32 protein-coding genes and 2 pseudogenes (1 of these 34 running past the window's edge) are annotated in these 57,671 nt (G+C 40.8%); 18 read left to right on the forward strand and 16 right to left on the reverse strand.

Annotation, left to right across the window (positions count from 1 at the left end; all coding sequences use genetic code 11):
* Positions 1-2,226 (forward strand): COR domain-containing protein (locus tag VB732_RS10790; protein ID WP_323230830.1); only part of this gene is annotated, 2,226 nt, incomplete at its 5' end.
* Between the two features lie 36 nt (positions 2,227-2,262).
* Here VB732_RS10790 and VB732_RS10795 read toward each other — a convergent pair.
* The 3 genes from VB732_RS10795 to VB732_RS10805 form a co-directional block, all read right to left on the reverse strand.
* A complete protein-coding gene (locus VB732_RS10795; RefSeq protein ID WP_323230831.1) occupies positions 2,263-4,791 on the reverse strand; it encodes a CHAT domain-containing protein in 2,529 nt (842 codons plus the stop codon).
* Positions 4,792-4,892: 101 nt separating this feature from the next.
* Positions 4,893-6,050, reverse strand: coding sequence for a DUF1822 family protein (locus VB732_RS10800; protein ID WP_323230832.1), 1,158 nt, complete (start codon positions 6,048-6,050; stop codon positions 4,893-4,895).
* Positions 6,051-6,069: 19 nt separating this feature from the next.
* A complete protein-coding gene (locus tag VB732_RS10805; protein WP_323230833.1) occupies positions 6,070-7,242 on the reverse strand; it encodes a sigma-70 family RNA polymerase sigma factor in 1,173 nt (390 codons plus the stop codon).
* Between the two features lie 224 nt (positions 7,243-7,466).
* On the opposite strand from VB732_RS10805, the gene VB732_RS10810 reads away from it, so the two are divergent.
* From VB732_RS10810 to VB732_RS10875, 14 genes and pseudogenes are all read left to right on the forward strand, one after another.
* Positions 7,467-7,688 carry a mersacidin/lichenicidin family type 2 lantibiotic gene (locus tag VB732_RS10810; protein WP_323230834.1) on the forward strand — a complete coding sequence of 74 codons (222 nt, stop codon included), beginning with the start codon at positions 7,467-7,469 and terminating at the stop codon, positions 7,686-7,688.
* Between the two features lie 176 nt (positions 7,689-7,864).
* Positions 7,865-11,161, forward strand: coding sequence for a type 2 lanthipeptide synthetase LanM family protein (locus tag VB732_RS10815; RefSeq protein ID WP_323230835.1), 3,297 nt, complete (start codon positions 7,865-7,867; stop codon positions 11,159-11,161).
* A 2-nt stretch (positions 11,162-11,163) separates the two neighbouring features.
* Complete coding sequence (locus VB732_RS10820; RefSeq protein WP_323230836.1) at positions 11,164-13,392, forward strand: peptidase domain-containing ABC transporter; 2,229 nt, start codon at positions 11,164-11,166, stop codon at positions 13,390-13,392.
* 20 nt (positions 13,393-13,412) lie between these two features.
* Entirely contained in the window at positions 13,413-14,924 is a 1,512-nt protein-coding gene (locus VB732_RS10825; RefSeq protein WP_323230837.1) for an HlyD family secretion protein, read from the forward strand.
* Between the two features lie 397 nt (positions 14,925-15,321).
* Positions 15,322-16,062, forward strand: a complete 741-nt coding sequence (locus tag VB732_RS10830) for a hypothetical protein (protein ID WP_323230838.1) — start codon at positions 15,322-15,324, stop codon at positions 16,060-16,062.
* 240 nt (positions 16,063-16,302) lie between these two features.
* Positions 16,303-19,014, forward strand: a complete 2,712-nt coding sequence (locus VB732_RS10835; protein ID WP_323230839.1) for an S-layer family protein — start codon at positions 16,303-16,305, stop codon at positions 19,012-19,014.
* 14 nt (positions 19,015-19,028) lie between these two features.
* Positions 19,029-19,137 (forward strand): annotated as a pseudogene (locus VB732_RS10840) (DUF2887 domain-containing protein); the annotation flags it as partial.
* A 303-nt stretch (positions 19,138-19,440) separates the two neighbouring features.
* Positions 19,441-21,792 carry a CHASE2 domain-containing protein gene (locus VB732_RS10845; protein WP_323230911.1) on the forward strand — a complete coding sequence of 784 codons (2,352 nt, stop codon included), beginning with the start codon at positions 19,441-19,443 and terminating at the stop codon, positions 21,790-21,792.
* Between the two features lie 27 nt (positions 21,793-21,819).
* A complete protein-coding gene (locus tag VB732_RS10850) occupies positions 21,820-22,638 on the forward strand; it encodes a DUF928 domain-containing protein (protein ID WP_323230840.1) in 819 nt (272 codons plus the stop codon).
* A 447-nt stretch (positions 22,639-23,085) separates the two neighbouring features.
* A complete protein-coding gene (locus VB732_RS10855) occupies positions 23,086-23,697 on the forward strand; it encodes an exopolysaccharide biosynthesis protein (protein WP_323230842.1) in 612 nt (203 codons plus the stop codon).
* Between the two features lie 190 nt (positions 23,698-23,887).
* On the forward strand, positions 23,888-28,087 hold the full coding sequence (locus tag VB732_RS10860; protein WP_323230843.1) for an amino acid adenylation domain-containing protein: 4,200 nt from the start codon (positions 23,888-23,890) through the stop codon (positions 28,085-28,087).
* An 8-nt stretch (positions 28,088-28,095) separates the two neighbouring features.
* Positions 28,096-31,368: pseudogene (locus VB732_RS10865) on the forward strand (non-ribosomal peptide synthetase); the annotation flags it as partial.
* A 340-nt stretch (positions 31,369-31,708) separates the two neighbouring features.
* Positions 31,709-32,809 (forward strand): hypothetical protein, encoded by a 1,101-nt coding sequence (locus tag VB732_RS10870; protein WP_323230846.1) that lies wholly within the window; start codon positions 31,709-31,711, stop codon positions 32,807-32,809.
* A 445-nt stretch (positions 32,810-33,254) separates the two neighbouring features.
* Positions 33,255-37,958 (forward strand): non-ribosomal peptide synthetase, encoded by a 4,704-nt coding sequence (locus tag VB732_RS10875; RefSeq protein ID WP_323230847.1) that lies wholly within the window; start codon positions 33,255-33,257, stop codon positions 37,956-37,958.
* Between the two features lie 77 nt (positions 37,959-38,035).
* Here VB732_RS10875 and VB732_RS10880 read toward each other — a convergent pair whose 3' ends face one another.
* The 5 genes from VB732_RS10880 to VB732_RS10900 form a co-directional block, all read right to left on the reverse strand.
* Complete coding sequence (locus VB732_RS10880) at positions 38,036-38,314, reverse strand: hypothetical protein (protein WP_323230848.1); 279 nt, start codon at positions 38,312-38,314, stop codon at positions 38,036-38,038.
* 5 nt (positions 38,315-38,319) lie between these two features.
* Complete coding sequence (gene vapC / locus VB732_RS10885; protein ID WP_323230849.1) at positions 38,320-38,718, reverse strand: type II toxin-antitoxin system tRNA(fMet)-specific endonuclease VapC; 399 nt, start codon at positions 38,716-38,718, stop codon at positions 38,320-38,322.
* Complete coding sequence (locus VB732_RS10890) at positions 38,715-38,969, reverse strand: hypothetical protein (protein ID WP_323230850.1); 255 nt, start codon at positions 38,967-38,969, stop codon at positions 38,715-38,717. The genes vapC and VB732_RS10890 overlap by 4 nt, the downstream gene beginning before the upstream one ends.
* Before the next feature lie 48 nt (positions 38,970-39,017).
* Positions 39,018-39,422, reverse strand: a complete 405-nt coding sequence (locus VB732_RS10895; protein ID WP_323230851.1) for a hypothetical protein — start codon at positions 39,420-39,422, stop codon at positions 39,018-39,020.
* A gap of 656 nt (positions 39,423-40,078) precedes the next feature.
* Positions 40,079-41,287 (reverse strand): sorbosone dehydrogenase family protein, encoded by a 1,209-nt coding sequence (locus VB732_RS10900; RefSeq protein ID WP_323230852.1) that lies wholly within the window; start codon positions 41,285-41,287, stop codon positions 40,079-40,081.
* Between the two features lie 333 nt (positions 41,288-41,620).
* Here VB732_RS10900 and VB732_RS10905 point away from each other — a divergent pair, with 333 nt between their 5' ends.
* Both VB732_RS10905 and VB732_RS10910 read left to right on the forward strand, forming a co-directional pair.
* On the forward strand, positions 41,621-43,096 hold the full coding sequence (locus VB732_RS10905; RefSeq protein ID WP_323230853.1) for an iron uptake porin: 1,476 nt from the start codon (positions 41,621-41,623) through the stop codon (positions 43,094-43,096).
* A 233-nt stretch (positions 43,097-43,329) separates the two neighbouring features.
* The gene (locus VB732_RS10910) at positions 43,330-43,470 is read left to right on the forward strand and encodes a hypothetical protein (protein WP_323230854.1); all 141 of its coding nucleotides are present in this window, start codon (positions 43,330-43,332) and stop codon (positions 43,468-43,470) included.
* Here the strand turns inward: VB732_RS10910 and VB732_RS10915 are convergent.
* A complete protein-coding gene (locus VB732_RS10915) occupies positions 43,450-44,085 on the reverse strand; it encodes a helix-turn-helix domain-containing protein (protein WP_323230855.1) in 636 nt (211 codons plus the stop codon). The two genes, VB732_RS10910 and VB732_RS10915, sit on opposite strands and share 21 nt — an antisense overlap.
* Positions 44,086-44,141: 56 nt before the next feature.
* Entirely contained in the window at positions 44,142-45,875 is a 1,734-nt protein-coding gene (locus tag VB732_RS10920; protein WP_323230856.1) for an FAD-dependent monooxygenase, read from the reverse strand.
* A 920-nt stretch (positions 45,876-46,795) separates the two neighbouring features.
* On the opposite strand from VB732_RS10920, the gene VB732_RS10925 reads away from it, so the two are divergent.
* Positions 46,796-50,317, forward strand: a complete 3,522-nt coding sequence (locus tag VB732_RS10925) for an NB-ARC domain-containing protein (protein ID WP_323230857.1) — start codon at positions 46,796-46,798, stop codon at positions 50,315-50,317.
* Between the two features lie 148 nt (positions 50,318-50,465).
* Here the strand turns inward: VB732_RS10925 and VB732_RS10930 are convergent, their stop codons facing one another.
* The 6 genes from VB732_RS10930 to trpD all read right to left on the reverse strand — a co-directional run.
* Positions 50,466-51,608 (reverse strand): 3-oxoacyl-ACP synthase III family protein, encoded by a 1,143-nt coding sequence (locus tag VB732_RS10930; RefSeq protein WP_323230858.1) that lies wholly within the window; start codon positions 51,606-51,608, stop codon positions 50,466-50,468.
* A 10-nt stretch (positions 51,609-51,618) separates the two neighbouring features.
* Complete coding sequence (locus tag VB732_RS10935) at positions 51,619-53,451, reverse strand: ScyA-related TPP-binding enzyme (RefSeq protein ID WP_323230859.1); 1,833 nt, start codon at positions 53,449-53,451, stop codon at positions 51,619-51,621.
* A gap of 374 nt (positions 53,452-53,825) precedes the next feature.
* Complete coding sequence (locus VB732_RS10940; RefSeq protein ID WP_323230860.1) at positions 53,826-54,851, reverse strand: bifunctional riboflavin kinase/FAD synthetase; 1,026 nt, start codon at positions 54,849-54,851, stop codon at positions 53,826-53,828.
* 287 nt (positions 54,852-55,138) lie between these two features.
* Entirely contained in the window at positions 55,139-55,687 is a 549-nt protein-coding gene (gene ssuE / locus VB732_RS10945; protein ID WP_323230861.1) for an NADPH-dependent FMN reductase, read from the reverse strand.
* A gap of 177 nt (positions 55,688-55,864) precedes the next feature.
* A complete protein-coding gene (locus VB732_RS10950) occupies positions 55,865-57,496 on the reverse strand; it encodes a tryptophan halogenase family protein (RefSeq protein ID WP_323230862.1) in 1,632 nt (543 codons plus the stop codon).
* A gap of 127 nt (positions 57,497-57,623) precedes the next feature.
* On the reverse strand, positions 57,624-57,671 hold the end of the coding sequence (gene trpD, locus VB732_RS10955) for an anthranilate phosphoribosyltransferase (protein WP_323230863.1). Its footprint extends 1,047 nt past the window's final position; only the last 48 of its 1,095 coding nucleotides appear in the window; the start codon falls outside the window, past its right edge; it ends in the stop codon at positions 57,624-57,626.

Here is a 57,671-nt window from a genome sequence, read left to right on the forward strand (position 1 = left end):
AGGAAACTGTCAAACCTGAAAAAGCTGGATCTTCGTAGAAATCCAGTCCCCATTCCACCTGAGATTTTGGGGCCGAAGGCTTACTACGAAGATCCGGGTGATGTGAATGAAATTCTCGATTTCTATTTTCGGGTGCAAGATCCAGCCGAAACCGAACCCTTTTACGAAGCAAAATTCTTGATTGTTGGCGAAGGAGGAGCCGGTAAGACCTCTTTAGCCAAGAAAATCAAAGACGAAAACTATAAACTCCAGGCGAATGAAAAATCAACTGAAGGCATTGAAGTCATTCAGTGGAACTTTACGCAGCCCGATGGCAAAGATTTTCGCGTCAACATCTGGGACTTTGGCGGTCAAGAAATCTACCACCAAACCCATCAGTTTTTCCTCAGCAAGCGTTCTCTCTATGTTTTAGTTGCTGATACTCGCAAAGAAAACACTGATTTTTACTGGTGGCTTAAGGTTGTCGAACTCTTGAGCGACAAAAGTCCAGTTTTTATCATCAAAAACGAAAAACAAGACCGTCAGTGCGAAGTCGATGGAGGCCAGTTACGAGGAGAATTTGACAACCTGAAAGAAATTCTGCCAACCAATTTAGCTGATAATCGCGGTTTGGCAAAGATTAAAAAGGCTATTCAGCTTTACATCAGCAATCTTGACCACGTTGCTACACCTCTACCAAAACTCTGGGTAAGACTTAGAGCCGCTCTAGAGAACGATTCCCGAAATTACATCAGCGTTGAAGAATACTTTACCCTTTGTCGAGTTAATAAATTAACTGACCGTAAAGACATGCTGCGCTTGAGTAGCTATTTACATGACCTCGGCGTTTGTCTCCACTTTCAAGACGATTCTACACTCAAACACTACGTCATCCTCAAACCGGAATGGGGGACAGCTGCCGTCTACAAAGTTTTGGATAATCAGACTGTTAACCAAAATCTCGGTTGTTTTACCAAGGAAGACCTTAAAGATATTTGGGAAGACGGCGAATATGCTGATATGCGCGATGAACTCCTGCAATTAATGATGCGGTTCAAGCTTTGCTATGAAATTCCTAATCGTCGTGACACTTATATTGCCCCGCAATTACTTTCTATTGAAAAAGCTAAGTATACCTGGGATGACGCTAACAACCTAATCCTGCGTTATACCTATACATTCATGCCCAAAGGCATCCTCACCCGCTTTATTGTCGAGACGCACCCTTGGATTGAACAGCAAAAACTCGTTTGGAAAAACGGTGTTGTTCTCAACAAAGACCAAACTCGTGCAGAAATCATTGAAAACTACAATCAACGGGAAATTAAAATCCGTGTAGCCGGAAACCGTACAAAAGAATTGATGGCAGTCATCACCCATGAACTCGATAAAATCCACAACTCTTATGAACGTTTGCAATATCAAACCCTAGTTCCTTGTAATTGCAAGATTTGCAAAAATTCGCCCACACCTTATTCCTATTCCCTGGACAAGCTCAAAAAACGTTTAGATGCAAACCGCTACAAAGTTGAGTGCGAAAACAGCTATGAAACGGTAGATGTCCGCAGGTTAATCGATGATGTTATGTTCCAAGGTACTAAAGCAGATGGGGAAATCAACCCCAAAGTTGCACAGTTGCAAAGCGAACTGGAGCAAGAGAGAAATGAATCGTTGACGCATCAGTTAGCAGATAGCAAAGAAATTTTCATCTCTTATGCTTGGGGTGGAGAAAGTGAGCAATTTGTCAACCAACTAGATGAGACTTTGCAGGCTAAAGGAATCAAAATCATCCGCGATAAACGCGATTTGGGCTACAAAGGACTGATTAAAGCCTTTATGGAACGGATTGGACGGGGTAAATGTGCGATCGCAGTTATTAGTGACAAGTATTTAAAGTCTCCCAATTGTATGTTTGAGCTAGTACAAATCGCTAAAAATGGAGAATTTGGCGATCGCATCTTTCCTATTGTGTTAGCAGATGCCCAAATTTATAATGCTATTGATCGGCTTAAGTATGTCAAATATTGGGAAAACAAAGTTCAGGAATTGGATGCTGCGTTAAAAGAGGTATCCGCAGCAAACCTAGATGGCTTTCGAGAGGATATCGACCTGTACGCGGAAATTCGCCAATATTTACCACGGCTTGCGAACATTCTCAAAGATATGAACACGCTCACCCCTGGTATTCACAGCGAATCAGACTTTGAGGAATTGCTGAATGCGATCGCAGTCCGTCTAGATGAGTAATATCAAATGTGCCACGAAATTTTTTGCTGTTGTTGCTTAAAACCAATTACCAATCAATACATAGGCAGCCCAGTAACCAGGGCGACTATAATTAGGATATTTGGTTAATAATTTTACTTGAGCGCGACGTAAAGCTTCTGCTTTGGTCGCTTTAGTATTGACTAATTCATTGTAAAATTCACCAATTAAGATGGCAGTAGATTGATCATTGATGTGCCACAGTGAAGCGACTGTGCTACGTGCGCCTGCTTTGATAGCCGCGCCTGCCAACCCTAATGTAGCACGGTTGTCACCTGTGGCAGTCTGACAAGCACTCAAAACTAATAATTCTATGATTTGCGTATTAGTGTCGCTCTGACTGCGGAGTAATTTATCGAACTGTAAAACATTAATAGAACCATCAGAAGCTAGGATAAAAGTATCTTCTGGGCGAGAACTAAATTGCCCGTGAGTCGCCAAATGTAAGACATTAAAAGGAACAGTATTTACATTTTTTTCTAGAGTGTTGCTGGTAAAATCTTGATCTAGTAATGTTTTGGTAGATGCCCCTGTTTGAGCAATGAGGTCAAATTCTAACTTAACTCCTGGTAAGGGTGAGAATGTTGGGAAATCAGGCGGAGGTTGCACTAAACCAGCAGCCAGTACTTTCAATGGTGTTTGAGCTAGAGGTTTGGGTGCTAATAGCTGAAGCCCTAAACTAAGAGCAACAGCGTATTTTTCTACCAAATATTTTTCGCCGTCGTAAAGAGCAGCTAAGGGTATATTTTTTAAGGCTCCGTCTAGCACGAATACCAAAGTATTAACTTTACTTGTAGCTAAATCAGATTCAATAGGTTTAATTAACCAGTTATAGACTTCTTGGGAAAGGGTTCGTACTTCTTCCGTTCTATCGGGTTCTAAAATATATTCCCGCATTTCTGCCAAGGTGCGTTCAACTTCAACCTGGGATTTATTAACTGTATAATGGCGCAGTGGTTGCTGAGGAATTTTAACAATTACTTGCAGTTGTTCTGGCAGAATAATTGGATAAAGTATGGCAGTGTTGGGATTTTCTTTGTCTACTACTTGATCTAAAAGTACCTTTTGTCCTTGTAAACAAGCTTCTCGGAAAAAGTTATCCAGTTCTGCTAACTGTAACGCTTCTATGCGTATTCTAGCTTTATCTAATGTTTTAATGTCGGGTTTTTCTCCAGAATTTTGCAGCAGCAAAACCACCGACTCACGATAAACTGGCTCTACATTATCTCGGAAATTAAACTGTATATCCTGATTGACTGCTACTAAGTCAGTACGCAGCGACTCTAATGTTTCTACAGTTGCATCATAAGCTGCGATCGCTCCGGTAAAATTACCTTGGGCTTTTAATAATCTACCCATCTGCCATTGCCACAAATAAGTAATTTCCGGTGCGTTGCTGGTTTGCGCCAATATCAAAGCCTGTTGTGTGAGGTTAATAGCCTCAGCAAATTGTTGGGTTTTTTCATACAAATTACCCAAATTACCTAAAGCATAGGCTTCGGCTCGGATATCATCCAAACTCCGGGCTTGTTGTACAGCCGTAGCCAGGAGTTGAGCAATTTGGGATTTGGGAGTATTTAAAATAGACAAACTGTGAGCAAAGTTAATCCGGGCGTAAATCGATGGGCGTGAGGGTGGAAGTTGTGCAAGTAGAGATTGAATTTCTGGAATTAAGGTTTGTGTTGCTGTGAATTGTTTTTCCTCAATTAGTAAATTGAGATGATTGAGTTTTGCTTGAACTTTTGTGAGGGGCGAAGTTGATGTATCAAATGTTTGTTGATAAAATGCGATCGCTTGGGGAATTTTTTGTTGATTCCGAGCATTATTCCCTAAACTAAGCAGAGTTGAAGCAATATTTTCTGGTAATTTTAAACTTTGATAAATTGCTAAACTTTGTTCTAAAGCCAGCCGAGATTTTTCTGATTCCCCTACATTTTCTAATGTATCACCAAGGGAAAGTAAAACTGCTGCTTTTGCCAAAGAATCACCTTGAGATGCTAAGGTTTGATTTACCTGTTCTAGTTTTTTAATAGCTTGCTGATTAAACCCTCGGTTTCTTAATGCTTGAGCTTGAGAAAGTAGTGCCAAAGCAATACCGTTTTTATCTCCCAGCTTGGTGTAAATATCTTCAGTCTGTTTCCAAGTACTAAGAGCTGCTTCTAGCTTACCTGTCAAGAGTTGTAAGCGTCCTTGAATATCTAAAGTTTGAGCTAAAACCGCTAAATTTTTATTAGTTGTACCTTGTGGTTGAAAGCCTTGTAAATCTAAACTATTGGTAATAGCAATTTGAGCTTGTTGCCAATCACCAAGTTGTTGATAAGCCAGAGATAGATTACTCAAAGCTACAGATTGTTTTAAAGTATCTCTCTGCTCTTGATATGCTTGGACTGCTTGCTGTAAAACTTGCACCGCCTCAGCAAATCTACCACTTTCATATAATCTTTGGCTTTCGAGAATTTGTGATTGTGAATCTTGATTAATTATTGTGGTTCGAGAAATGTTTGCGATCGCTGGACTCAGCGAAACACATAAGAGTACAGTTAACACAAATAGTAAACAAAAATTAATAATCTTCTTCACTTCTTTTGTGTCTCCATACCTCCGTCGTTAATTAAACCACGGAGTCACACACAACAAGCCCCTTGCAACTAAAAACGTAAAATTTCGCGCTCATATTCTGCTGGTAAAGGTGTGACTTCCCAAACTAACCCTTCACCGGGTTCTAACATCACCTCCACATACAATTCTTCTACAGGCGTTGTTGCTATATCTTCATTATTAGGAAATGGCTGTAAGTCTTCCGTCAGCAGTCTGAGTTGAAACCCTACAGGAATCATATTTTCTGGGTTTGTGTTGCGTAATTCAAAACGCCAAATTTGTTCTTCTGGGTTGCTTTTAGGGAAAACTCGTAATTCATAAGTATTACCAGCTACTAATATTTGTCGAGATAAACCGAGAATAGATGCTTGGCTTTCTAGACTTCTCATCCCTGAAGACAAGGCTGTAAATTGTCGTCGTTCCCAGCCGAGTTGTTGAGCAAAATTTGATACACCTTCTTGCAGCCATTCCCCGATTGATGCTGGTTGGACAATTCCTTGGCGTAATTCATACAAGCGTTGTCGCCAACCGCCATGAGCGATTAATGCTCCCCAAAGGGAAAAAGGGATTTCTAAGCGGGGGAATTTGATATCTGCATTACTTAATCTTTGGAGTAAATTGGCTGCTTGGGTTTGGGGTAAAGGTGGTAGGGGAGCAACCGACGCACGTCTAATTTCTTCAGGATACAATTGACGAGTTACCCAAAGTACATTCAAGTCTGCGATTAAATGATCGGATTCTAAACTGTAAGTGCGATCGCTCTGATCATAAACCCCTAAAGTTTTCAATTGTTGATGAGTTGTGTAGCCCAAAATTCTAATCCACTCCTCATCAGGATTTACTTGCACCGCTAAGTAATAATCCGCCACCCATTCTGGAATATCCACCCATTCTTGAGGTACACGCAATTCATCCACATCCATCGCTAAAGTAGGAAGTAAAAGCAAACGAGAGTTATCAAAACTCATAGCTGTACCATTGACTACTTCCCAAAAACTCGGTAAAGCTGCTGTGTTGGGATGCACTCTAGCATTTGGCGTAATTTCCTCTTGCAACCAAGCTAAAAATGTACTCAAACAGATTTGATTGAGCCAAGCACGCTGATAACCGCCAGGCGTAGAGTAGTTATATTCTACATTTGGCAATGTCTGAATTATTTCTAGCACCAAATCATTATCAACAGTGAAAGCAAGGGAAGCATCAAACATAATCTCAAGAGGTTCTACTTTAAAGGTGTGAGTGGGAGTGGGTATAGTAATTGTTAAGCCATTCTTCTAGACTTTTACTAATGGCATCCAGTACGACGGGCGTAGGGGAGATATGCAAACTATCGATACTCCACTGCGATAGGGTAGTGAGTAATGAGCGTTTAATGGTGGTAAGACGGCGAGAGACTGTGTATTGCTTCATTTCTAGCTGTTGGGCGATTTGTTGTTGAGTTAGCTTTTGCTGATAATAAGCTTGGATTAATTTTTGAGCCTGAATATCCAACGCTGCTAAAGCATCCATCAAAACTTGATTTAATTGTGCTTGTTGTGTTTGTCTAGTTGTAGATTCTTCTTGGGCAATAATTTCGGTAAGTAAGGATGCTGGTAAATCTGCGGGTAATATATCTAATAAATTACCTGATTCTTGCCCATTAATAGGAGCATCTACAGAGACAAACTTGGGGTAAAGAAAGTCTCGTACAGCTTTAGCGCAGGTACTCAGCCATTTTTCCAAAGTTTCTGGAGTCAGTTGGCTCAAGCTTTGTCTATTGTAAAGCTGAGTGATTGTTTGCCATGTAATGGTACTCGGTTTTCCCAACTGACGAATAGTTTGATTGTCACTGGTGTAGAGTTCCTTAAAACATTCCCAAGCTAAGACGTAATTATTGATAATTTGACTATTAAGGCCAGCATTTTTTAAGGAATCTACCAACCGCTTCCGGCTAATTTTATGCAGTAACGCCCAATCTGTGCATATATCTGCTTCCTTTCCTAGACGTAATGAATCTTTGAGGAAACGCTCAAAAGCATATTCTGCATAGCTTTTTAAATTTGTACTGTATTCAGGATTAAAATTTTTGAGAATTTTATAAATGCAAGAAATTGCAATCTGGAAGCAATCAGCGATAGAAAATTGACTGATAAAATTTACGGCTATTTTTCTAGAAACCCAGTAGCATACCTCTTGTAAATAAGCCGAAATATGTCCCACTGCTAAAGGGCTAGATTCTATTTGCCAGATTTTGTACCAATAAAGCACCCAAAAATTATCAGATTTCTGTTGCGGATATTGTTCTAAGCATCTTTTGATACTTCGCTGGAGTTTGCTATCTGTTGCCCAAACGCTGAACCTATCTGCATCAAACTGCACAAAGGTCGAGAAGATTTCAATAATGCCCTGTCGGGGTTGCATAAAAGCTTTTTGAGTATAGGAAATTTAGAGTTTAGGAATTTCTACTTAATTGTAATACGCAGCACTCTGGGTATTTTCCAGATTTTGTAAAAAAAATTTCCTGCTAGGTGCATAAACATATAAAGCCATCGTATACAGCCACAGAGAGACGCAAGCACAGGTTAATACCTGATAGCCCAGGTCAATTTCTGAACATCATTACAAAACATCAAAGGAGAAAAATCATGTCCAATATTGACATTATCCGCGCTTGGAAAGATGAAGAATATCGTAACAGCTTGAGTCAAGAACAGCGATCGCAGTTACCCGAAAATCCAGCTGGGTTGATTGAGCTTCCAGATGAGGTAACGCAAACACTTGCTGGTGGCGGATTTACTAAAGGTGTTACCTGTAAAGGTCGAAAGGGATTTTCTTATGGAATTATTTGCGACATCATCAGAGGATGATCGCATCTCAGTAACATGGCAAAAAGTATTAACAGATTTCTCTAGTGTATTAGCACAGTGCTAACCAAGAAGGGTGAGCCTCTTTGGTTCACCCTTTCTCAACTTTTGTGAACATTCTATAAATTGACTTTGGGAAATTGATCAAGCCATCAGTATCAATGTTCCTTCGAGAAACTATGCCTGATCGAGATAATGCTATGAACAAACAATGGTATCAAGCTCTCACGTTAGCTGAACGTATTGCCTTACCCGGTGTACTTACTCCTAAGACATCCAAACAAGAAATCAATACAAAAATAGCACAGCAACGGATGCAACGCTGGCGGGAACAAAACCCATTTATGAAAGATTCCAACTGGGTGCAGCGTCTAGCGTTGGATGGTATTACCGAGAAAGAATTTCTCAATCTTTTGGGTGAGCCGATTGAGGTTATGTGCGATCGCCTTTCTTCACCTCCAGCATGGTTGTCAGAAATAGAGCAGGCATTTGCTGGACTGGCTAACTCTGATCCTGATATGTTTTTCCCTCCAGAAATACTCAAAGAAGGGACAACTGGTTTTTTATATGCCGTAGAGCCACTAATTAAACAAGGCTTTGACCAACTAGATGAAGAAGTACAAAAACTAATACAGACCCAATCAGAGTTGCCTTTTGACCCTAAAACTGTGATGGAAGTGCTGTTTGCTAACCTTCCCGAGCGATTGCTGGGGATGTTAGACCGGACTATGATTCTGGAGATTAATGTCGCACGACTCCAAGGATTGCTAAATGGTGATACTCCCCTAGAACGATTTCAAAACTTCATAGCGGGTTTCAGACAGAACACTAAAGCTTTGGCCTTATTTCAAGAATATCCAGTTTTAGCTCGCCAAATCAAGATTTGTATTGATAACTGGATAAAGTTCAGTTTAGAGTTTCTTCACCATCTTTGTGCTGATTGGAGTGAGATCCGCAACAGTTTCAGTCCAGAGAATGAGCTAGGACAACTTGTAGAGTTGGAAGGCAGTTCAGGGGATAGCCATCGAGGTGGCCGTTCTGTTTTGATTGCTAAATTTAGCTCTGGGTTACAAATAGTTTATAAACCGAGAACCTTAACTGTTGATGTGCATTTTCAGGAGCTACTAACCTGGCTCAATGAGCGGGGTACTCATCCACAATTTCAAACTTTAAAGATTCTAGACCGCAATTCTTATGGTTGGGTTGAGTTTGTTAGTGCCTCTGGATGTAACACAAAAGCAGAGATAAAACGTTTTTATGAACGTCAGGGTGGCTACTTAGCGTTGCTCTATGCCTTAGAAGCAGCTGATTTTCACAGTGAGAACTTAATTGCAGTAGGTGAGCATCCCATTTTGATTGATTTAGAAGCTCTATTCCATCCTAACTTTGAGAAAGTCGATCTTGTCAAATCAGACCTACTTGCTTACCAAAAAATAGCTTACTCAGTTTTGAGTATTGGATTATTGCCACAGCGAATTTATGCAAATGCTGAGTATGAAGGCATCGACTTAAGTGGTTTGGGGTCTGTACAAGGTCAACTGACTCCTCATCAAGCTCTTTATTTGGAAAAACAGGGAACTGATGAAATGTCTCTGAAGCGCAAGCGGATAGAGATGTCAGGAGATCAGAATCGACCGACTTGGGATGGACAAGAAATAAATGTATTGGAATATACAGATTCACTAATTACTGGGTTTACCAACATTTATCGGTTGCTTTTGACACACCGAGACGAGTTACTGGCTGAAAACGGCCCTTTAGCTCGCTTTGCTGAGGATAAAGTGCGGGCTATTATTCGTTCCACCTATACCTATAGTTTAATATTATCTGAAAGTTTTCATCCCGACGTGTTACGTAATGCCTTAGATCGCGATCGCTTGTTTGACCGTCTCTGGCTAGGAATTGAACAAGAACCACATTTAACTAAAGTTATCACTGCTGAACGCAATGATTTATGGCAGGGTGATATTCCCCTGTTCACAACTCTACCTAATTCGCGGGATCTGTGGAGTAGTTCTGGAGAGCGAATTGCCGATTTTTTTGCAGAATCAGGCATGGCTTTAGTGCAACGCCGTATTCAGCAACTTAATGAAGCTGATTTGACACAACAACTGTGGTTTATTCGGGCTTCTCTAACTACATTGGTAACGGTAGGAGAGCAAACACAATCGCCCAGTTATCTTGTTACTGAAGTGCAGCATCAAGCTAGTCGTGAGCAATTACTGGTAGCAGCACGGGCAGTTGGCGATCGCTTAGAGACACTGGCATTATGTAGTGAACAGGATGCTACTTGGATTGGTTTGCAGCTAACTCCTCAAGAAACATGGTTTCTCACCGCGCTGAACATGGATCTGTATAACGGATTATCGGGAGTGACACTGTTTCTCGCCTATTTGGGTGCTGTTACCGCAGAAGAACGCTATACTAACCTGGCAAAAGCTGCATTGACGACAATCCGTCGCCAGGTAGAGGAGAATAAATCCTTCATCTCATCCGTTGGTACTTTTGATGGGTGGGGAGGAATCATCTATACCCTATCGCATCTGAGTACACTGTGGAATCAACCAACATTGCTGACTGAGGCAGAAAAGATTGTTCAACGTCTCCCTGATTTGATTGAGAAAGACGAACAATTTGATCTTATTAGCGGTGCAGCTGGGTGCATTGGTAGTTTAATTACTCTGTATCGCTGTGCCCCATCTGATCGCACCCTTGCTGCTGCAATCCAATGTGGCGATCGTCTCATCGCCTGCGCTCAACCTATGAAGCACGGTGTTGCTTGGAATACGAAGACATCAACGACAGCACCGTTGGCAGGGTTTTCTCATGGTGTAGCGGGGATAGCTTGGGCGCTGCTAGAGTTGGCATCATTAACTGGTGAACAGCGTTTTCAAACCACCGCTCTGGCTGCCATTGAGTATGAACGCAGCCTTTTTGATCCTGAAGTGGGAAACTGGCTAGATTTACGCAATTTTACGGCTCAAGTCATCGAAAAAAATAACAACCAACATACTTGCATGACGGCGTGGTGTCATGGCGCATCGGGAATTGGGCTGGCTCGCTTACGTTGCCTTCCGCATCTCGGCGATCGCAAAGTGCGTTCCGAAATTAACACAGCCCTAAAAACCACCATAGCTCATGGATTTGGTGACAATCACTCTCTCTGTCATGGAGATTTGGGCAACCTAGAATTGCTGTTGCAAGCCAGTCTCACCCTTGATGATCCTCAATGGAAAACTCAAGTTGATCGCTTTGCCGCCATCATCCTCGAAAGTATTAATAAACACGGTTGGCTTTGTGGCGTTCCCTTGGAAGTTGAGACACCAGGACTGATGACTGGACTAGCAGGTATTGGTTATGAATTACTGCGCCTAGCAGCACCAGAGAGTGTTCCTTCGGTATTAGGACTAGAACCTCCCAAGCTGAACAGCCCAGTGCAGAGACAAATCGAGTATGCAACACTACCCAATAACTGACAATGAAATTCCAGCTTATTCAACAGCATAGTGAAGAAGACTGTGGTGCTGCAAGTCTTGCTTCAATTGCTAAATATTATGGCAAAACCTTCACCATCAGCCGATGTCGGGAAGCTGTAGGCACAAGACAGCAAGGAAGCACCCTCTTAGGATTGAAACAAGGAGCAGAAGCCCTTGGTTTCAACGCAAGGGCAGTGAAAGTAACTTTAGAAACTTTCAACGAAAAAGACATTCCTCTACCAGCTATCATCCACTGGAAAGGTTATCATTGGGTAGTTTTGTACGGCAAGCGGGGCAATAAATACGTCGTTGCTGACCCTGGTGCAGGCATCCGTTATCTGGAAAAAAAGTGGCTTCTCGAAGGATGGACAAACGGGGTAATGCTTCTTCTAGAACCAGATCCAGTCCGCTTTTTTACTCAAGAAGATGAACAAGAGAAAATTGGCGGTTTTGGAGGCTTCCTACGGCGTGTTTGGCCTTATCGTGCCATTCTTGCTCAAACTTTATTACTCAACTCGGTTTTAGGTTTACTCTCCCTCGCCTCTCCCTTCCTGTTGCAAATTCTCACCGATGACGTGCTAGTTCGTGGAGATACCCAACTTCTGACTAGCGTTGCCATTGCCGTCATCGTCATGCATCTAGTTAGCAGTAGCCTGAAGTTAGCACAATCAAATCTTGTCGCTCACTTTGCCCAACGTCTGCAACTAGGACTAATTTTTGAATTCGGACGACAAATTCTGCGCTTACCTTTAAGTTACTATGAATCCCGTCGCAGTGGCGAAATTGTCAGTCGCCTAGAAGATATTCAACAAATTAACCAGTTAATTTCTGAAGCTGTTGTGAGTTTGCCCAGCCAGTTGTTTATCGCCTTAGTTTCCTTAAGCTTGATGCTGTTCTACAGTATAAAACTCACAGTATTAGCTGGGGCGATCGCTCTTTTAATGACTCTCTCAACAGTAATTTTCTTACCCACCCTCCAGCAAAAAATTCGCAGCGTTTTGGTCTTATCAGCCGAAAATCAAGGTGTTTTGGTAGAAACTTTCAAAGGTGCTATTACCCTGAAAACTACTGCCGCCGCTCCGCAATTCTGGGAAGAATTTCAGAGCCGATTTAGTCGCCTTGCTAACCTTACCTTCCGTACTATTCAAATTGGTCTTGTCAACGGCATTTTCTCAAACTTAGTATCCAGCATCGGTAGCATAGCTTTACTCTGGTTTGGCAGTACTCTAGTGATTAGTCAGGAATTATCTATTGGGATGCTTCTGGCATTTAATAGCATGAATGGTAACTTTACTAGCTTTATTGAAACCACTATCAGCTTTGTTGATGAATTCACTCGTGCCAAAACTGCTACTCAACGCCTCACTGAAGTTATTGACGCTACCCCAGAAACTCTAGATAATAGCCAAAAGCCTTGGGTAAAAATTCAGAGCAACGCAGATATCATTTGTACCAACCTCAATTTTCATCATGCAGGCAGAGTTGAACTGTTGCAAGATTTCTCTCTAACTATTCCTGGTGCCCAAGTAATTGCCCTAATCGGCAAATCTGGCTGCGGTAAAAGCACCCTAGCTAAATTGATTGCAGGTTTATATCAACTCCAGTCTGGCAATATTCGCTTTGGCATTTACAACCTAGAAGACCTTTCTCTAGATTGCTTCCGCCAACAAGTGGTTCTAGTTCCTCAAGATGCACACTTTTGGAGTCGGTCGATTATGGAAAATTTCCGTTTAGGTTCGCCTCACATTACCTTTGAGCAGATTGTGCAAGCTTGCCAGATTGCTGGGGCTGATGAGTTTATCAGCAACCTTCCCGACAAATATCAAACTGTCTTAGGAGAATTTGGTGCGAATCTCTCTGGTGGACAACGGCAGAGATTAGCTATTGCCAGAGCCATAGTTAATAACCCGCCAGTGCTGATTTTAGATGAATCTACTGGCGCACTCGACCCAGTTAGTGAAGCCGAAGTATTAAACCAGTTGCTAACTCACCGCCAAGGTCAAACCACTATTTTAATCAGCCACCGTCCCAAAGTTATCCAGCAAGCTGATTGGATTGTCATGCTGGAAAAAGGACAACTGAAAATTCAAGGTTCTCCAGAGGTTCTGTGTCATCAAGCTGGTGAGCATTTAGATTTTCTCGACGGGGTTGATTTATCGAGAGTCAATGGTTTCGGCAAAAATCTTGCCAACTTTCATCTGAATGGAAGTCCCCCAACTAGCATTCGCTAATCTCTACCCAGAAAACTGTCATGCTTAACCAGATTAACGCCGACTCTCTGCCCCTAGTTGAAAGCAATGAATTCCTCCCGCCGATTGGTAATTGGGCGAGATTAGGCGGTTTGGTACTCGTCGCTGCTGTTGGCGGAGCGATCGCACTATCTTCTATGATCGAATATAAAGTAACCGTTAAAGGGCAGGCAAGTATCCGACCCACAGGAGAATTGCGGCTTGTGCAAGCAGCGACAGAAGGTCAGGTAACAAACATATTTTTTAAAGAAAATCAGGTAGTGAAAAAGGGAGACGTGCTAGCCACTATTGATGATTCCCGCCTGCAAACTCAAAAAAGCCAACTGCAAAGCAACATCCAGCAGACGCAACTGCAACTATTGCAAATCGATGCCCAAATTCAAGCTTTGAACCGTCAAATTAAAGCGGAAACTGAGCGCAAAAACCGTGCGGTTATTTCGGCTCAAGCTGCATTCAATCGCTCTCAACGCAATTATCAAGATCAGCAAATTACTGTCAAAGCAGAAGTAGAAGAAGCCGAGGCGAACTTAAAAAGAGCGCAAAATGAATGGTCTCAAGCACAGGTAGAACTGCGTTCATCGCGTGCAAATCTCCAGTCAACCGAGGCGGCGATGAGCGCCGCTCAAGCCAAACGCGATCGCTATCAAAAAGTAGTTGAAGCCGGTGCTTTGTCTCTGAATCAATTAGAAGAAGTGCAGTTAGATGTTGCTCAACAAAAACAAGAGGTTGAGGTGCGACGAGCTACTGTTGAAGCGCAACAGCAAATTATTGCCCAGCGACAACAAGCGATCGCCGCCGAGCAAGCAAAACTGCGCCGCGTTAAAGCTGCTCTCAATCCCAGTGATTCCGAAATTGCGATCGCTAAAGAGACTATTGCCCAAGAAAGTGCTAGCGGTCAAGCCACTCTCGCCATCCTCAATCGAGAATGGGAAGCTTTGTTTCAGCAGAGGATTCAAATGAAAAATCAGATCCAGCGTGACACCAGGGAACTACAACAAGTACAAAGCAACCTTAGCCAAACTAAAATTACAGTCACCGAAGACGGGATTCTCTCTCAACTAAATCTACGAAATCCCGGTCAATCAGTGCGTCTGGGTGAAGAAATTGCTCAAATTGTCCCTAGCAATGCTCCTTTAGTCATCAAAGCCTCCGTCTCCCCTGATGATGTTAGTAAATTGGCAAAAGGTCAAAAAGTCCAGATGCGGGTTTCTGCCTGTCCCTATCCCGACTACGGGACTCTTAAGGGTGTTGTCAGCCAAATTTCTGAAGATACGATCAAATCTCAAGGGAATCAGCTTGTGTCCACAGTCGCCAATGTTTCTAATTCCATGCAGAGTAGTAGTGCAAGTTCTTTCTATGAGGTAACAATACTCCCAGAAAGCCTGTTCTTAGGTAAAAGCAACCATCAGTGTACTATTCAACCGGGAATGCAGGGAAAAACTGATATTATTTCTCGTGAAGAGACAGTTTTGAAATTCCTACTCAGGAAAGCGAGGTTAATTGCAGATTTGTAAGACGTTTTTGCACTAATAGGGGAAATGGAAATATACGTATTTAGGATTGTCGTAACTTGAGAAGTTTATGAGTTAAGACTTTTGTTGAACCCATTTTGTAACAAAGTTAATTTATATATATTTGTGAAGACTCAGACACCTATGCACCAAAAAAAATCGTATAAATATTTCGAATTTGATGCAAATCTTCATAAAAAAATAGAAAAATGCAGTAATAATACGGTGTTTTGTGGTTTAATTAGGCTAAAGCACTCAACTAAAAAGAATATTTAATGTAACTTTTTGGAATTCAAAACTATAAATCATATTAATCTGCTTTTTTTCTAAATTTAATACTTTCTTAAGCAGCATTTTAAACATAACCAATTTAAATTACATAACTATTGGAGGTAAATCGATGAAATTTTTGATGACTTTCACAATAGCTAGCACGATTATTACATCAACTTTTGTGCAGCCAGCAATAGCTCAATGGAGAACAGGAAACACCTATTCAGAAATGGGAGAAAATCAAGCAGGTGTTCTGTCTCAATTCAGCTTAGTGAATAAAACAAAAAATTTTAAGTCTATAAATGATGAAGCTAAAAATAATCCTAATTTAGGAATCTTTCGAGGAGCAATAGAAAATTATCAGTATGGATTAGCTTGGGCTTGTAGTACTACATTTCCAGGTATTTATGACGATAAAGGGAATCTATTACCTCCTTGTAATTCTGGCACCCGTGGCACTCCTCCTACTTCTTCTCGAAGTGTTTATTTTTTCGATAATTCTGGGTTTCTACTTTTAATAAAGCCTTTTAATCCATCTACTGTAGGATTTAATGGAGATTTATATGCTGAACTGATACCAAACGATCCTCTTTTTGGGGGCAAGCGTAATACTATTGGTTATAAAATTTTTAAACCAGGACAAAAACAAGCTGTTCAAACTTATAGATTAGACTTATCTGCTTTAGATATTAATCAAGACAAAGCTATTAATGATTTAGCATATATACTACAAAAAGATTTGTTATCTAAAGCTATTGCAGTGAAAAGTTCGCCTCCTGATAATAAACCCCGGCTATCTTCATTAGCAAATATTCTTCTACAACAACGTTTTAAAAAAGGAATACCTCCAGTTTTTAAACAACCTTAATAAATAAATATGAGGAGGCAAGTTGATAAAATTAATGATGGCTTTAAATATAGCATTATTTGGTAAATACTTCCTCCTAAAGCGCAAGTTTAATCTTAATAAATCATCACGAAGCAAGGGAAATATCAATAAATTTAACATTTAGAAATTTTGATGATATTTTTGTGTATTTTTTTAAAGAAATACACAAAAATAATGCAATATATCAAAATATATAAATTTTAACTATGGGTCGTGATTATGCAAAATTTTATTACTAAATTATCTCTAGTCAATTGCGGTTTTATATTTTATATACTAACCTCTACACCAACTATAGCTCAGATAATTCCAGATCAAACTTTACAGAATAACTCCATCGTTCCACCAAATTGTACGAATTGTGAAATTACGGGTGGGACGACGGTTGGTAACAATCTGTTTCATAGTTTTGAGAAACTTTCGATTCCTACAAATGGCGTTGCATACTTTCAAAATGATGCAAATATACAAAATATTATTAGTCGGGTTACAGGTCAATCTCAGTCTATTATTGATGGATTAATCCGTACTAATAATCGCGCGAACTTATTTTTAATCAACCCAAATGGAATTATTTTTGGTAATAACGCTTCTCTCAGTGTTGGTGGGTCATTTATTGCGACTACAGCCAATAGAATGAAATTTGCTGATGGCTCTGAATTTTTAGCTACACCAACCCAGGCTAACTCTCTATTGACTATCAGTGTGCCTGTGGGTTTAGGTTTTGGGGAAGTACCAGGAAAAATCGTTAATCAAGCGATCGCACTTGGTTTACAAGTACCCTCAGCTAAAACTCTAGCACTTATTGGTGGCGAATTAGCTTTAGAGGGAGGCTTTTTAACAACACCAGGAGGAAGAATTGAGTTAGGGAGTGTCTCAGGTAATAGTTTCGTTAACCTCACACCTATAGATAAAGGTTGGTTTTTAGATTATGAGGGTGTGCAAAACTTTCAAGACATCACGCTGTCTCAAGCAGCCTATGTTGGTTCTAGCGATTTCCTCGGTGCTGATATGCAAATACAGGGAAGGCGCATTAATATAACCGAAGGTAGTCAGGTGAGTTCTGTAGCTGGTGTTAATGGACAAGCAGCTAATTTGAATATACGTGCTTCAGAACAATTGGAGTTAGTAGGAATAACAGGAGATTCATACCCAACAGCTATTTTTAATGAAGTTGAGGATGACGTTTCAGGGGAAGGAAAGACTCTGACAATTGAAACTCGGCGTTTAATTGTGCAAGGTGGCGCACAGATATCAACTACTACTTATGGTGCAGGTCAAGGAATTGACTTATCAGTAAAAGCTCTAGAATTTATTCAACTTGTAGGTAACTCACTTAGATTTCCCAGTGGCTTATTTGCTAGAGTACAAGCAAGAGCTACAGGCGATGGTGGAGGATTGACAATTGAAACAGAAAATCTACGGGTTCAAGGTGGAGCGCAAGTTTCCACTGATACTAGAGGTGCAGGTAAAGCTGGAGAATTACGAGTGATAGCTTCTGAGTCAGTAACATTGGAGGGAAGGCGACCAGATGGCTTAGTAGGTAGCGGTTTATTTGCTCAAGTAAGTACAGGTGCTACAGGTGATGGTGGCATTTTAACTGTGAATACTCAAAAATTAAATGTTTTGGGTGGAGCGCAGATTTCCACATCTGCACGTAGTGGTGGAAAAGGAGGAACTTTAACTATCGATGCCACTGATTCTATTTTAGTGAGTGGCACGGCTGCGATCGCAGATGATTTTAGCAGAAGTAACATCCTCGTTTCTGCTGAACGAGGAGCTACCCGCGATGCTGGAGAATTGAACATTACCACTAATACTCTAATTGTAGAAAATGGAGGCAGAATATCAGCAGACAATTTCGGTTCTGCTCAGGGAGGAATTGCCAATATAAAGGTGAGACAGTTCCTCATTCGTAATGGTGGGGAAGTAAGAGCAGGCTCATTTAGTGGTGGCGCAGGTAGAACTTTAGATATTAATGCTACAGAGTCTGTTGATGTTTTTGGAGTTGGCAATATTGGCGGTGAAGAAGTAGCCAGTACCTTATTCTCCCAAGCCCAAGGAAGCGGCAAAGCTGGAAGTTTATTTGTCAACACACCAATTTTGAATGTCCGTGAGCGAGGTGAAGTCACTGTCAGCGCTACAGGGACTGGTACAGCAGGTAATTTAACTGTAAACGCCAACACAATTCGTCTCCATCAAGGTCGACTCACCGCAGAAACTAATGCCGGTGAAGGTGCAAATATTAGTTTAGAAAACGTAGAATTTTTATTTCTGCAAAATCAAAGTCTAATTTCTGCTCAAGCTTTCAATAATGCTAAAGGAGGTAACATCACCATTAATGCATCTGATGGCTTTATTATTGCTTCTCCCAACCAAAATAATGATATTGTCGCCAATGCTTTTCAAGGACAAGGTGGCAATATTAACATTAATGCTCAGAGTATTTTTGGTCTAGAAAAACGTTCATCAACGCCACCAAATAACACCAACGATATTGACGCTAGTTCCCGTTTTGGTTTAACAGGTACAGTCATAATTAATACGCTAGATGTAGACCCCAGTCGTGGCTTAGTAGAGTTACCTAACAATTTCACGGATGCGTCACAACAAATTGTCTCTAGTTGTAACCCCGGAAATCCTGCTAGACGTAGTTCTTTTACTGTCACAGGAAGGGGAGGAATTGCCCGCAGTCCAATGGAACCATTTCAGGGTGAAGTATCTACAGCAAGATGGATAACATTAGATACGATAAATGAGCGTCAAAACAGTAATATGAGCAACGAAAGTCTTCAATCTCCCATACCGGAAATAGTCGAAGCGCAAGGCTGGATTGTCGATAAAAACGGTACTGTATCTCTAGTAGCTCAAGCCCCAAATATTACGCCTCGTGGTTTGTCTGTTTCTAGTGGTGTTTGCTCGGTTAAGTGATGTCAGAATTTTTCATGCGACAAAACTCGATTTTTTACAAACTATTTCAACAATTTCCCACCCTTTTATTTGAATTATACTTATACTTACCAATTTGATTCAGTAGCTATCAAAAAACCCAAATTACACAGTTAAATTTTACCAGGTGACTGATTTGCAGTCGTGGTTAGAAGCGAGTTGAGGCTCATTAACTGCATATACTCTGACAACAGTCGTATCTAGTAGCATAAGTAATTACGCAAAATTAATTACAGTCATTGCGAGCGAAGCGTTCGCGGAGCGTCTCGTAGAGATAGCAATCCCAGCCCTTGCGATTGCTTCATTTCGCTTCGCTGCATTCGCAATGACATTATGTAATTAATTATGTTTACCTACTTAATATCTTGTATTAAAGTAAGTTACGTTGCCATATCTGGAGTACTAACGTTGAGTAAGTTAGTAGTTTTAAAGTTAGGTACGGGAAGTTTTGAAGTGGGATTTCCTGTAACATTGCAAATTGGTGATGAAAATGTCAGGCCAATTGTAGAGATTAGTGGCGAACTACCGCCAGACCCAGAAATTCCCCTTTGTTACCATCAATGGCAGTCTATTTACTGTAAACTTAAATTTCCTGGTCGCCCGATTGGTATTCCCAAACAATCAAAACAAACCCCTTCCTTAGAAGATTGCCAAAAAGCTGCGGATAGTTTGAGAATCCGCTTAAATATCTGGCTATCGTCCCATTGTTTTCGCTCTATCCGCGAAAAATGGCTGGAAAAGCTGCTACCAGAAGACCATATCCGCGTACTACTCCAAACCAATGACTTGAGATTGCAAAAACTCCCTTGGCATTTGTGGGATTTATTAGAACGTTATCCCAAAGCCGAAATTGCTCTGAGTGCGCCTAATTATGAACAAGTTAGCCGCAATTCGCACCCTCAATCGCAGGTGAAAGTTTTAGCAATTTTGGGTAACAGTCAGGGAATTGATATCCAAGCTGACAGTCAGCTTCTTAAAAAATTACCTTATGCAAATACTACTTTTTTAGTCGAGCCATCAAGTAAAGACCTCACTGACCAGCTATGGGAACAAGACTGGCAGATTTTATTTTTCGCCGGACATAGTGCTACTGATGGAAGCGGTAATGAAGGGAAAATTTATATTAATCAAACAGAAAGTTTGACAATTAATCAATTAAAGTATGGTTTGCGAAAAGCAGTAGAACGAGGGTTACATTTAGCAATTTTTAACTCCTGTGATGGTTTGGGTTTGGCGCGGGAGTTTGCAGATTTGCATATACCCCAAATCATTGTTATGCGAGAACCAGTTCCTGATAGGGTGGCGCAAGAATTTTTGAAGTATTTTTTAGAAGCTTTTGCCTGTGGTAAATCTTTATACATAGCAGTCAGAGAAGCGCGGGAACGGTTGCAAGGACTAGAAACTCAATTTCCCTGTGCTACTTGGTTGCCTGTAATTTATCAAAATCCAGCAACAATGCCTTTACTGTGGCAAGAATTGCACGTCAACCAGAATAGTCAAGAAATAATACCCGTACCCAAAACTCCAACTAGGGAAGGTATCAATCTACGACAAGCTTTGTCTGCGGTCATGCTTGCCAGCATAGTCATTACACCATTGTTAATGGGAGTACGGTATTTTGGTTTACTGCAATCATGGGAGTTAACGGCATTTGACCATCTGTTACGTCTGCGCCCCCAGGAAAAACCAGATTCTCGCATACTGGTAATTACAGTTACCGAAGAAGATGTACAAGCCCAATCTCCCAATCGACGGGGGTCTTTATCAGATGAGGCTTTAGATAAGTTATTAGCAAAATTGGAGGCATATCAACCACGGGTGATTGGTTTGGATATATACCGCGATTATGCTGTACAGCCAGCTTATCCAAAATTGGCAGAACGGATGAGAAATAGCGATCGCTTTGTGGCAGTATGTCAAGTTAGTAACCCCCAAACTAGCAAACCAGGCATCAAACCACCACCAGAAATTTCTCCCGACGCTCTCGGCTTTAGTGATATCGTCATCGATGCTGATAATGTGGTACGGCGGCATCTGTTGGCGTTAACTCCCCCTCCCTCATCTCCCTGTACTGCACATTATGCCTTAAATGTGCAGTTGACATTACGTTATTTATATGCACAAGGAATTAAGTTACAATTTAGCCCTGATGGTGTATGGCAATTAGGTAAGCTTACCTTAAAACCAATTGAGGCTCATACCGGAGGCTACCAAGGTATTGATGCGTTGGGACACCAAATTTTACTTAATTATCGTTCTTTTTCTAATTTAGAAGCGATCGCACCCCGCATTACCCTACAACAAGCGCTGTCTGGTAAACTAAAAGCCGATGCAGTTAAAGACCGGATAGTTTTAATTGGTACAACAGCTGAAAGTTTTCGTGATTATTCATTGACTCCCTACGCTTCTTCTCAAGGTAAATCACAGGAAATAGCAGGAGTTTTTTTACAAGCACAGATGGTAAGTCAGTTATTGAGTGCGGCTTTAGATGGGCGGACTCTTTTATCGACTTGGGATGTATGGAGTGAAGTGATGTGGGTTTGGGGTTGGGCTATCACAGGGGGTTTGCTTGCAGCTTATCTGCGCTCAAGTACTGCTTTGGCCTTGGCAATAGGGGTAGCATTCCTGAGTTTATACGGTTTTTGCCTGATATTCTTAATACTATATAGTTATTGGCTTCCCTTCGTACCTGCGGCGATCGCTTTAGGAAATAGTGCTGTTATCTTAGTAGCCTTCATAAAACCTATCAAAGAATCATAAAAATATCTTTTTGCCTAACAACAAATTATGAAAAACCTTCAATTAACCATAGCCTTGGTGATAGCATTCACTAGTAATATATCCTACCCTCTACAACTCCAGGCGTTACCAGTTAATAATCATCTGGCCTCAGTCAAATTTATCCCACCACCGCCACCGCCAGACCGAAGTGCAGCAGGTTCTAGAGGTGGGGCTGCAAGCCGTGGATGCGATGCAGCGAATCAAACGGTAACAGCCTTAGTACCCACCTATCAACAAACTCTTAACCAGAATAAGCAAGCAGTTGTTCCCATAACTCAAGTTTGGGGTTTAACAAACGCTGAACATCCTTACTTCTTATTTTTTGTTCCCTACAAAGCCTCATCTATAGCCAACATAGAATTTGTTTTGCAAGAGCGAACCAATAACAAAAGCCAAACTTTATACCGAACTTATCTGATCCCACCAGAATCACCAGGAATTATTAGCGTTCATTTTCCGCCAAATGAAAGTTCTTTGCAGGTGGGGAAAATGTATCACTGGTTTTTTAAGGTAAGGGTTCAATGCGACCATAAACAACCTACAAAACTGGATTATGTAGATGGTTGGGTGCAAAGGGTTAACCAAAATACAACATTAACAGAACAACTTAAACAAGCAACACCCCAACAAAAAGCGACGCTTTATGCAGCAAATGGTATTTGGTACGATGCTGTCGTGAGTTTGGCACAATTACGCCATAGCAATCCCCAAAATGAGATTTTACTAGCAGAGTGGAAATCTTTGCTTTATTCAGTTGGCTTAGAAGAAATAGCTAATCAACCACTGATTAATTGTTGCCAACCCCGTTTTAATGATCCTAATTAATTGAGTAAAAAGCTCAATTTATGGGCTTGAACCATTTTTGAGTGTAGCATTCAGTACATCAATTAGTTGCTAAATTTGAACTAGCGATCGCCTAATATCATGTCCGGCAAATTACTTGTGATATGTCATTGCGAGTGCAACGAAGTGGAAGGAAGCAATCGCAAGGCTTTTGGGATTGCTTCACTTCGTTCGCAATGACAATTATTTAACCGGACATGATATAACTCATAACAATATAGATTTCAGCGTGTTATTTAATTCACTTAGTAACAGTGTATTAGTTTACACTGTTATAAATATAGTATTGCTAAATCATAAATGCAGCTAATACTACTACCAGAAAATCACTAAAATACTGATGCCAAAATATGCAGACACAAAACTATAGGTCTGGATTAAAGTAAAGCTTGATGAATTATTTGATCAATACTGATTACCTGAAGCGTTATGACCTTAAGATTTTCTCAAGATATAAAGTCATTATTGCAACATTTAGCTGAAAAACCTCTGACTCTAGGTGATGTGATTTCTGAAACCTCAGAACGAGGTTTTAGCTTAGTGATTGCATTGTTGGTGTTACCATTTTTGATACCCACGCCACCGGGGTTAAGCACTCCTCTCGGTATAGCTTGTTTGTTGATGTCAGGACAGATGGCTTTGGGGAGGCGTACACCGTGGCTGCCGAAAAAAATTGCCAGCCTTAAATTCCCTAATTGGTTTGCTCAAACACTGTTGAAAAATTTACAACGTGTGACCAAAGTCTTAGAAAAAATCTCCCGTCCGCGTTTTCAGAAGGTTGCCGAAAATCCCTTAATTTGGCGGTTCAATGGGATATGTCTCACCTGGTTGGCAATATTACTAATGTCGCCATATCCTCCTGCTACAAATCCTATTCCTGCTGTGGGAATGTTACTTTTAGCAGTTGCAACTATCGAATCTGACGGTATATTGATGTGCTTAGGCTATGTAGCCACCGTTTTGAATACCTTGTTTTTCGGTTTTGCCTTTTACCTTTTATATACTGGGGCTACCTATTTGTTACCTAATCTTTTTCGGTAAACTAATCACTTTTAGGCATTATCTGATGAAACCATAGTCGAAAATTGGAACTCGCCAAACAGACACATCTGCTTGATACAGTTGTAGTAATAAGTATTTAGCTTTACCAACATAATTCTAAGTATTGACATATATCACTGATAGCTGAGAAAAGGTTTCCACATCCACGACAACTGTTTGCCATTTACTTATGAGCCAGTATATTTACAGTAGTTTCACAGATGATGAACTTAATTTTTCTGAGGAAGCAGAGGTTTTCGTTTTTCCCACTTCTTTCGCCCAGCAGCGATTGTGGTTTCTCGACCAGTTAGCACCGGGGAATCCATTTTACAACGTTTCAACAGCACTTCACCTGACAGGTTCCCTCAACTTCACCGCCTTAAAGCAGACATTCAACGAAATTGTACGTCGCCACGAAACGTTACGTACTAGGTTTGTTATGGTACAGCAACCAGTACAGGCGATCGCACCTAGCTTAACCATACCTCTTCCCTTAATAGACCTACGCAATTTCGACAGCCCAGAACGCGACACACGAGTGCAGCAAATCGTTACCCAAGAGGCTCAACACCCTTTCAATCTCACCACTGGGCCATTGCTGCGAGTAAAGCTGCTGCAACTGGATGAAGCAGAATATCTGCTGCTGCTAAATCTACATCACATAGTTGCCGATGGCTGGTCAATTGGAGTGCTAATTAAAGAATTGGGGGTATTATACAAAGCCTTGGCAGAGGATAAGCGAAGCTACTCCCTATCTACGCTTCTACCAGAACTACCCATTCAGTATGCAGATTTCGCTCAATGGCAACGGGACTGGCTACAAGGAGTGGCAGCAAACGGCATCTCGCCCCTACAAAGCCAGCTATTTTATTGGCAGAAGCAATTAAACGGGATTTCGGTATTGAATCTCCCCACCGACCGACTAAGACCAGCAGTTCCTAGCTACAGGGGTGCAAAACAATTTTTAGAGCTACCACACTCCTTAACTCAAGCGCTAGAGGCACTGAGTTACCAAGAAGGCCTTACCTTATTCATGACAATGCTGGCAGCGTTTCAGACTTTGCTCTATCGCTACACGCAGCAAGAGGATATTGCAGTTGGTTCACCTATTGCTAATCGCAATCGTAGCGAACTAGAAGGATTAATTGGTTTTTTTGTCAATAGCTTGGTGTTACGTACAGATTTCTCAGGGAACCCGACGTTTCGAGAATTGTTGAATCGAGTCCGAGAGGTAACTTTAGGAGCATACAGCCATCAAGATTTGCCCTTTGAAAAGCTGGTGGAAGAACTGCACCCAGAGCGGGATTTGAGCTATCATCCTTTTTTTCAGGTTGTATTTAGCCTACAAAACACTCCTATCGAAACCCTAGAGTTACCTGGGTTAACGCTCTCGCTATTTGAGTTCGATAGCAAAACTGCAAAACTTGATTTAGAGTTCCATTTGTGGCAAGACTTGGAAAGTTTGAAAGGACAAATGGTTTATAGCACCGATTTATTCGATGACAAAACCATTACGCGAATGTTGGGACATTTCCAAACGCTGCTAGAAAGCATTGTTGCCAATCCAGAACAGCGAGTTTCAGATTTGTCTTTGCTTACTGTGCAAGAACGACAAGAGTTATTAATTGATTGGAATGACACTAAACGAGACTATCCAGAGAATAAGTGTTTTCATCAGTTATTTGAAGCACAAGTGCAAGAAACTCCCGATGCGATTGCGTTAAACGCACGCTCCGCGATCGCACTAGTCTTTGACGATGAACAACTCAGCTACAACGAGTTAAATATACGCAGCAACCAACTTGCACATTATCTGAAAAAATTGGGGGTAGTCCCTGACGTTTTAGTAGGTATTTGCGTAGAGCGATCGCCAGAAGCGATCGTTGCACTATTAGGCATCCTCAAAGCAGGCGGAGCATACCTGCCTTTAGATCCGAGCCTACCTCAAGAACGTCTTAATTTCATCCTAGAAGATGCACAAGTTTCAATCTTGCTCACTCATTCCTCTTTAGCCCCCCTTTTTAAGGAGAGTTGGGGGGATCTCTTGTCTATAGTTTACATAGATAAAGATTGGGCAACTATTACGCAACACAGCCAAGAAAACCCAAACACCTGCGTAACATCTGACAACCTAGCTTATGTTATCTACACCTCTGGTTCAACAGGAAAGCCTAAAGGCGTTTTGCTCCAGCATCGAGGATTGTCAAACTTAGCGGCATCTCAGATTGAGGTTTTTAACTTACAACCGAGTAACCGCATTCTGCAATTCGCATCATTAAGTTTTGATGCCTCAATTTTTGAGATTGTCATGGCACTACAAACAGGAGCAACTCTTTATTTAGCAAATAAAGAATCCCTTTTACCCGGACAACCTTTGCTGAAATTATTGCGCGAAAAAGCTATTACTCACGTCACCCTTCCGCCAGCAGTCTTAGCTATCTTACCTGCAAAATCACTGCCGGCATTGCAAACTATCATTTGTGCAGGTGAATCCTGTACCGATGATATTGTAAAACGTTGGTGGAACTCTCAACGCCGGTTTTTTAATGCTTATGGCCCTACTGAAGCAACAGTTTGGTCAACCATTGCAGAGATTAGTACTATCAGTGAAAAACCGCCCATTGGTCGCCCTATTGCTAATACTCAAATTTATATATTAGATAAACATTTACAACTTTTACCAATTGGGATTACTGGCGAATTATACATAGCTGGTGAGGGATTGGCACAAGGCTATCTTAATCGCCCGGAATTAACTATTGAAACGTTTATTCCCAATCCTTTTAACGATAAAAAGGGAGCGCGACTTTACAAAACGGGTGATTTAGCTCGGTATCGACCAGATGGTAATATCGAATTTTTAGGTCGCATCGATAACCAAGTAAAAATTCGTGGATTCCGCATTGAGTTGTCAGAAATTGAAACAGTCCTGAGTCAGCATCAGAGTGTGCAAAAAGCAGTAGTAATTGTTAAAGAAAACGTATCTGGTGATAAGTACTTGGTGGCTTATATTGTTCTCAATGTAGAGATGCAACGGCAGTCGCTACAACGGGGGGAACCCCCGCAACGCGCTGCCTCAAATTTATCGTCACTACTACGTAAATTCTTAAAAGAAAAATTGCCAGAATACATGATTCCAAAAGCTTTTGTAATGCTGGATTCTCTGCCGCTAACAGCTAGTGGTAAAGTGGATCGTTTAGCGTTAACAGAAATCAACAGTCCGGCTAGCGGCTTAATAGATAAAACATTTATCGCTCCTCGGACTCCAACCGAGTCAACCTTAGCAAAAATTTGGGCTGAAGTGCTTAATATTGAGCGTGTGGGTATTTACGATAACTTCTTTGACTTGGGAGGAGATTCGCTGTTAACTGTACGTCTGATGAAGCAGATACACAAGCACTTTGAGCGGGAATTACCACTATCTAGCTTATTTTTAAATCCCACAATTGAAAGTTTAGCAATTTCTCTATCCTCACAAGCAGATTCTCTCTTGTGGTCTCCATTAGTTCCGATTCAACCTGCTGGCTCAAATCCACCTTTCTTCTGCGTTCATCCAGTTTTTGGTGTTGTTTTTCCTTATTACGAATTAGCTAATCATTTGGGAAAAAATCAACCATTTTATGGGCTACAACCTATTGGACTTGACGGAAAAAGTTCTCCATTGACTCGCATTGAGGATATGGCTGCTCACTATATTGAAGCATTGCGTAGAGTGCAGCCTAAAGGCCCTTATTTTTTAGGAGGTTGGTCTTTTGGAGGTTGGGTTGCTTTTGAAATGGCTCAACAACTCCAAAATTCTGGGGAAGAAGTGGCTTTACTTGCTGTGCTTGACACTTTAGCACCAATTCCAGGCAGTGTACCTTCTTTGGGTAGTGGTTTCAAGTTTATGCTGACAACAGTGGTGCGATATATATGGCCCTTTTTCCTGGATTATTTTTATCTAATTATTGCGATCGCTAAGAATAAAATTAACAGTTTAACTTCTCGATGGGCTAATTTTAATCAAATTGTGCGGTTTCAAACAAATCTCTTCTCTCACCTCATCCTAAAAGAGGATGCCCCAGTTAACGTTATACCTGAAGAATCCAAGTTAAGACTTTTAAGCGAGTTAGCAATTCGTCCAATGTTTCGTGTTTTTTATGCCAATAGCCAAGCAGTTCTTAACTACGTTCCGCAAGCCTACCCTAAACGAATTAATCTTTTCAGAACCAAGGTTCAATCAAGCATTGCCAAAGAAGATCCGAGTATGGGTTGGGATCAGCTAACTGTAGGAGGAACGGAAATCCATCATATTCCTGGTAATCACCTAACTATGCTGAGAAAACCCTATATCCAAATTCTCGCCGCACAGCTAAGAGCTTGTATTGAGAAATCACAGAATTTAAAATAAGGATCAATATGTCTTCTGAAGAAGTCTTCGTTTTTCCAGCATCTTTTGCCCAACAACGGCTATGGTTTCTCGACCAGTTGATCCCCGACAATAGTATCTACAATGTGCCGACAGTAATTCGTTTGAGCGGTTCCCTGAAATTAGCCGCACTAGAACAGACTTTTAACGAAATCGTGCGTCGCCACGAAACCTTACGCACAACTTTTATTGTGTCGGATGGGCAACCCCTACAGGCTATTGCACCCAGCTTAACAATACCTCTTTCTGTATTAGACCTCCAGCGATCGCCAGATGATGAACAAGAGGTTAAAGCAAAGTGCATTATTACCGCAGAGATAGAACGTCCCTTCGATTTATCCTCCGGGCCATTGCTGCGAGTTATACTCCTCGTCCTTTCTGAGACAGAACATATTCTATTACTGAATATGCACCACATTATCTGCGACGATTGGTCTATGGGGGTACTGATTCGGGAGCTGGGAACGCTGTACGCAGCTTTTGCACAAAATCAGCCTTCCCCTCTATTAGAACTGCCTCTTCAGTACGCCGATTTTGCTCACTGGCAGCGCGAGTGGCTGCAAGGAGAAGTACTCCAAACCCAGTTAGCTTACTGGCGGGAGCAATTAAAGGGTATTTCCGTACTGCATTTACCTACTGACAAACCAAGACCAGCTATACAAAGCTATCAAGGAGCAACCCAATTTCTAGAGTTACCGCTCAAGCTAATTGATGCACTAGAAAAGCTGTCACAGCAAGAAAGTGTCACCTTATTTATGACACTGGTGGCAGCATTTCAAACATTACTTTACCGCTACACACATCAAGAAGATATTGCGGTAGGTTCCCCAATTGCTAATCGGAACCACAGCGAAATTGAAGGAATAATTGGTTTTTTTGTCAATAGTTTAGTGCTACGTAGCAACTTATCTGAAAATCCCAGTTTTCGAGAACTATTAGGCAGAGTCCGCGAGGTAACATTAGGAGCATACAGCCATCAAGATTTGCCGTTTGAAAAGTTAGTCGAAGAACTGCATCCAGAGCGTAACTTGAGCCATCATCCCCTATTTCAAGTGGTGTTTGGTTTTCAGAATGCGCCAATGTCAGCGCTAGAACTGCCTGGATTAGTACCTAGCTTTCTGAATATTGACTTGAAAAAAACACGTTTTGATTTGGAACTGCATCTGTGGAAGTGTTCTGATGATTTTAGGAGCTTATGGGGCGGAAACTGGGAGTATTCTGAAGGTCTCCGAGGCGTAATGGTTTACAACACAGATTTATTTGATCGAGCCACTATTAGCCGGATGGTAGAACATTTTAAAACTCTGTTGTCAGCTATTGTTGAAAATCCAGAAGAACGAATTGCAAATTTACCGTTATTAAGTGAAGCGGAGTTACATCAGGTATTGGTGAAATGGAATAACACTCAAACAGATTATCCTCAAGATAGGTGTATCCATCAATTATTTGAAGAAAAGGTACAGCAGTATCCTGATTCTATAGCAGTAAACTTTGCTAACGAGCAGCTGACTTATCAAGAGTTGAATACTCGCAGCAATAAACTAGCACACCACTTACAAAAAATCGGAGTATGTTCAGAAGTTTTAGTTGGCATTTGTATCTCACAGTCTATAGAAATGATCGTCGGGTTATTGGGCATTCTTAAAGCTGGGGGAGTGTATGTTCCATTAGACTCAAGTTATCCTCAAGAACGTCTAAATTTTATGCTTGAAGATGCACAAGTTTCAGTGTTGCTGACACAAGAAAACTTGCTCAAGCATTTTGAAGGTTTCTCAAAGCCAATTATTTCTATAGATAAAGACTGGGAAATTATTACCCAAGAAAATCAAGACAATCTTGAAAGCGATTTAAATAGTAATAATTTAGCTTATGTCATTTACACCTCTGGTTCTACAGGAAAACCCAAGGGAGTTGCTGTACCTCACAAAGCTGTAAATCGGTTAGTTTGCAATACGAACTATATAAAATTTTCACCATCTGATAAAGTCGCCCAAGCCTCAAATGCTTCTTTTGATGCAGCGACATTCGAGATTTGGGGAGCGCTACTTAACGGCGCTCAACTTGTGGGAATTACTAAAGATTTAACCCTCTCGCCTCATGAATTTACATTACAACTACGAGAAAAAGATATCAACATTCTATTTTTAACTACTGCTTTATTTCAACAGATTGTTAGAGATGTTCCGCAAGCTTTTGCGACCTTGAAATATTTTCTATTTGGTGGCGAAACAGTTGATATGAGATGGATTAGAAAAATTCTCCAATTTGGTGCGCCAAAGCACTTAATTCATGTTTATGGGCCTACAGAGAATACAACATTTTCTTCTTATTACTGCGTAGAAGAGTTACCATCAGCCACATCTTTACCTATTGGTATCCCCATTACAAACACGCAGATTTATATATTAGATACCTATTTACAACTAGTGCCTATTGGCGTTACTGGCGAATTATATATTGGTGGGGAGGGGCTAGCACGAGAATATCTCAATCGCCCTGAACTTACTACTAAACACTTTATTTCTCATCCTTTTGGTGATAATCCCAAAACACGGCTTTATAGAACGGGTGATTTAGCTCGTTATTTAACTGATGGCAATATTGAATTTTTAGGCCGCATTGACAATCAAGTAAAAATTCGTGGCTTCCGCATTGAGTTGTCAGAGATTGAAGCGGTGTTGAATCAACATCCAGCAGTGAGAGAAACTGTTGTGATTGTTGGTGAGGATGTACCTGATGATAAGTATTTGGTAGCTTATATTGTTCTCAAACAGGAACAGATAGCGATGCAAGAGGTGCAAAGCTTTGCATCCTTACTTCGCCAATTCCTCAAAGAAAAGCTGCCAGAATATATGGTGCCAAGCGCCTATGTAGTACTGGAATCTCTACCTCTAACACATAATGGCAAAGTGGATCGGCGTGCTTTACCCATGCCTGATACAATTTCTTTCCATAATCAAGATTATGTGGCACCGCGATCGCAAATTGAAAAGTTACTTGCCCAAATTTGGGCTAAAGTCTTGGGAAAAGAGCAAATAGGTATCCACGACAATTTCTTTGAACTGGGCGGCCATTCTCTATTAGCGACTCAGCTAACTTCCCGCATCCGTGACACCTTCCAAATAGATTTGCCTGTACGTAATTTGTTTGAAGCACCAACCATAGAAAAACTTACTAAGTACATTGAAACAAGATGTTGGACGACAAAAGGCGTGGATCAAGTTGGAACTACGGGTCAGGAGCGAGAAGAGGTAGAATTCTAAAGAGAAACGCTTATACAAGCAGAAAATTATGAGGCATGAATATCATGAGCCTAAACCTTGCGATACCTTGTTCACTGCGTTGTCTTTTAGCTTCATACCATAGTTATAATCATCCAAGTTTCATTCCCAGGAATGATTTATACAGTCTTAGAAGTATGATCATAACTTTTTCAGAGTAAGGTAATTCTGCTTTCATGCGATCGCTCACCACAGGTTTATCTTCTTGCACCTGCACTCAGGTTCACCATTAATAAGTAGATATATACCCCTTGCGCTAGGGGTAATTACTAAAATTAATCAGTTAGCTTAATAGTGAAGCTTATTGAATGTATAAAGTATTATGAGTGACAACAAGCAACCTTTGAATCAAACTGATACCAATTCTTTCGTTCGTGAGGAAAGGATTGTTAAAAGTGAGAGTGAGAAAAAATTGCCTTTAAATGAAGCTGAAGAAAATTCTGAATCCAACTCAGAAGAAACATCAGACTCTTCATCCGGTTCAGGGATTAGTGCTAGGGTAGCTGGAGCTGCAATTGGTGGCGTACTAGGCGCTCGCTCTGGAGGCATTATCGGTGCTGTAGCAGGCTCAGTTGCAGGTGCGATCATTGGTAAGGGAACTGCTGATACAGTTAACCGCGCTGTAGATAATTTAGGGGATGCAGCTAACTCTGTAGCAGAGGGTGTTAAGCATTCTATAGAAGACATAGGCACAGCAGCCAAGGAAACGATTGAAGAAGTCAAGCCATCTATCACAGGGACAGCAGAAGCCGTTAAGCAAACAGTTGAAGAGTCCAAGCCTTCTATTAAAGGTATAGCTGAATCAGTCAATGAGACGGTTAAAGAGGCTAAACCTTCTGTGGTAGACGCAGTTAAGAACGTATCCGAAGAAATCAAGCCTACGATTAGAGACGTAAAAGGGTCAGTTCAGCATACAATCGAAGGTGTTCAGCCTTCTGTAGAAAGGGCTGCTAACTCTATTAAAAGCGCTACTGATGAAATAAAGCCTTCTGCCAAAGCTGTAGCTAAGGAAATTGAAGGTACTACTAAGGATGTTCGCTCAACTGTCAAGGGAACAGCGAAGGCAGTCGAACCATCTGTAAAAAGTGCTGCCGAATCCCTCAAATCTTCGGCTCAGGGTGCGACTGAATCCCTCAAATCTTCGGCTAAAAGTGCAAGTGATTCAGTTAAATCATCGGCTCAGAATGCGACTGAATCCGTCAAATCCTCAGCTAAGAGTGCAAGTGATTCAGTTAAATCATCGGCTCAGAATGCGACTGAATCTGCCAAAGGTTCAACCGATGATATTAAATTATCTGCTCAAAATGCGGCAGAATCTACCAAGAAGGAAATTAACGATAACGATACCCGTATATCCAGCAACTCAACGCCAGAAGTCGTTATCACCAACAAAGACGGAATCATTGAAGACAAGACTAGATAAAAACTAGCCTTTAAGCAAAGTTCTAGGCAGGGTGGATTTAACTAAAGGTTCACCTTTCTTCTAGAAGGAGTGAATTAGCGATCGCACTATAATTAGGGAAGTCCAAAAATTAAACTATCCTGGATTTTCTGTTATACCATTTCACCAAATAAAAGATACAAATAATTTCTCCTCTGCTCCCCTGCTTGCCTAAGTGTATCAACCTTAAAGTGAAACGGTATTATTAGGGTGCGTTAGTACAAATAATTCTTTGGTATTTCCAGATTTTATTTGGCTGAAGCACCTTAAATATCGAATATAAGTAAATTCAAAATTATAAGGGGATTGCCACATCATAGTTACAGTTATGGAAATTTCACCCCCAGGAATGATTTATCTACTGTTCTAAGTATGATAAGAATGCAAGTTAGTTAATAAATAACAATACTTGCGAAGGGGTGTAATTTTGAATACGGTTGAGTTTTTATCTTATCTTCGCAGCTTAGATATTCAAGTTTTTATTGATGGTGAAAAATTTCGCGCTAACGCCCCTGATGGAATTCTTACACCAGAATTACGTGCAGAAATTCAAGAGCGGAAAGCAGAAATTATTGAATTTTTAGAAGCATCTAATCGTACTAATAACCAAAGTTTTAAACCTCTTGTACCTATTTCGCGCTCAGGAAATCTTCCCCTCTCCTTTGCTCAACAACGGCTGTGGTTTCTTGACCAATTAATTCCTAATAATCCTTTCTATAACATTCCACTAGCACTACATTTAACAGGTTCGCCCAAATTAGCCGCGCTAGAGCAAACTTTTAACGAAATCGTGCAACGACATGAAGCTTTACGCACTACTATTGTCGTACAGAAAGGGCAACCAGTTCAGGTAATTAATCCTACCCTAACAATACCTTTACCAATAATAGATTTACGGCAACTGCCACAAACCGAACGAGAAATACAAGCAAGACGACTCACTACCCAAGAAGCTCAACGTCCTTTCAATTTATCAACTGATTCGTTGTTGCAAGTAAAACTGCTGTGGTTGGATGAGACACAATACATCCTGCTGCTAACTATGCACCACATTGTCTCTGATGGTTGGTCTATTGGGGTGCTGATTCAAGAGATAGCAGCACTCTACACAGCCTTTGCCAGCAATCAGCCTTCTCCTTTAGCGAAACTTACAATCCAATATGCAGACTTTGCATACTGGCAACGCCAATGGTTGGAAGGGGAAGTATTAAAAAAGCAACTGAGTTACTGGCAGAAGCAATTAGACGGCATTTCTATGCTAAATCTGCCAACCGACAGACCAAGATTAGCTGTTCAAACTTACCAGGGTGCAAGGCAACCTTTGCAATTATCAAAAAGTTTGAGCAAGGCACTTTTAGCTCTCGGACAACAAGAAGGGGTAACTTTATTCATAACCCTACTAGCAGCATTCCAAGCTTTACTTTACCGCTACACACAACAAGAAGATATTGCTATTGGTTCACCTATTGCCAATCGCAACCGGAGTGAAATTGAGGGATTAATTGGTTTTTTTGTCAATAGCTTAGTACTGCGTACCGACCTATCAGGAAACCCAACTTTTCGGGAACTATTGAGTCGAGTTAAAGAAGTAGCTTTAGGAGCATACAGCCATCAAGATTTACCTTTTGAAAAACTTGTAGAAGAACTGCATCCAGAGCGTAATTTGAATCAAAATCCGCTATTTCAAGTTGTTTTTGCGCTCCAAAATGCGCCGATGACGGCGTTAGAGTTACCTAATTTAACTTTAAGTCCGCTACCATTTGAAACGGAAACAACGCGCTTTGATTTGGAGTTCCACTTGTGGGAGCCAAATACTCAAAATGGATTATGGGCAGATAGCTCAGAAGGAATTAGTGGTTTTGTAATTTATAGTACTGATTTATTCGATGACGTTACTATCACCAGGATGCTAGGGCACTTCCAAATATTACTGGAGGGTATAGTTGCAAATCCAGAAGAGAGAATTGCACATTTACCGCTTTTAAGCGAATCTGAGCTACATCAATTGTTAGTTGAATGGAACAATACCCAGGTAATTTATCCTCAAGATAAGTGTATCCATCAGCTAATTGAGAGTGCAGTAGAGCAGAATGGTGAGGCAACTGCACTAGTCTTTGGCGATGAGCAAATTAGCTACAAAGAGTTGAATATACGCAGTAATCAACTTGCACATTATCTAAAAAAATTAGGAGTTAAAAGCGAAGTTTTAGTAGGACTTTGTGTAGAACGCTCTTTTGATATGGTAATTGGGATGTTGGGCATCCTGAAAGCAGGTGGAGCTTATGTACCTTTAGATCCAAGCTATCCATCTGAACGTTTAAATTTTATACTCGAAGATGCTCAATTATCAGTTTTATTAACTCACGAGCGATGGATTGAACGCCTGGAAAACTATAATTCACAAATAATCTGTTTAGATAAACATTGGGAGATTATTTCTCAAGAGATTGAAGATAATCTTACTAGTAGAGTTACAGTAGATAACCTCGCTTATGTCATTTATACCTCTGGCTCAACTGGAAAACCTAAAGGGGTTAAAATTGAACATAGAGGATTGTTAAATTTAGTATTTTGGCATCAAAAAGCGTTTGCAGTTTCACCCCTTGACCGAGCAACGCAGATTTCTGGAGTTGCCTTTGACGCTTGCGGTTGGGAAATTTGGCCTTATCTGAGTACTGGGGCAAGCATTTATATTGTAGATGATGAAACCAGGCGATCGCCTGACTATCTCCGAGATTGGCTAGTATCAAAAGCGATAACAATTTCTTTCATCCCAACACCTTTAGCAGAGAAAGTTTTATTATTAGATTTTCCTCAGAACGCAGCTTTACGAATATTGCTCACAGGTGGAGACAAATTGAATCAATATCCTTTAGCTTCCCACTCTTTCGAAGTATATAATAATTACGGGCCTACTGAGAACACAGTTGTTACAACTTCTGGTCATATTTCTGTTAAGAATAAAGATAATTTAGCACCTGTAATTGGTAGTGCGATCGCCAATACAAAAGTTTATATATTAGATAAACATTTACAACCAATACCTATTGGCGTTCCGGGAGAGTTGTATATAAGTAGTGATGGGTTAGCACGAGGTTATTTAAATCATCCTGACTTAACTGCTGAATCCTTCATTTATCATTCTTTTACTAATAAGTTAAAAGCGCGACTTTATAAAACAGGTGATTTAGTTCGCTATCGAGTAGATGGCAACATTGAATTTTTAGGCCGCCTCGACGAGCAGGTAAAAATTCGTGGCTATCGTATTGAGTTGGGAGAAATTGAAGCGATACTGAGTCAGCATCCAGCAGTGCAGCAAACTGTAGTAATAACTCGTGAGGATGAACAGGAAAAGCGCCTAGTAGCTTATGTAGTACCAAAAACTGAATACAGTAACAAACAGGAGAATTTGCAATTAATGCAATTGCAGAATGAGCAGGTTTTGCAATGGCAGATGCTGTATAACGAAACTTATAATCAATCTACTGATTCAGATTCTACATTCAATTTTGTCGGCTGGAATAGTAGTTACACAAATCAGCCTATTCCAGCAGAGCAGATGTGTGAGTGGGTGGATAACCAAGTCGAGCAGATTTTGGCTTTGCAACCCAAACGAGTGTTAGAAATTGGTTGTGGAACAGGCTTGATTCTATTTAGAGTTGCACCTTACTGCACTAAATATTGGGGAACAGACTTTTCCTCAGTTTCACTTAACTACATTCAGCAACAGCTACAAAAACAAAAAATGCCGCAGGTAACACTGTATCAGCAAATGGCTACTGACTTCGAGAACGTAGAAAAAGCAGCTTTTGATGTAGTAATTCTGAACTCAGTTGTACAATATTTCCCTACTATTGATTATTTAATTAGTGTATTAGAAGGTGCTGTAAAAGCAACTGCTCCAGGTGGCTTTATCTTCATAGGGGATGTGCGTAATTTGCCACTCTTGCAAGCTTTCCATGCGTCAGTCCAACTGTATCAAGCTGAATCTTCCCTTACCTGCTTCGAGTTGCAGCAACGGGTACAAATGCAAATATTTCAAGAAACCGAGTTAGTTATTGATCCAGATTTTTTTACTGCAATCAAGCAACGCTTTCCGCAAATTAATCATGTACAAATCCAACTGATGCGGGGTAAATATCACAATGAGTTAACTGAGTTTCGTTACAATGTGATTCTTCATATTAGTACTGAAATTGTTAATCATACTGGAAATTATTCAATGCTGAACTGGTCTGAAGATAATCTAACAGTCTCAGCAGTGCGTCAGTTATTAATTGAGAATCAACCAGAAATATTAAGCATTATCAGTGTACCTAATGCGCGGCTGATGTCAGCAATTAAAACAGCAGAATGGCTATCAGACGTAGAAAGTTTTAAAACTGTAGGTCAAATACGTAAAGCTTTGCAAGAACTAGAAAATTTCGGATTAGATCCAGAAGATTTTTATACGCTGAACGTACCTTATAATGTTGATATTACCTGGTCACATTCAAGTACTGAAGGACAGTATGATGTAGTTTTTGTGCGGCAAAATGAAGTAGGTAAAAGAACTATTTTTCCCCATAGCACAACTCTCTCTCGGCCCTGGCAATCTTACGGCAATAATCCCCTGCAAGCCAAAGCAGCGCGTAAGTTAGTGCCGCAGTTGCAGACTTACGTAGCCCAAAAACTGCCTGAGTACATGATGCCATCAGGTTTTGTAGTATTGGATTCTTTACCTCTAACAGCTAATGGTAAAGTCAATCGCCGCGCCTTAAGAGCATTACATAATCGAATCAAGCCCCAATTGCCTGAAAATTACATCGCACCTCGAACTCCTGTTGAACAAGTGCTGGTGAAAATTTTTGTTGAGGTTTTGGGACTTAAGACTGTAGGAATTTATGATAATTTCTTTGAGTTAGGGGGTCATTCATTACTGGCAACTCAGCTTGTCTCTAGAGTGCGCGATGCCTTACACGTGGAGTTGCCTTTGCGTAGCGTATTTGAGGCATCGACAATTGCAGAATTATCTAAGGTGGTGGAAAGCTTTAAAGAAAGCAATGCTCAAAGTCAAGCCCCAGTTTTAGTACCACTATCGCGTGAAAGTCGGCGGATTAAGTTATCTTCCTTAAACGAAGAGAGAGCGTAAAACTTTAAAAAAAGATCAGGCACTAGATTGAATTGTTATATCATGTTCGGCAAATCACTTATGATATGTCCGGCAAATTACTTGTAATATGTCATTGCGAGTGCAACGAAGTGGAATGAAGCAATCGCAAGGCTTTTGGGATTGCTTCTCTTCGTACCCTGCGGGAACGCCAAGGGCGGTACGCAATGACAATTTGTGTCACCTCTGACTACTAAGGTTTTAAGAACTTGCTCTGGCGGAAGACCCACTTTTTGGGCTGTACTCTCAGCAGCCAAATCATCAGGATCTACTTCATCAGTAAGGATTTGATAGGGAATACCTAGTTTATCCAGTAGTCGAGCAGCATTAGCTTTCATTGCTCTTATTCCCAATCTTCAATCGCTAATCCACTAACACGACTGAATTCTCTGGTGTTGTGTGTAACTAATATTAAATTATGTGTCAAGGCGATCGCTGCTATTTGAAAATCATTGGGGCCAATCGGTGTTCCACTCGCTAATAATTCTGCACGAATTCTCCCGTAAACCAGTGCTGTAGAATCATCAAATGGTAAAGAAACAAATAAGTTAAGAAACTCTTGCTGTTTTGCTAACGTTCTAGTTGGGTTATTGCTTCTCATTGCGCCATAAAACAACTCTGCTTTGACTACTGAACACACAGCAATATCTTTTACATTTGTTGAGCGTAAGCGTTCTCGAATTAAGAGCGACCTACCGTTGAGATAACGAGCGCAAACATTGGTATCTAATAAATACCTCACAGAATTTCTTCCCTCGTCTCAAAATCACCCTCGTAGTCAATAACAATTGGATCGTCTTGACAACTACCGTAAGTCTGCTCAAAAAAGCCGGGTGGCCATCCCAGTTCTTCTGGTGTTTTTGTGGGTGCTGATGGTTCTAGCTGTTGATAGGTTACTGTCACTTCTATTTCTTTGTCCGTTATCCCCACAGGGATTTCTAAATGTAATATCCCATCAGACCCTACGTGAGAACGCAATTTGATACTTTGCATTACTGTTTTCTCCTACTTGCCGATTCATCGGAATTATCTAGCACATCATTAAGTTAAGGGACAGACTGGTAATTTTGCATCAATCTCAATCAAAATAACTTTGGCATTTTCGACTACTGTATTTCCCATTAACGTGTCCTGCATAGCTTCAAATTTAGACTCTGCTATCCCAATCCGTTCATAATGTAAAATCACATGATAATGCTTTTGTATTACTTCTCCTGACTCAGAACGCTCTACTGCAAGCCAATCTTGGTTTTGACCCGACTCGGCAATCTGACGATATTCACTGGCTAACTTTTCTAATGCAATAGCTATAGCGTGTTCTTTGGTTTGACCACAGCAACGAATTTCATCTGTGGGCTGGTCGACAGAAGACGATAATTGACAAACATACTGGTCATTATCGTTAGCCTGCACGTTAATTGTAATTGTTCCGGTGATTGAAGTCATACTCAGGTTACATCAACACTATATTATTTTAAACAAATTTAAATTTTAATAGATAAAGGAAATAACCAATCAACTCAAGATGATAGTAAAATTGTTTTGCCACGTAAATATATTGCTAAGTTAGGGCGACAAATTATTTTAACTGTCTAATCATGTTCAACTGATAAAATGTCTAAAATTAGTTCTAAGACATTAAAGCCTAAATCTCTCAAACAACGACACAGATTTTCCCTAAATTCTTATATAGAACGTACTTTCACTAAATGCCCAAAGTGTGAAACAAAAACGAAGATTCGCAAATTCACTTTACCCGCATTTCTCGCAAGCTTCAGGCAAAGAAGAAGCAGAGGGGAAAGAACTTGGTATTTCAACTCTCCCCCAGTGAGTCACTGCGGCCTAAACTATAAGTCTTTAACCGGACACTGTATTACCTCTATTCCCGCATTTCTCACAAGCTGCTTTGCGTATAAGTAATAAGTAATAAGTTAATAATTTTACTCATTACTCCTTACTCACTACTCATTACTCCTCCATTCGAGGTGTGGTGAGAAATCCGGGTATTGAGTATTCCGACCCCTACTGAATAAAAGCCACCAAATTTTTAATTTGATGGGGGCCTTAAACCCAAGTTTGCTACGGTCAGATGATTACTCTATTTATTTAGCAGTGTGGGAAACACGATAAATCACTCCATTGGTATCATCAGTAAATAGCAGCGAACCATTTGGTGCGATCGCTAAACCAACAGGTCTACCAAACTGTGCAGTTCTGTCTTTGTTCAAAAACCCAGTCACAAAATCTTCAAATTTCACAGGTTTGCCATTTTCGTAACGAATCCGCACAACTTTGTACCCCACGGGTGGATTGCGGTTCCAAGAACCCCGCATAGTTGCAAAAACATCACCTTGATACTCTTGGGGAAATTGCTTGGCAGTATAAAACACCATTGCTAAAGGCGCACTGTGGGCTGTGTAAGTTAAGACTGGCGCTTGAGTTTTTGCACAGTACTCTTTCTTAGATGTTCCTTCAGGTTCAGCAGATAAGTATACATCAGGACGCCTATCACCCCAACAAAAAGGCCAGCCATAGTTCCCATCTCTTACAATGCGGTTCAACTCTTCTGGCGGCTGGTCATTTCCTCGCCAATCCGAACCGTGATCTAATCCCCAAAGTTCCCGTGTTTGGGGATGCCAAGCAAAACCAATAGTATTTCGTAAACCCTTTGCATAAATGGAGCGATTACTACCGTTTGGTTGCGCCCGTAAGAGTGTGGCGTGTTCTGGATTTGGGTCATCACAAGCGTTACAGGTACTACCTACAGAAATGTAAAGCATCCCATCAGGCCCAAAAGCAATGGTACGGTTCGGGTGTTGTCCAGCGTCGGGTAAATCAGAAATTAGAGTTTCCAGCTTGCCTTCTTTACCGTCCGATCGCAATTCCATAGCATATAGGTGCGTATTGGTGACGAAGTAAAGCCTGTTTTTATGAATTGTGATGCCGTTAACAAATTTTAAGCCCTTAGCTACGGTACGTATTTCGTTAGCCCGTCCATCTTGGTTCGTATCCGAAAGCGCAATGACATCACCTTGTTCACGACGAGTAACGTAGACTGTACCATTAGGAGCGATCGCTAAGTTACGAGGATTACCTAAATCTTTTGCAAATACACTAATTTCAAATCCCGGCGGTAATTGCAACTGCTGTAAAAGAGATTCCTTAAATTCAATTTTTTGCGGTGTTGCTAAGTAACCCTCCATGCGCTCAACTCTTTGCTTTTCTGGCTGTTGTGAATTGGCGGCTTGAGTAATACTTAATACCAAAGCACATCCAATTAAAAAGTGCCTTGATTTTTTGATTAATTTCATGAAACCTTAAGTAAGAAGTGATAATGTTGCTTTTCTTCAAATCGCCCCGAATCAAACATAATTTAGTAACGGTAATGGAACTAATCTGCTAAAAAGGGGCTTTCAGTGAGTTAGATTACATCAAATGAAAAAAAATCGCATCTAACAAATGAGATATGAAAACTAGTAAAATATGCGTTAAAAGCTATGCTTTTTGATAGATGCAACAAGTTACAGAACTTGAGAAAATCCTGGCGAAGAACAAAAAAATAATTTAATTGTGAGTGAGTGTTAAAAAGCTTTTTGGCTGTTAATTCCTTTATTTTAAGTTTTACACTTGCGGTTTTTCAGCCAGTGAAAGCATTTGAAGTTTTGCAAGAAACTTTGACAATTACGCCAGTTTCCCAATTCTCTGATGTACAATTCACAGATTGGGCTTTTGTGTCCTTGCAAGCATTAGTTGAAAAGTATAGTTGTATTACTGGATACCCCGATCACCTTTTTCGAGGAAACCGAGTGATGACTCGCTATGAGTTTGCTGCGGGGCTGACTACTTGCATCAGTACAATTAGTCAACAGTTTGGCAGCCAGCTTGCACAAATAGCGCCAGAAGATATTACGATTTTAAAAAAATTACAATATGATTTTGCTACAGAGTTAGCCACTATTGAAAACAGAGTAGAAAATTTAGAGGTGAATACTGCTGTATTGCGATCGCAACAATTTTCTACCACAACTAAAGTAAGCACTTCCGTTGTAGTTTTAGCTAGTGGTATAACTGGAGACAGCGCTGATGCAGACCCTGAAACTAGTATCGATTCAAATTTAGCTTTAAATTATCGGACTCGTTTAAACTTAATTAGCAGTTTTACAGGTCAAGATAGATTACTTGTACGTCTTCAATCTGCAAATAGAGTACCTAACTTTAACGGTGCTTCTGCTACTAATATGACGCGCCAATCGTTTGAAGTTGGTAACAGTGACAGTAGCCTTAATTTAAACTTACTAGAATATCGCTTTCCTGCTGCTAAAAACCTCAACTTCTATCTTTACGGAAATGCTGCATCCCACCATTACTACGCAACAGTTGTTAACCCCGATTTTGCCAGTTTTGGCGGTGCAAAAGGTTCTCCTTCTCGCTTTTCGGAACGTAACCCTATTTACCGGATTGGATTCATGAGTCCGGCGGGTGTAGCAGCAGTTTACAACAACAGAACTATTCGTTTGGATGTAGGTTATTTAGCAGAAAACGCCGAAACTGGAGTTGAAGGATTGTTTGGGGGAAACTATAGTGCTTTAGCGCAATTTTCCTTCAAACCTTCACCAAATACAGAATTTGGATTAACTTATATTCGCAGCTATGTTCCTGATGGCAACTTGCTACATCGCACAGGTAGCGATTTTGCAAACATTCCTTTTGGTGCAGGCATACCATTAATGGTGAACGCCTATGGTGTTCAAGCACTCTGGAGAATAACCCCCAAGATGGCTGTAAGTAGTTGGATTGGCTACATGAATGCAGAACGAGTTGACGGTGTGAATGGTAATGCAAATATTATCAACTATGCAGTAAATCTAGCTTTTCCTGATTTATTTAAAGAAAAAGCCGTGGGTGGGATTGGATTTGGAATGCCACCTAAAGTCATTAATAATACAATTAATAGCCGTGAAGATCGGGGAACAGGTTTACACTTTGAAGCTTTTTATCAATATCCTTTAACAGAAAATATCACGATCATCCCTGGTATTATATATCTCACTCAGCCAAACCATAATGATGTCAATGGAGACATTTTTTTGGGCAACATCAGGACAGTATTTAACTTTTAATTCAATACGCTTGGTTAAAAGTTACAGAACTTCCGCCTGCTATGATATCATGTTCGGCAAATCACTTATAATAAGTAAGTAAACATAATTAATTACACAATGTCATTGCGAATGCAGCGAAGCGAAATGAAGCAATCGCAAGGGCTGGGATTGCTATCTCTACGAGACGCTCCGCGAACGCTTCGCTCGCAATGACTGTAATTAATTTTGCGTAGTTACTTACGTCATTGCGAATGCAACGAAGTGGAATGAAGCGATCGCAAGGCTTTTGGGATTGCTTCTCTTCGCACCCTGCGGGAACGCCAAGGGCGGTACGCAATGACAATTATTTAACCGGACATGATGTGATTTGGTTATTCCGCAACAATGCCTAGCGCACGACGTACAAAACCTACTGTCTCTGCAAGATAGTGTTCGACGGCAATTTCGGGGTGATAAAGTAAACAATCGCGTGCCATGCGATCCAGGATACTGCCCACAAGCCGAATTGCGATCGCGGGATCTATATTTGGTGAAATCCGCCCACAGGCTTGGTCACGTTTGATCAGCAAAATTAGCTGCTGTAAGTAAGGCTCACGACGTTGCTCCGCAGAGGAAGACGAACCGAATAAGAGTGTCTCAGTGTCTAGGATGCCTAGAATGTCTCGGTAGGGTGTAACAGCCGTCAGTGCAGCCCGGATCAAAGCTTCTAGCGACTTGTCCAAAGGCTGGTTCTCGGTCGCTATCTGTTCTAGTGCTTGTGTAATATCGCGTTGCAACTCCTCAGCGAGTGCGCTTACTAAAGCTGTTTTCGACGGGAAATAGCGATAGAAAGTCCCTTGAGCTACGTTCGCACGCTTGACAATTTCTGAGACAGCTGCATCTTCATAGCGCCTCTGGGCAAGGATTTCGCGTGCCGCCGCTAGGATGCAAGCTCGTTTATCACTACGGGGTAAACGGGAAGTGGACTTATCGACCAAAGAAGTTTGATCGGAATTCTTTTCTTGCATACTCACTCTAACCAGTATTGTGTTTTCTTTTATCTCCTACTGCCGTCATGATTTCGCTAGTTCAACGTTAGCTCAACGGACTTACCAAGTAACCCCATCAGGAATGCTTCTAGCGGCTGTAACTGGGCAGGTTGACTACGGAAGCCAACATAGCCGTCTGGTCGCACTAAGTACAAACACTCAAACTGGGCCCCGTAGCGGCGGCTTAATTCACCTGTAGAATCCCATAAGCTAAATTGCTCGTCGTTACTTTGCTGGGACAAAACCAAATGACATTGAATCAGTGTACCGTAACGCGATTGCAAGAAGGCAACCATCTGCCGAAGTTCTTCTAAACGCTGGGGCTGTTCTTTTAAACCGGCAAACACTAATAAATGATGTCGTGCTTCGCTACCCCAAATTTCAAACAACCGATGTGGTTGGCCATCTTGCGCTACTATGTTTCGGGCATCTGGTGCGCGATCGCCTGCTGTTGGGCCATAGCTAAAATCAAAGCGATCGCCTACTGATGGGTATGGCTCAGTGTTGGCTACTGCGTACCACCATTCAAAGAGTGACTGAGTGTGTTCGCCTACCAAGGGGCTATGGCGGTAGTTGTAGATATTAGCGGCAAAGGCGTTCCGCATCTGACGCTCAATTGCATCCACGTGCCAAGCCAGCGACAGTGCAGCGTTGCGTACTTTCGCAGCTAGAGGTTGCTTCAGTTCTAAGAGGCGCTCGACAAGCTCGGTGGTTCTTACAATCTCAACTGCGATCGGATGTCGTTCAGCATGATAACTATCCAACAGTGCCTCGCCACCCAGCCCACGTATATGTAGTGCAAGCTTCCAAGCTAAGTTTGTGGCATCTTGCATCCCAGCGTTCATGCCTTGACCACTTTCAGGACTATGAATATGTGCAGCATCTCCTGCTAGAAATACACGCCCGTAGCGCATCTGTTCAACCACACGGCTACTAATTTGAAAGGTAGAAACCCATAGAGGGGTATGCAACTCGCGTATACCAGCATCGGGGTGATAAGTCAGCTGATGCTTAATTAAGGCTAATATTGCCTGCTTGTCTTCTACCTTTGGTTGGTCATGGGGCAGTGTAACTACTATGCGCCAAACGCCACTAGGCAGCCGACCCAGAATTAGTAAACCTTCAGGGCGTAAGAAGGTATGAATTTGATCATCAGGCCAGATACGATCCCACTCAACATCCACATCAGCTAAGGCATACTGCCCTACATGGGGATGCCCTGGAAAATTCATGCCTATTAAGTGGCGGACTGTGCTGTGTGCGCCGTCGCAACCTACTAAATATGCAGTCGTTACCTCTTCAATTCTTCCGTCCTCATGGCGTAAAGTAGCGTGAACTTTGTCTCCTTCTTGCGTGAGCGCAATCAACTCAACAGGGCGCTCCACTGTTAGCCCTTGGCTAGCAAGATGTTCAACCAGGAGGCGCTCAGTTTTACTTTGCTCAAGCAGTAGAGAAAAGGGATAAGGAACATCGAGTTCGTCAAGTTGCAGATGAACTAGCTGTTGTCCATCGCCATAGAAATTAGCTCCACGGGTAATGCGACCTTGTTCAAGGGCAGTTTGCAAAACACCAAGACGCTCGAAGGTTTCGAGTGTGCGTGTGTGAACGCCAACAGCACGCGACTCTACGATTGGGCGTGGTGCAGCTTTATCTATGATGCGACAGGGAACACCATGACGCGTTAGCTCGGCAGCTAGCGTTAAGCCTACAGGGCCAGCGCCAACTACAAATACAGGCATAGAAGATTGAGCAGTATGGAAGTATGTCATCAGATTATCTCCTCTATTCAACTATTCAATATACTAGACTGACTGTCATTCTAGTTTTTATTTTAAGGAAATGTCAAGCTATCAGCTAGTCAATTCCCGGAAAATCAAGTAAGTAATTAAAGAAAAAACAAAATTAATATTACATAAGCAACACGTAGGAAGATTTAACCTGTTGCCCTCAATCAACTAATTAAACGTCATCTCAGTTTTGTGCTGGACGTTTTAGAAGCTATTTATAAAATCAACATAAAATTTTGAGTGTTGATAAATCAGGAAATTAAGTAAAGAAATACAGCAATTATTTTTCAGATTGCATAAATCTTCTCAATAACTTTGATAACTCTACACAAGGTATTGCTTCTCTTTTTCCCCTTTCCCCTGCTTCACGGCAGTTATTATAACTTTGGTTCCCAAGGCAACGCACTGCTTCCCTTACCTGTCGTTGAGTGAGTCAGGTTCCAAACTTTGTTTCAGCAGTATATAAAAGGAAAGTGCTAAAAATAACACAAAAAACAAGTATTGCTAAATCAACCAGTGCATAACTTTGGACAGTTATTAAAATGCTTAAGATTATCTACATTATTAGCCCTACATATACTGCCAAAAAAACTCGAAAACACCCTGCACTCAAGCAAGTTCAAACTTATCAACAAATTGAAAATTCTCTGGCAGCTATCTTATTGCTTAATTTACATAACTTTAACAAAAGGAAGAGTTACTCACCACCCTAAACACTTTTTTGTAATATACTATCAAACATGCATTAACATGATAATTGCTTTAATACTCATTCACAGGCATAGTGCCTATATGAAAAATAGGTTAATCAAAGGTTAAAAATAGCTGATTTTCATAGTAAATGCTACACATAGTTCTTTAAAACCAAGTATTTAAACCTACTAAAAAAGGTGCTTATAATAATGCCTAAAAAGCAAAAACGCAAACGCGGCGTTCTCCTAACTCCTGAAGGTTTACAAAAACTTCAATCGAGCAAACTAGCGTTAGAATTAAACGACAATTATGGAAATAAGTATACTCTTGAAGATTTGAGCGATCGAGTTGGAGTCAACACGGCGACAATTTCCAAAGTGCTTTCCCGTGAGGAAGGAGTTGACAAACTAACACTTGAGCTTTTTTTCAAAGCTTTTAATTTAGAACTAGATAAAACTTACTATGTCAGTTCAGACCAATCTCAGCACCAAGATTGGGGAAAAGCAATTTGTGTATCAGTTTTTTATGGACGGCAAGAAGAACTAGCTACTTTAGAGCAATGGGTTCTGAGAGAAAACTGCCGAGTAGTAGCACTGCTGGGAATGGGAGGAATTGGTAAGACAGCTCTGGCTATAAAACTAGCAGAACAGATTAAGGACAATTTTGAATATATAATTTGGCGATCGCTGCGAGAAGCGCCATCTGTTAAAGCATTGCTAGCTAACTTAATCCAATTCCTTAGCGATAATCAAGAAACAGAAACTACCTTACCAGAAAACGTAGGCGACAGAATATTGCGACTAATAAGCTATCTACGGGAGCATCGCTGTTTGCTAATCCTAGATAATCTAGAGTCGATTATGCGTGATGGAAGTCGAGCCGGAATTTATCGTGAAGGATATGAGGGGTATGGTGAGTTAATCAAACTTGTGGGAGAAGCTACTCATCAAAGCTGCTTAGTACTGACAAGTAGGGAAAAACCTAAAGAGGTAGCCTCACAGCAAGGAAAATCCCTATCTGTTCGCTCATTACTGTTGAATGGTCTCAAGCCAGAAGATGGACAAGAAATATTAAAAATGAAGGGTATCTCTGTATCAGAGTCACAATTGAGCAGAACTTTAGTCGAGCGCTATGGTGGTAATGTTTTAGCTTTAAAAATAGTTGCGACAACCATTCAAGATTTATTTAATGGCAGCATTTCTGAATTTTTGCAGCAAGAAACAGTCGTTTTTGGTGATATTTGCGATTTGTTAGACCAGCAGTTTTCGCGCTTGTTAGAATTAGAAAAAGAAATAATGTACTGGTTAGCGATTAATCTTGAGCCAGTTTCAATATCAGAATTGCGAGAAGATATACATTCATCAATACCACAAGTAAAATTATTAGAAGCTCTGGAATCTTTAAGACGGCGATCGCTGATTGAACAAAACGCATTACTGTTCATGCTACAACCTGTAGTTATGGAGTATATAACTCAACGGTTGATAGAGCAGGTTAATGAAGAGATTGTCACTCAAGACCTTCAACTTTTTCGTAGTCATGCTTTGATGAAAGCGACAGCCAAAGACTATATTATTAATACCCAAAGACAAGTTATTATTCAACCACTTATTAATAAGCTACTTACTCACTATAGAAATAAAAAAAGCCTTGAAACTCAATTTATTCAAATTTTAGCAAGATTACAAGAAACATCTTCTCTAGAACAAAGTTATACAGCTGGAAATATCCTGAATCTGCTTTGTAGTTTAGAAACAGATTTAACTGGTTACGATTTTTCTAATCTGACTATTTGGCAAGCAGATATGAGATACGTGAATTTGCACAACACAAATTTTACTCATGCTAATTTAGCGAAGTGTGTTTTTGCTGCAACCATAGGTGGTATTCATTCTGTGGCATTCAACCCAAATGGGAAAATTTTGGCTATGGGGGATACGAACGGTGATATTAGCCTGTATCAAGTTACAGATGGCAGACAACTGCTAACTATTAGGGGACATACAGGTTTTGTTTGGCCGATTACTTTTAGTCCTGATGGTTATGTTATTGCCAGTGGTAGCGCCGATCAAACAGTCAAACTATGGGATGCTAATAGTGGACAATGCCTAGCAAATTTGCAGGATCATAGTGGTGGGATATGGTCAGTTGCTTTCCATCCTCACAGTACTATGCTTGCCAGTGGTAGCGAAGATCAAACAGTGAAGCTATGGGATCCTACTAGTGGTCAACTACTCAAAACTTTGCATGGACATAGTAACCGAGTTACATCAGTTGCCTTCAATTCTCAAGGTACTATACTTGTTAGTGGTAGCGATGACCAAAAGGTAAGGTTATGGGATCTCAAAACCTATCAATGCTTAAAAACTCTAGAGTATCAAGATAGTGAAGTGAGGTCAGTCGCCTTTAGTCCAGATGGTCAAACTTTGGCTATAGGTTATTGTGACCAAACAATAAAGCTATTAAATCCTGTTACATATCAATGTATTCAAACTTTACAGGGTCATCAAGACTGCGTAAATTCAGTTGCCTTTAGTTATGATAGTCAGACCTTAGCAAGTGGCAGTGATGACCAAACAGTTAAGCTGTGGGATGTTACTACTGGTCAGTGCCTTACCACTCTGTACGGTCATAGTAGCAGAATATCTTCAGTTGCTTTTAGACCATATACTTATACGCTAGCAAGTGGCAGTGAAGACCAAACCGTAAAGCTGTGGGATGTCACTACTGGTCTTTGTCTGAAAACTTTCCAGGGTTATTGTAATGGAGTGTGGTCAGTCGCCTTTAGCCCTAATAATAACTATATTGCTAGTGGCAATAACGACCAAACGGTGAAGCTATGGGATGTTAGAGCTGAGAGATGCCTAAAAATTTTGCAGGGTCATAGTAATCGGGTTACATCAGTTGCTTTTAACTCTCAAAATACTATACTTGCCAGTGGTAGTGAAGATCAAACAGTGAAGTTATGGGATATTAACACTGGTCAATGCTTCAAAACATTACAAGGACATACAAACCGAATCACATCAATTGCTTTTAGCCGCAATGGTGATCTATTAGCAAGCGGCAGTCAAGACCAGACAGTAAAGTTGTGGGATGTCAAAACAACTCAGTGTGTCAAAACCTTAGAAAAACATACTCATTGGGTGTGGACAGTAGCCTTCAATCCCAATGGTAATTTATTAGCAAGTGGTAGTAATGACCAAAAAATCAGGTTATGGGATGTCAGTACTGGTCTTTGCCTTCAAACTTTGGATGGTCATACTGATTGGATTTGGTCACTTATTTTCAGTCCCAATGGTTGCACGTTGGCAAGTGCTAGTAGTGACCAAACAATTAAGTTGTGGGATGTCAGCACAGGACGGCATCTTAAAACCTTAGAGGGACATGGTAGTTCTGTACACTCAGTAGCTTTTCTAGATGCTCATATACTAGCGAGTGGTAGTGGCGACCATACGGTGAAACTGTGGGATATCAGCGCAGGTAAGTGTATCAGAACTTTGATTGGACATTCTAAGTTTGTTTGGTCAGTTACTTTTAGTCCTGATGGTCAAACCCTAGCAAGTAGCAGTGAAGATGAGACGATTAAGCTTTGGAATTTCAAAACTGGTGAGTGTCAGAAAACTTTGAAAAGCTCTAAATCATACGAAGGTATGAATATTAATGGTGTAACAGGTGTAAGTCCAGTAACTATTGCTACTATGAAAGCGTTGGGCGCAGTTGAGTATTGAACAGAACCCCAGCCCCTTGCCTGTTAGGGAAGGCTACCGTATACAATATCTATAACGATCGCTACCAAAATTAAAGCCGATGTGGAGCGAGTTTTTTAACTTGTGTGTACACGGCAGCCGAGTCAGGGAAAAATATATTGAACTTGGGTTAACAAGAAGCCAGGCTCATTATTGAAGTTTGCACTGCTGGTTCTGGTACATTGAGACGTGGATCGGAACCTAAAGCCACTTTTCCCCAACGCATTACATTTGCAGTGGCACTACTGGCTGCACCAAAGCCATAAATGAGAACTAAATCATTTTCACGAATCTTACCCAACTGGGCAGCATGATATAAATTAGCTAAAGTCAGTGCTGGCCCGATGTTTGCATAGAGAGGGTAAGTGTTGATCGTGCGTTCTGAGTCAATGCCTAGTACTTGTGTACAAAAGTCAGCAAACCAGGCGGTGGGTGTATTGAAAATGAAAAAATCAATTTGGTCGAAGCTGACACCAGCAGCAGCAACTGCTTCCTCGCAACACTGACGTAGAAGCCCCGCAGATATTCTGCTAATTACTTTGTTTGTACCCTTATCTACCTGCATACGTAACTGTGCTTTGCCCTGTTCATCTGGTGTGAGTTGAAAGGAGAACTGGTCACACAACATGCTGGTATTTACAGATTTGGTGCTGATAATGCCTTGGTTTGCTTTGAGCGCACTGACAACCATTGCGCCAGCACCATCGCTAAAAAACCAAGAGAGAGTATCGTCCTCGTTGAAAAAGCGAGAGTAAGTGCAGGAGATGACAACCAATACATTGCGGTATCCTCCTGATTGCACTAAAGCACAGGCAGTTTGTAGCGCTACAGGGGTACTACCACAGCTTGCATCAAGATTCCATGCACCACAATTTAATCCCAGTTCGCGGGCGAGGAAGGCAGCATTACCAAAGCCGATATGTTCAGGTAAGAATGAGCCGACAATTAAGAGATCAACATCGTCAAGGGAAAGCTTTGCTGCCTCTAGAGCATCTTTAGCGGCACGATACTCTAAGGTCAGTGACGACTCGCCTGGCCCAAGTATCCTTTTCTCAACAGTCCCGCGAAAGGGATCTGATAAATAGGGCAGCATTTGGGAGTCGAATTCGTTGCAAGCAGGCAAATTATCTTGTGACATTAGCTTTGCTAAGTTTTTTTGCTCTGCATGAGCAACTAATTCAGGATAATTTTCTCTGTAATATTCTTTTGTACGCTTAATGCTTGGGAAGCTTAAAGCAAGTGAGCTAATTCCTACAGATTGACACGCTATCATAGATTTTGTCTCAAACACTAGTATTTTGCGAAATTAGATTCTCAATGCGGCTGCCAATCGGTGCTAGCCGAGTCGGATCAATTACTACGTCAACAACAAATGGAACTGGAGAGAGCATCGCTTTCTCTAGGGCTAGCTGAATGTCAGATTCTGTTTCGATACGGATACCATCAGCCCCCATTCCTTGGGCAATTTTAACGAAATCCCCTTGGGGAATTCCTATATCAAGATTGTTAAATCCCTGCATTGTTGTTCCTTGAGCGCACATGTTATAACATGAGTCGTTGAGTACAATCCAAACGGCAGGAATTTTATATTTGACAGCCGTACTTACCTCACTGTTCATCAACATCGCACCATCTCCTACTATGGCTACAGCTTTGCCGTTCCGGGCTAGGGCAGCACCTACAACACCTGTGACAGCATGACCCATAGCCCCAAATCCGGTACTAACGCGGTAACGTTCGGGTTGGGCGAATCGCAGCATGTAATTTCCCCAAGCAAAAGAGTTGCCAGCTTCTGCAATGATCAAGGCATCACTGCCATCCACAATTATCTGTTGAATTGCATTCATCAATACCTCTGGTCGCACTGCACCTGTGTTAAATGATGAGAATATTTCACATTCAGGCTTGGGTAATGACTGCTGTGTTTCAATAGGACTTTTTGGCAAATGCTTAAGTAGCGATCGCACAAATAATTTCACATCCGATTGAATGGCTACTGTCTGGGCAGTTGGATAGGCTGTTCCTGGTACTTCTGGGTCAATATCAACATGCAAAAAACTCTGCGAAGGAATCATTGCGGGATTCCAAAAAGAGGTAAGTTCTCCTAATCGTGTTCCTAAAACTAGAGTGTGCAATGGTCGAGATTGTTGCATATATCTCAATACTGACTTGTGTCCAGCGAAGCCTGTACTGCCTATAAATTGCGGATGGTCTTCGGGAAAAATTCCTTTGCCCCGTGGCGAACACATCACTGCTGCACCTGTTGTTTCTGCTAACTGCCGAATTTCCTTAGCTGCATTTCTAGCCCCAAAGCCTACCCAGATGGCGAATTTTCCTCTAGAAATTAACTCTGCACATTCTGAAACTGTTTCTTCACTGACTGTGACTCCTGGTGCAGTGAGATTGACTTTTGACCAAGATGTTTTGGCTGTACTTGTCTGCACTGCTGTTGGAATACTCAAATGGGCGACAAAACCACCTGGTCTAGCTAAACCCAGTCCCAGCCTCCGCGCGATTTCTGGCAACTGCTCGCCGCTTTCTAGAGTCGTTGCATAATGAAATAGTTTTCCTGTGGTGAATATATCCGCACTGGGCATTGTGTAAGCGCTGGTTTCTTGGAAAGCCCACATTCCTCGCTGTGATGCTGAGGTAGACGGCGATAAAAAGATAACTTTTGCACCGTCCCAACGTGCTGCATATAGTCCTGTGATTGCGTTTGTGATCCCCGGCCCGGCTGTAGTAAATACAACAACTGGGCGATCGCTAGTAAAGTGTGCCTCTGTAGCCGCAAACGCTGCTCCTGCTTCGTGCCGAAAGTGAATCACTTGGATTGAGCTATTTTCCAGGCTGTGCCATAAAGGTGCGATCGCTCCCCCCGAAACACCAAACGCATATTGCACTCCCATTTGTTCCAGCATCTTGACCACCGCAGAAGCCACTGACGCTGTAAGTTCATTGCCAACTGAAGGCGCAATATTCTCCGAGCAGATATTTGATATATCTGCAAAAGGTGGATACAGCAACGATAGTGAAGATTGTGATAAAACAGAAGACGCAATTGATCCTTTCAGCGAAGTATCTGTTTTTGTGTTGGGAGTTTGAAATTTAGTACTCATGTTCAGCAAATTAAATAGATTAAAGGTTGTTATCTGGCTTTACTGACTTGCAAGCCTGCTCACTATTTACTGTTTGCTATTTTTTGCCGTAAGAATTTACCCTTACCCGTTTAGTACTAGAAATAATAGTTTTGAGCAGGCAAGAGTGTATATTGATAATGGTTTTTGAGCAATCTGATTCTTTACTCTCTAATCTTTAGATCACATAGATTCATCCCAAAACCCCTGGTTTTTGAGCAGTTAAGCTTATACTAAACCACTTGCAAAATTTTTTGTATTTAAGAACAGTAAGTTAAGAATAAACTTAAGTCTCTCCATTGCTCATTGAAGTTGAATGTGGCATAATACCCTTGCCCACTAAGCACTACAGCTTATTAACCTGCAAACTTCTCTAAATTAGTCGATCGCAACAATAGATATCTGGCTTTGGCACAGTCGGCTGTAATCTGTGCTTTGAGGGTTTCTGAGGAGGAGAACTTTTGCTCTGGTCGTAAAAATTCTTCTAATTGTACTGTTAATGTCTTATCATACAAATCGCCTAACCAGTCCAGTAGGTGTACCTCTACAGATGGATAGGTATCATTGACTACTAAATGATGAGCAACATTCATAACTCCTATACCTATAGGTAGAAGTTGGTTAGATAAAGATGAAGCATCTACAGTCTCATTTACAATGAATACTCGCACCGCATATACACCATGCCGAGGTAGCAATTTGTTAGCTGTAAGTTGAATATTAGCAGGGGAAAAGCCAATGCTTCTATCCAACTGCTGTGTTTTAACAACTTTTCCTGTCAACTTATAAGGATAGTTTAAGAGTACCTTAGCACGGTGGATGTCACCTTTAGCTAAGGCTTGGCGAATAGAGGAACTGCTAATACGCTCGTCTTGAAAAGAGTAATTAGGAACAATGACAACAGGAATATTAAATTTAGCTGCGATATCCTGTAAATCACTAGTAGTTCCGCTACGATGCTTTCCAAAGCGAAAGTCCTCTCCTACACTGATCATTTGAGCTTTTAGCTGTTGCACCAAAATCTTTTCTACAAAATCTTGCGGACTTAAAGCAGTTAATTCTTTATCAAAAGGTAATAATACTAATTGTTCTACACCACAATTTTGTAGCTGTTGCACTTTCTCTTGTAAGGGTGTCAGTAAAGGCCAAGGTTTTCCCGTAAAAAACTCTTGTGGATGCGGATTAAAAGTTACAACTGTAGGGTAAATATGTTCTTTAGTCAGCGATCGCGTTTTGATATGATTCAAAATAGGTTGAATGACTTGTTGATGACCACAATGCAGACCATCAAACTTTCCCAGAGCAACAACAGTTGGTGTGAAAGCAGCAGAAGTAGAGGAAGTCACCCGTACATTATTAGTAAAATTTGCAATTTTGTTCATGACTACATATTTTTTCTGAATGTACTATAAGACTGATATTTAATTTTTTAACTTTTAGTGGCGGCTTTACCAATATCATCATTAGTAATTAATCATATAGCAATCCTAAATGAGTGGTGAAAAATATAGATAAGGAAACGAACCGCCAAGAACGCCAAGGACGCAAAGGGAAGAAAAAAGAAAGAGATATATAATTTTCACAAATGATTTAGGACTGCTATATTGACAGAGGGAAAATAAATTCTTTACTTATGTTTTTTGCCCTCTGCCTTTTTCTGGTATAAAAACTACACTACTACCAATTGCTTTTGCGTCAAAGTATTAACAAGTTCTTGAATAGAAGCTTTTAATCTCTGCTCAATATCGCTATCTAATTGGATTTCTTTCTGCTCATTGAACTGGATTTGTGAACTGACGGCGTAAACTCCCTTGAGAATGTGAGTAGCTCCCATTGCTGAGAACAGAGGTTTAATCGCATAGTCAATTGACAGCAAGTGATTGATTGATCCACCTGTAACAATTGGCAGGATAGTTTTACCACTAAAAGCATACTGAGGCATTAAATCTAGCAAAGCTTTTAGTATTCCTGTGTAAGAGGAATTGTAAACAGGTGTAGAAATAATTACTGCTTCTGCTTGCCCAACGAGAAGCTGTAGTTTTTTCACCTCTGGACTCTCAAAGTTTCCGTAAATTAAGTCCTCTGGGGGGAGATCGCGTACTGTAATAGATGCTATTTCAATTTGATGTTTGGTACAAAGTTCTTGAGCATAGTTTAATATTGCAGCAGAGCGAGAAGTGAGAGAAGGATTACCGGAAATTGCAACGATTTTGTACATGGTTTAAATCTCTTAAGATGATTAGTACTTATTCTCTGAAATACATTGGATTTGATTTGAGCCTTATAGATTCTCCGATGTCGATGAAACACCGAGAGAGGCTCTGTGAAATGACCGAGCATTTCACAAAGCAGCATGATTAGCATGTAATGTTAGGACAGAAAGAACTTAATACGCTTAAGTCGTAACCAAAGAGCGAACTAATTCATTTTCGCTAAGATACTCAGACTGTTCTTGAGACTTGATTACGTAAGTTAAGTATTCATATTGAGATGGCAAGGTAGCACTAAGGTAATCTGTTCTTTCCTTAATTGCATCAAATGTTGCTATGGCTTTTTGGTCTTCAATATGATTCAAAACAGGTAAGTTGTTTTCAGGTAGGTAATTTAGCCCTAACAACATTACAGAATAGGAATAAGACTCAAAACCGTGATAGTTCGGATTGATGCTCTTGTTGTTTGGCAATCTACTCTTCCACAATCTCAATCTTTCTTGCAGTTCTTCAGAAATTACGATGTCGCGCTTGCTTGCCTTCCAGAACTCTGTGTCTGCTCTATTACTAGCACAATAATGAAGTGTCAAAAAGTCTCGAACACCATCTATGCAATTAGCAACAGTTTTGTTGTAGTTTTTAATCACATCCTCATTAAAGGAAGTGTCTGGTAAGTTGTTGACCAACTCTTCAATACCATGCTGAATAAAGAATATGCCGGTAGACTCTAATGGTTCAACAAAACCACTAGAAAGACCAATAGCTACACAGTTCTTCACCCATGAGTTCCTGTTTCTACCAATTCTCATCTTGATATGTGAAGCTCTGCAATCTTTGGCAGCTTCTCCCAAGTGCTGTCTAAATTCAGTTTCCGCCTCTTCTTTAGAGATAAACGCACTTGAGTAGACATACCCTGTCCCAACTCTTCCATACAGAGGGATGTTCCAGACCCAACCAGATGAGAGCGCAGTTGCTGTTGTATAAGGATTGATTCCATTTTTCTTGATATCAGTGGGTATTTGCATAGCGATCGCACTATCGCACAGTAGCGACTCCGAGAAGGAAACGAATGGTTCACCAAGAGCTTTATTGATTAATAAACCACGGAAGCCAGTACAATCTATAAACAAATCGCCTTTGATAGTCCCATGTTCTTTGGTTTTGACACAATCTATACTGCCATCTTTGCCTAAATTAACGTCTACTACGTCATCAACAATCTGTCTTACACCTCTCTGCTTCCCATAATCTTTTAAGAATCTTGCAAGTAAGTTGGCATCAAAATGATAGGCGTAAGGGTACTGAGATTTTAAATCAGCCAAGACGTTTTTCTGAGTGGTAATCTCTTGAGTAAACAAATCTTGAGCTTTATTATCAAAAACTTCTCCGTTAAAATGTCTGGGAGAGCGCTTCAGATCGCATAACAAAGGAATCATAAAGCAGGAATAATCAAATGGTGCTTCGTGTCTCTTTGTTTTTAGCCACCACTCGGAGATATCAAAACCATCTACAGTTTCATATCTTTGAAAAGGATGGTAAAAGTATTGTCCTTGAGAGTTCCAGTTGACAAACTTAATTGCCATTTTATAAGTAGCATTGCATTTTGGCATCCATTCAGATTCTTGCAACCCGAGAAAATCAAAGAACAGCTTAATGGTGCTGAAGGTCGCTTCACCAACTCCCACTGTTGTGATGTTAGATGACTCAATTAAGGTAATCTGAACATTTTTGTCCAAAGCCTTGCTCAAATATGATGCGGTCATCCAACCAGCAGAACCACCACCAACGATTACAATGTTCTTTATATTGTGTGCCATGAGAATATTGCTCCTAAAGGTTTCATGAAGTATTTTGTCAAACAAGAAAAAAGTCAAAGAAATCAACCAACATAAATTCAAACGCAGTGAATTTTACGTTTGTAAAGTATGTAGATACTTTTTGTAACTAATGCAGAATTCGGATTAACTGTTCTAACTTCATCCAGGCTTCTCC

This window comes from Nostoc sp. UHCC 0252 (assembly GCF_034931145.1).
Lineage (GTDB): Bacteria > Cyanobacteriota > Cyanobacteriia > Cyanobacteriales > Nostocaceae > Nostoc.

Bases quoted from the DNA above. Each gene is read 5' to 3' on its own strand.
- VB732_RS10800 (WP_323230832.1), bottom strand. From the start codon at position 6,050: ATGTTTGATGCTTCCCTTGCTTTCACTGTTGATAATGATTTGGTGCTA.
- VB732_RS10805 (WP_323230833.1), bottom strand. From the start codon at position 7,242: ATGCAACCCCGACAGGGCATTATTGAAATCTTCTCGACCTTTGTGCAG.
- VB732_RS10810 (WP_323230834.1), top strand. From the start codon at position 7,467: ATGTCCAATATTGACATTATCCGCGCTTGGAAAGATGAAGAATATCGT.
- VB732_RS10815 (WP_323230835.1), top strand. From the start codon at position 7,865: ATGCCTGATCGAGATAATGCTATGAACAAACAATGGTATCAAGCTCTC.
- VB732_RS10820 (WP_323230836.1), top strand. From the start codon at position 11,164: ATGAAATTCCAGCTTATTCAACAGCATAGTGAAGAAGACTGTGGTGCT.
- VB732_RS10825 (WP_323230837.1), top strand. From the start codon at position 13,413: ATGCTTAACCAGATTAACGCCGACTCTCTGCCCCTAGTTGAAAGCAAT.
- VB732_RS10830 (WP_323230838.1), top strand. From the start codon at position 15,322: ATGAAATTTTTGATGACTTTCACAATAGCTAGCACGATTATTACATCA.
- VB732_RS10835 (WP_323230839.1), top strand. From the start codon at position 16,303: ATGCAAAATTTTATTACTAAATTATCTCTAGTCAATTGCGGTTTTATA.
- VB732_RS10850 (WP_323230840.1), top strand. From the start codon at position 21,820: ATGAAAAACCTTCAATTAACCATAGCCTTGGTGATAGCATTCACTAGT.
- VB732_RS10855 (WP_323230842.1), top strand. From the start codon at position 23,086: ATGACCTTAAGATTTTCTCAAGATATAAAGTCATTATTGCAACATTTA.
- VB732_RS10860 (WP_323230843.1), top strand. From the start codon at position 23,888: ATGAGCCAGTATATTTACAGTAGTTTCACAGATGATGAACTTAATTTT.
- VB732_RS10870 (WP_323230846.1), top strand. From the start codon at position 31,709: ATGAGTGACAACAAGCAACCTTTGAATCAAACTGATACCAATTCTTTC.
- VB732_RS10880 (WP_323230848.1), bottom strand. From the start codon at position 38,314: ATGAAAGCTAATGCTGCTCGACTACTGGATAAACTAGGTATTCCCTAT.
- VB732_RS10890 (WP_323230850.1), bottom strand. From the start codon at position 38,969: ATGCAAAGTATCAAATTGCGTTCTCACGTAGGGTCTGATGGGATATTA.
- VB732_RS10895 (WP_323230851.1), bottom strand. From the start codon at position 39,422: ATGACTTCAATCACCGGAACAATTACAATTAACGTGCAGGCTAACGAT.
- VB732_RS10900 (WP_323230852.1), bottom strand. From the start codon at position 41,287: ATGAAATTAATCAAAAAATCAAGGCACTTTTTAATTGGATGTGCTTTG.
- VB732_RS10910 (WP_323230854.1), top strand. From the start codon at position 43,330: ATGCAACGAAGTGGAATGAAGCGATCGCAAGGCTTTTGGGATTGCTTC.
- VB732_RS10915 (WP_323230855.1), bottom strand. From the start codon at position 44,085: ATGCAAGAAAAGAATTCCGATCAAACTTCTTTGGTCGATAAGTCCACT.
- VB732_RS10920 (WP_323230856.1), bottom strand. From the start codon at position 45,875: ATGACATACTTCCATACTGCTCAATCTTCTATGCCTGTATTTGTAGTT.
- VB732_RS10925 (WP_323230857.1), top strand. From the start codon at position 46,796: ATGCCTAAAAAGCAAAAACGCAAACGCGGCGTTCTCCTAACTCCTGAA.
- VB732_RS10930 (WP_323230858.1), bottom strand. From the start codon at position 51,608: ATGATAGCGTGTCAATCTGTAGGAATTAGCTCACTTGCTTTAAGCTTC.
- VB732_RS10935 (WP_323230859.1), bottom strand. From the start codon at position 53,451: ATGAGTACTAAATTTCAAACTCCCAACACAAAAACAGATACTTCGCTG.
- VB732_RS10940 (WP_323230860.1), bottom strand. From the start codon at position 54,851: ATGAACAAAATTGCAAATTTTACTAATAATGTACGGGTGACTTCCTCT.
- ssuE (WP_323230861.1), bottom strand. From the start codon at position 55,687: ATGTACAAAATCGTTGCAATTTCCGGTAATCCTTCTCTCACTTCTCGC.
- VB732_RS10950 (WP_323230862.1), bottom strand. From the start codon at position 57,496: ATGGCACACAATATAAAGAACATTGTAATCGTTGGTGGTGGTTCTGCT.